Below are 56,598 nucleotides of genomic sequence, written 5' to 3'. Positions count from 1 at the left end.
CCCGGTCCACTTCCGGCTCGCCTCGTCCCACCACACGTACGCCTTGCGGGCGCTCCACGGGGTGCCGTCGGGCGCTGCGGAGGCGCGGTTGTAGAGGATGCGGCGGTTGGCGGGCCAGGCCCAGGCCCACTCGGCGGCCACCCAGTCCTGTTCCCTGCCCGGCTTGCGGCTCGCGGCGTGGTTGACGCCGCCGGCGTAGACGCCGCAGTAGATCCAGCAGCCGCAGCGGGTGGACCCGTCGTCCTTGAGTTCGGTGTAGGCGCTGAGTGGCGAGCCGTCCGCGGCGTGCCCGTTGATCTCGGCGAGCACGGCCTCGGCGGACGGTTCTTCCGTGGGGCCGTGCACCGGATAGTCCCAGGTGAGGTCTTGTACGGGCCGGTCCATGGGGTCCGTGGAGGCGGCCAGTCTCTCCTTGATCCGGCGGCCCAGGTGGTACATGAACCACAGGTCGCTGCGCGCGTCGCCCCCGGGCTCGACGGCCGCGGGGTGCCACTGGAGCCAGCGGTTGGTGTTGGTGAAGGAGCCGGACTTCTCGGTGTGCGCGGCGGCCGGGAAGAAGAAGACCTCCGTGCCGATGTCCTCGGTGCGCAGCTCGCCGGTCTGGATCTCCGGGCCGTCCTGCCACCAGGTCGCGGACTCGATGAGGGAGAAGTCCCGGACGACCAGCCACTCCAGCTCGGCCATGCCGAGCCGCTGGAGGCGGGTGTTGGCGGAGCCGACGGCGGGGTTCTCGCCCATCAGGAAGTAGCCCTTGCAGACGCCTTCGAGCTGGGCGACGACGGTCTCGTACGTGGAGTGGGAGCCCGTCAGGCGTGGCAGGTGGTCGAAGCAGAAGTCGTTCTCAGCGGTGGCGGCGTCGCCGTAGTAGGCCTTGAGGAGGCTGACGAAGTACGCCCGCATGTTGCCCCAGAAGCCCTTGTCCGTACGGCCCGCGTCGATGAACGCGTCGAGGTTCTCGTGGGCGTGCGCGTGGGGCATCGGGAGGTAGCCGGGCAGCAGGTTGAACAGGGTGGGGATGTCGCTGGAGCCCTGGATGGAGGCGTGTCCGCGCAGGGCCTGGATGCCGCCGCCGGGACGTCCGATGTTGCCGAGGAGCAGTTGGAGGACGCTCGCGGCGCGGATGTACTGGGAGCCGACGGTGTGCTGGGTCCAGCCGACTGCGTAGCAGAAGGCGCTGGTGCGCTCCCGGCCCGAGTTGGCGGTCAGGGCGTCGCACACCTGGAGGAAGGTCGCGCGGGGGATGCCGCAGACCTCCTCGACCAGCTCGGGGGTGTAGCGGGCGTAGTGCCGTCTGAGGATCTGGTAGACGCAGCGCGGGTGCTGGAGGGTCTCGTCGCGCGGGGCGCGGGCGCCCGCCGGCGCACCGCCGGACCCGTGGCTCTCCGAGCCGCCGGCCTCGGAGAGCCGCGCCCGTACGTCGGGGTCGGTGGCGGGCTCGCCGTGTCCCGGATCGCCGCCTTCGCGCTCCTCGTACTGCTCGTCGACCTCGCCCGAGGGGGCCTGGACGCGGGTCCCCTCGTACTGCCAGCTCGCCGGGTCGTAGTGGTGGCGCTCCTCGTCCAGTCCGGAGAAGACACCGTCGAGGTCCTCGGTGTCCCGGAAGTCCTCGCCGACGAGCGTGGCCGCGTTGGTGTAGGCGAGGACGTACTCCCTGAAGTCCTTCTCCTCGGTGAGCACGTGGTTGATGACCGCGCCGAGGAAGGCGATGTCACTGCCCGCGCGGATCGGTACGTGCAGATCGGCCAGCGCACTCGTACGGGTGAACCGCGGGTCCACATGGATGATCCGCGCGCCGCGCGCCTTCGCCTCCATCACCCACTGGAAGCCGACGGGGTGCGCCTCGGCGTAGTTCGAGCCCTGGATGACGATGCAGTCCGCGTGCTGGAGGTCCTGCATGAACGTGGTGGCGCCGCCGCGTCCGAACGAGGTACCGAGCCCGGCCACGGTGGAGCTGTGGCAGACGCGCGCCTGGTTCTCGACCTGGACCACTCCGAGCCCGGTCAGCAGTTTCTTGATGAGGTAGTTCTCCTCGTTGTCGAGGGTGGCCCCGCCGAGGCTGGCGATGCCCAGTGTGCGGGCGGTGCGCAGGCCCTCGTGCTCCCACTCCCAGGTGCGCCGGCGGGTCTCGACGACCCGGTCGGCGACCATGTCCATGGCCGTCTCCAGGTCGAGCGGCTGCCAGTCCTTCGCGTACGGCGGCCGGTGGAGGACCTGGTGTCTGCGGGCGGACCCGGTGGTGAGCTGGAGCGTCGCGGAACCCTTGGGGCAGAGCCTGCCCCGGCTGACCGGGGAATCGGGGTCCCCCTCGATCTGCACGACCCGCTCGTCCTTGACGTACACCTGCTGGCCGCAGCCGACCGCGCAGTAGGGGCAGACGGACTGCACGACACGGTCGGCGGTGGCCGTGCGGGGCGTCAGCTCTTCGGTACGGGACGACATCGCCGCGCGGCCCCGCCCCAGTGGATCCGACCCGGTGAGCTGCCGGTAGACCGGCCAGTCGCGGATCAATCTGCGGAAACCCATCGCTTCCTCCAGCGCGTGTGCGGTCCTCGCTCCGGGAGAAGACCTGTCCCAGCGTCACCCGGCGGGCTCCGACGTGCGACCCGGGGAGCGGCGCCACGGCAATAGGACGATCAAGGGCACTGTTCCGGTCTGGGCCGCTCCCCGGCGGGAAGGGACACTGCGTGCCTGATGTCCGAAACACCGTGAGGGCGCCGGTCGCCGAACTGGTGAAGCGGCGGCGCGAGCCGGCCGTCGTCCAGACCCTGCGCTCGACCGTCGCCGCCACCATCGCCTATGTCGTCGCCCTGCGCCTGAGCAACGAGGCAGCCCCGCTCACCGCGCCGCTGACCGCCCTGCTCGTCGTGCAGGTCACCCTGTTCTCCACCCTCACCACCGGCGTCCGCAGAGTGAACGCCGTGGTGGCCGGGGTGCTGGTCGCCATCGGTTTCAGCGCGCTGGTCGGGCTGACGTGGTGGAGTCTCGGCCTGATCATCCTGGCCTCACTGGTGGTGGGTCGTATCGTCCGGGCGGGCGAGTTCGTGCCGGAGGTCGCGATCAGCGCCATGCTGGTGCTCGGGGTGACCCAGGTGGCGTCCACCGCCTGGGACCGGGTGCTGGAGACGCTGATCGGTGCGGTGGTGGGGCTGCTGTTCAACGTCCTGTTCGTACCGCCGGTGTGGATCGCCAACGCGGGAGAGTCCATCGAGGGCCTGGCCCGCCGGCTGCGCCAACTGCTGCTCGGCATCGGGGAAGGGCTGACGTCGCCGACGCCGGTCGCGCGGGCGGCGGCCCGGCTCCACGAGGCGCGCCGCCTCGACCACGACATCAGCGAGGTGGACGCGGCGCTGCGCCAGGCGGAGGACAGCCTCCGGCTCAACCCCCGTGTCAAGGAGGGGCTGCTCAACCGGGTGGTGCTCCGTACCGGACTCGACACGCTGGAGATCTGCACGGTGGTCCTGCGGGTGCTGGCCAGGACGATGACCGACCTGGCCAAGAACCGTACGGAGGAACCGCTGTTCACCCCCGACGTGGGGTTCGCGCTCCAGGAGTTGCTCGGTCATGTCGCGGACGCCGTCGTGAGCTTCGCCGTACTGGTCACCACGCAGGTGAGCGAGAGCGCGGAGATGGCGGAGAACCGGCTGGCGGAGGATCTCGCGGCGGCGGCCACCGCCCGGGAGCACCTGGCGCAGCTCCTGCTGACAGGCGTTCAGCGGCACCCCCGCCAGTGGCAGCTCCACGGCGCCCTCCTGACGGAGATCGATCGAATCCTGGATGAACTGGACATGCGGAACCGCTCGCAGCGGCTGATGGAGGAGCTGGACCGCGCGTCGCGCGAGCAGCGGGAGCGGCATCCGCGACTCGCCGCGGCGCGTCAGTGGGTCAGGGACAACACGCCGCGACGGTGGCGCACAAATCGGTCCTAATCCGAGCAACGGGAAACCGGCGCGCCTTTGTTGACGAAATCTTTACTTAAACTCCCAAGGATCACCGTTGTTTGAGGGAAGGGAAGGACCTCAGCCGAACGGTGGAGCCTTGTGGTCAGGGGCTTCATCAGGGGTAACGACACGAATATGCCAGCCGGGCGCGGCGGCGGGACGTCTGATCCCCTCGCTCGGCGTGAAGTGACCACCGACGGCCTTATGGGGCCCATACACCCTTCTCCCTCCCGCACGAGGCGCGCGGAGGCGGAGAGTTGGGTGGGGCGGTTGAGAACCTCCGCGTTGATGGCGGTACTGTGCGCGCGCGCCGTCAATATGGACGGCGCGGTTATCGCGGAGGATTCTGTGACTGTATTCAACAGATCGTTGAGGCGCCCCGGCGCACTCATAGCGGTCGCGGCAGCGGGTGTGCTGGGAGTCGGTCTCTCGGCCGGCACGGCCGCCGCGCACACGCCGAACTGGACCGTTTCCTGCTCGTCGGTCACCGTGGACCTGAAGTCTTACGGCCATGGCGACAACCCCGTCAACGAGGTGTCCCTCACCGCGGACGGCGCGTCGCTCATCAGCGAGAAGTTCGGCGACAAGTTCAACACGACGCTGCCGATCGCCAAGCACTCCAAGCCGGTCGAGCTCCACCTCGTCGTGAAGGCCGCCGACGGCGGTCAGTACAACGTCGACGAGACCAAGACCTCCGAGGTCTGCCCCGGCGACGAGGAGCCCACCCCGACGCCGACGCCGACACCGACGCCGACGAAGACGCCGCCGGTCACGGAGACCCCTTCGGGTACCCCGACCCCGACCGGCACGTCGACCCCGACCCCGACCGAGGAGCCCACCAGCTCTTCGCCGGCGGCCGTTCCGTCGTCGCAGCCGAGCCCGGCCGGTGACAACCTCGCCGAGACCGGTTCCTCCAGCTCCACGCCCATCATCGCGGGCGCGGCCGCTGTTGTCCTGGTCGCCGGTGCGGGCATCATGTGGGCCGCTCGCAAGCGTCGTACCGCTCAGGGCTGATCCATCGCTCGACCGCACCACCATGCGGCCACCACCGGATCAGCCATGACCCGGCCCGCTCTGCCCCTGTCGCCATGCCGGACGCCGTTCAGAACTTCCACCGCCACCATCCGGCGGCCTGGACGGTGACCATCCCGGCCATGAGGCATGGAGCCCACGGCAGCGCCCCCTCCGGGCGCGTCGGCCGGGCTCCGTACGGCAGGGGCCGCGCGTGTCGTCCCACCGTTCGGCGGTGGGACGAGGTCCGGCCAGGGCCGCAGTGTGAGACCCCGCAGCGTCCTCCGCTCGCGGGGTCTCATCATGTCCGGATCAGGCCGGTCCCATCCGGGTCGTTCGCACCCGGGTCGTTCGCACCCGGGTCATTCGCACCCGGGTCGTTCGCGCCCGGACCGGTCAGGAGTCACGCTCCGACCCGTGCCGGTGGCTCGCCCAGAGCGGCAGGACGAACCAGCACAGCAGGTACCACGCGACGATCCCCGAGACGATCCACGGGACGAAGTGGTTGTGGGTCGCGACCCGGAGGATCAGCAACAGCGCGGACACCAGCGTGGCGAGCAGGAGGCACAGGCCGGTGACGGTCAGTCTGGACGCCCACGTCACCGCCCGGGGTTTCATACGGCGGCCGGAGACGACCCGGTGGAAGGCGACCGGACCTATCAGCGCGCCGGTCGCGGCCGCGCCGAGGACGACGGTGATCAGGTAGATGTTCTTGTCCGTTCCGGCGAGCGTGGCGAAGCGCGGGGTGAAGGCCACCGTCAGCAGGAACCCGAACATGATCTGTACGCCGGTCTGCGCGACGCGTACTTCCTGGATCAGTTCGGACCACTGACGGTCCGCCCGCTCGTTCGCCGTCTCCTCGCGCCCGTCCTCGTACACGTCCACATCGGCTTCCGTCGCCGCTTTTTCTTCCGCTGTCGAAGTCATGCCGCCCTCCCCTGTCGCGCGCGTCCTGTGCTGCGTGTTCGGCTACCCCCTGTCCGCGCGGACAGACGCGTGCGAGATGCACGTCATGGGGTGGGCACGGAGAATGGGCGGCAGGCGAACCGACCCAGTGGGGGCGCGCATGGATCCGGTGGAGGCTCTGGACAGGATCGCCTTTCTCCTGGAGCGGTCACGGGCGGAGACGTACCGCGTCAAGGCGTTCCGTACGGCGTCCGCCGCCGTGGCGGGCCTGGCACCCGACGAGGTCGCCCGGCGCGCCGCGGCCGGCACGCTGTCCCGGGTGCCGGGCATCGGGCCGAAGACGGCCCAGGTCGTCGAAGAGGCGGTGGACGGGGCCGTCCCCGGCTATCTGCGCGGTCTGGAGGAAACGGCCGGGGGGCCGCTCGCCGAGCGCGGCCAGGAGTTGCGCGCCCGGCTGCGCGGCGACTGCCACCTCCACTCGGACTGGTCGGACGGCGGCAGCCCGATCGAGCTGATGGGCCGTACGGCCGCCGCGCTCGGGCACGAGTGGGCCGTCCTCACCGACCACTCGCCACGGCTGACCGTCGCACGGGGCCTGTCACCGGAACGGCTGCGGGAGCAGCTCGACGTGATCGACGGACTGAACGCGGAATGGGCGCCGTTCCGGCTGCTCACCGGCATTGAGTGCGACATCCTGCCCGACGGCTCGCTGGACCAGGAGCCGGAGCTGCTCGAACGGCTGGACCTGGTGGTGGCGTCCGTCCACTCGAAGCTGCGGATGGAATCGGCGCCGATGACCCGGCGCATGGTCGCCGCCGTCCGCAATCCGCTGACGGACGTTCTCGGGCACTGCACCGGACGGCTGTTGACGGGCCGTGAGCGGCGCGGGAGCAGGGACGGCGGTACGGGCGGGAGCCGGCCGGAGTCGGAGTTCGACGCGGCGGCCGTGTTCGCCGCCTGCGCCGAGTCGGGCACGGCGGTGGAGATCAACAGCAGGCCGGAGCGGCTCGATCCGCCCCGCCGGCTGCTGCGCGAGGCGGTCGCGGCCGGGGTCTTCTTCGCCGTCGACACGGACGCCCACGCGCCCGGACAGCTCGACTGGCAACTCCTCGGCTGTGCGCGGGCCGAGGAGTGCGGCGTACCGGCCGACCGGGTCGTCAACACCTGGACGGCGGAGCAGCTGCGGGAGTGGACCCGCACCCGCGAGGCGCCGCCGCCCGGCGGCTGAGACCGGGCTCGTACGGCACCCTCTTTCGTACGGCCCAGGCCGTCAGCGTTCTTCCAGCTCCGCGAAGAGTCCGGTGTCGAGGTTGGCCAGCACGTCGAGCGGGTTGACGAAGACCGCCTCGGCACCGCCCGCCTGGAGCGCGGCGCGCGGAACACCGCCTGTCAGTACGGCGAGCGGGCGCACGCCGGCCTTCGTCGCCGCCTCCATGTCCCACACGGTGTCCCCCACGAACAGCGCGCGGTCCGCCGGCACCCCGGCCAGGTCCAGCGCCCTGAGCACCGGGTCAGGCCCGGGCTTCCCGGCCGCCACGTCGTCCGCGCCCGCCACCCCCGCGATGACGTCGTCGGCGCCGATCGCGCGCCGTAGGGCGGCCAGCTCCGCCCCGCCCGCGGAGGTGGCGAGCACGATGGCCCACCCCCGGTCGGCCAGCGACCTGAGCAGGTCCCTCGCCCCGTCGAGCACGGGCAGCCGGTCGTGGAACGTGGCGTACAGCGCCGCGTGCGCGGCCTTGATCTCCGCGTCCTGGTCCACGTCCCGCTCGTCACCGAGCAGATGCGCGATCAGATCGCCGGAACCGAGGCCGATCGCACGGTGGATCGCGGCCATCCGCACCGTGTGCCCGGCCTGGCGGAACGCTTCCCACCAGGTGGTCACATGGAGGTAATTGGTATCGACGAGAGTCCCGTCGACATCGAACAGTGCCGCACGCGTCGCCATAGGTGTCCCGCTCCTGTCCAGGTCAGCCTTGCGGTTTCGAGCCATGTCCTGATCATGCCCTCGATACCGCGGAACATAAGGGAGGCGGGCCGTCAGGCGGGCTCGGGGGCGTACACGATGTGCTGGACACCCGTGGCGAACGTACGGGACGAGAGGACCCTGAGCGGGATCGCGCCGGTGCCCCCGTCGAAGAGCCGCTTGCCGTGACCGACGATCAGCGGGTCGATCAGCAGCTCGATCTCGTCCACCAGGCCTTCGCCGAGCAGCCATTGGACGAGCGTGGCGCTGCCCATGACGGTGATGTCCTTGCCGTCCTGCTCCTTGAGCGCGGTGATCTCCTTGACGAGGTTCTCGCCGATGACCGTGGAGTTGTTCCACCCGGCCTCCTCCAGCGTGGTCGAGACGACGTACTTCGCGACCCCGTTCATGTGGGCGGCGCCCGGCTCGTCCGGCATGGCGGGCCAGGCCTCGGCGAAGCCCTCATAGGTCGTACGGCCGATCAGCAGCGCGTCCGACGCCGCCATCCGCGCGTCGACCGCGGCGGCCATGTCGTCGTCGAAGTACGGCCCGTGCCACTCGTGGGGCGACTCCATGACGCCGTCCGCGGTCAGGAACTCGGTGACGATCAGCTTTCTCATGACAACTCCTCGATGGGCGGTGGGGGGAGCGGGTCTCAGGCCTGTCCCGGCGGTTCGGGCGGTTCCGACGGTCCCGGCGGTTCCGGCGCCGGCGGCAGGCGGAGGTGGGCCAGGTCGTCGGGCACCGGGCTGTCGGGGCGGAACAGCGGCGGGGCCTGGCCGTCCACCGCCGAGGCGGGCGCGTCGGTGAGCCGGAAACGGTCCCGCAGGCGGCCGTAGAAGTCGGTGGGACCGAGCCGGACCAGGCGCAGGCGGTACGCGGCCCCGTACACCCCGACCCAGTCCCCCGGCTCCAGCACCCCCTGGAGCTGACCGTCGATGCTGACGGCCGCCTCCCCGGAGTGCGGCAGGACGCGCAGGGCGACCGGCTCGTCGGGCGCGGCCACGACCGTCCGGCCGAACGTCATGTGGGGGGCCACCGGAGTGAAGACGACGGCGTCCATGTGCGGGGAGAGGACCGGGCCGCCGGCCGCGAAGCTGTACGCGGTCGAGCCGGTGGGCGTCGCCACGATGACGGCGTCCGCCGAGTACGACGCGAGGAGCCGGCCCGCGATGTAGACGCCCAGGCTGACCTGGCGGTCCCTGGCGAGCTTCTCCAGTACGACGTCGTTGATCGCGACGACGTCCAGCGCCATGCCCCAGCCCTCCTCCTCGGTGGTGTCGAGGCGGAGCTCCGGCGGCGGCAGGGTGGGGCGGCGTCCGTAGCGCAGCAGCGCCTCCATGGCGGAGGGGATCTCCAGGGCGCGCGAGGCGCGCATGGTGAGCGTCATCCGCTCCTCGTAGGTGGCGCGCCCGTCGTGCACCGCGTCGAGGGCCTGTCTGATCTGGTCGGCGGGGACCTCCGTGAGGAAGCCGACGCGCCCCAGGTCGACGCCGAGCACGGCCGCGTCGCTCTTGGCGGCGATACGGGCGCCGCGCAGGAACGTACCGTCTCCGCCGAGCGTGACCACCAGATCGGGGTGGCCGGCGGCGGAGGCCTCCTGCTGCCCGCCGTGGCGCGGTTCGTCCGCCTTCCAGACGTCGATCTCCTTGCAGGGGACGTCGTGGGCGTCGCACCAGGCGTGCACGGTGTCCGCCGCTTCGACGGCCGTTTCACGGCCTTGATGGACCACGAGACCGACACGATTCACCGACATGCTCGCGTTCTCCGTACGTTCGGTTCCGGGATCCGGTCGCTCAGCGACTGCCCGGCTGCTCGGAGAGTCGCTCAGCAGTCCAGCATCTCCGAATTGCGCGGGTCCGGCGCGCCGGACCACCCATTCACCCGAATGGCGGATAGGACTTTCACATGCGCCTTACGCGGTGAATACCAAGCGGGCGGCCTCGCACAGCGGTCCCCGGCCTCTCCCCCGTCCGCCACCGGTTGCCCCGGGTGGCGGACGGGGGCGCGATGGAGAGGTACGCGCGACTGCCCCGGAGGGGCCCGGCCCCACGGACGCGCATTTCCCCGAGCGAGGAGTGATCGCTGATGTCAGCCGACGGCGTGTTCAACAGCCCCAGTGAGCTGAGCGGCCTGACCGTGTACGGCAAGGAGGGCGACAAGATCGGCAATGTGGGCCAGGTCTATGTCGACGACGTCACGGGCCGGCCCGAATGGGTGACGGTGAAGACCGGCATGTTCGGGATGAAGGAGAGTCTCGTCCCGCTGTCCGGCGGTCGCCGGATGGGCGAGGACCTGCATGTCCCGCACACCAAGGAGACGGTCAAGGATGCCCCGCGGCTGGACGCGGACGAGCATCTGGATCCCGCGCAGGAGCGGGCGCTGTACGAGCACTACGGGCTCTCCGGCGCCGGTATGGGGACCGGTACCGGTGCGGGCACGGGCACGGGGGACGCGTCGGAGTCGGGGGCCGCGGCCGGCACGGACACGGCGGACGTGACGAGCACGACGGACACGGCGGACACCGCCACGGGCACCGGTACGGCCGCTGCCATGGGGACCACCGCGGGAGCCGCAGCGGCGGCCGACACCGCCGGCAGCCACCAGGCGTTCGACCCCGACAAGACGCCCGCCGCCTCGGCCGACCTCCACCACCCGGAGATGATCCGGTCGGAGGAGGAGCTGCACGTCGGCACCGTGGAACGCGAGGTGGGCACGGCGCGGCTGCGCAAGGTCGTGGTGACCGAGAACGTCACCACCTCCGTACCGATCAGCCACGAGGAGGTACGGGTCATCCACGAGCCGATCGACCCCACCTCCGACGGGGCCTCGCGCCCCAACATCGGTGAGGCGGAGACCCGGGTGACGCTGCACGCCGAGCAGCCGGTCATACGCAAGGAGACCGTCGCGGTCGAGCGGGTGCGCCTGGAGACCGAGAAGGTCACCGAGGAGCGGGAAGTGTCCTCCGACGTCCGCAAGGAGCAGATCGAGTACGACTCCGGGCGGGACGACAAGGGGATGGACGGCCGGCGGGACCGCAAGGGCATGGGCGACGACCCGATGCGCTGACCCGGCCGGACACCCACCCGTTTCCGCCTCTCTCCGCCGGCCGCAGCCCTGTGACCGGCGGAGAGAGGCGGCTCGGCGTCCGATTCCCGGGGCGGGGAAAAGTCATCGGGAGTGGGCGGCCCGAGGCGGGATAGATAACGAGTATGACCACTTACGTAGTGACGATCCCCGGGACGCTCCACGCGGAGCTCACCGACGACGCCAAGACCGTCCTGCTCCAGGCCCTGCGGCCGGCGGATCCGCAGGGGACGGATTTCGGGGCGGCCGAGGATCTGGACCTGCTCTCCGTGGACACCGAGGAGTCGCGTCTCACCCTCCGCCTGGAGGTCACGGCCGACGACTCGAACGGCGCGGAGGAGGAGGCCCGGCGCATCGCGACCGGCGCGCTGGGGAAGGCGGGCTTCACCCCCGCGACCGCGCCCCTCGGACAGCCCTTCATCACCGGCATCGACCGGGAGTGAACGCCGGGATGTGACCCGGGCCGACCCGGGCCGCCTCACGATCCCCTTCGCCGTCCCCGGCGCGGGAGCGCGGGAGGGGGTGGGGTATCGTGGACGACTGCGAAGGGGAGTAGCCCCGAAAACCTGTCGTCGACACACTGGAACCTCCGGGTTCCCGGTGGCAGGGCCGGTGGATTCACACGGGCGGGCGAGACCTTCGGTCAGGCATTGACGTATCCACGGACCTCGTGGGTGCACCGTCGTGCCGGGCCGAGTGGTCCTCCGGTTGCCCCAGGCACGTCGCGAAGATCCGGGTCCGGCCCCCAGAGAAAGCCACCCGGCATGTATCTCGACCCCCTGGCGATCCTCACCGCCTTCGGGCTGATCTTCCTCGCGGAGCTCCCCGACAAAACCATGTTCGCGTCCCTGGCGATGGGCACGCGCATGCGTCCGCTCTACGTCTGGTTCGGTACGTCGAGCGCCTTCATCGTGCATGTCGCCATCGCCGTCGGGGCGGGCAGCCTCATCGGGATGCTGCCCGACTGGATCGTCAAGCTGGTGTCCGCCGTGCTCTTCGGGGTCGGCGCGTTCATGCTGCTGCGGAGCGGGGGAGACGACGACGAGGACGAGGCGAACTCGAAGACCGTGACCGGCTTCTGGCCCGTCTACACCACGGCGTTCATGGCCGTGTTCATCAGCGAGTTCGGCGACCTCACCCAGATCACCACCGCCAACCTCGCCGCCACCAATGGCACGTGGTCCACCGCCATCGGCTCCGCCGTCGCGCTGATGTCCGTCTCCGCCCTCGCCCTGCTCGCCGGCCGTTTCATCGCGAAGCGTGTCCCGCTCAGGACGGTGCAGCGGATCGGCGGACTGTGCATGCTGGGGCTGGCGCTCTGGTCGGTGATCGAGATCTTCGTGGGCTGACACGCGCGCGTGGGCCGTTGGAGGGGAGGGGGATCAACTCCCCCTCCCCTCCGGCGTGTCAGGTGCGGCGCGGCCCGAGGACACAGAACTCGTTGCCCTCCGGGTCCGCGAGTACGACCCAGGGCTCGTCCCCGGTCTGGCCCACGTCGGCGTGGCGCGCCCCGAGGGCCAGCAGCCGGGCGACCTCGGCGTCCCGGTCGACCGGGCGGAAGTCGAGATGCAGCCGGTTCTTTGCGGTCTTCGCCTCCGTGACCGGCGTGAACAGCAGGCCGGGCAGCCGGTCAGGAGCGGCGCGGATCTCGTACTCCTCGGGCGTGTCGTCCACCACGACCCAGCCGAGCGCCTCGGCCCACCAGCCGCCGAGCGCGACCGGATCCGCCGCGTCCACCACCAGCTGTTCCCATTCCAGGTCCATGCGCGGGAGCCTACCCGTCCCCCCTCGTCCCCCGCGGGGACCCACACGGCGGTGCGCGGTGCGAGCTGTGAGGCGTGGTTGCCCGCTGGGGCTCCTGCGTCAACAATGCTCATGACAATCGCATACCTCGGTCACAGAGGGGACCCCCCACCATGAGAAAGCCTCTCCTCGGCGCGCTTCTCGCCGTCCTGCTCCTCGGAGCGGGAGCGGCACCCGCGACGGCCACCGGTCTGGACGCGGTCGCGCCGGCGAAGACTTCCCCAACCGCCCCGTCCGGCACCCGGGTCGACACCACGGCCCCCGGCGGAACGGATGTGGCCGTCAAGGCCGTCAGCTACGCCGGAACGGTCGCGCTCAGCAACTGCTCGGGATCCGTGGTCCGTACGCCGGGATCGCAGCCCAACGACTTCGCCCTGGTCCTGTCCAACGGCCACTGCATCGAGAGCGGTTTCCCGGCCGCCGGCCAGGTCATCGTCAACCAGCCGTCGACCCGCTCCTTCACCCTCCTGAACTCGGCCGGCACCGGCGTGGCGACCCTGCGGGCCAGCAAGATCGCCTACGCGACGATGACCGACACGGACGTGTCGCTGTACCAACTCACCAGCACGTACGCGCAGATACAGAGCCGGTACGCGATCACCGCGCTGGACCTGAACACGACACGCCCGGTCCAGGGCACCGCCATCAAGGTCGTCTCCGGTTACTGGAAGCGCATCTACACCTGCAACGTGGACGGCTTCGCGTATCAGCTCAAGGAGGGGCAGTGGACCTGGAAGGATTCGGTCCGCTACACCTCGGCCTGCAACACGATCGGTGGCACGTCGGGCTCCCCCGTCATCGACAACACCACGGGCAAGGTCGTGGCCGTCAACAACACCGGTAACGAGAGCGGTGGGCGCTGCACGGACAACAACCCGTGCGAGGTCGACCAGAGCGGCAACGTCACCGTGCGCCAGGGCATCAACTACGCCCAGGAGACCTACCAGATCGTGCCGTGTGTCGGCACGGGCACCACGATCAATCTGAGCCTCCCGGGCTGCTCCCTGCCCAAGCCGTGATCCGGCCGCCGTCGCGGCGGCGCCCGGGGAACGCGTACCGGCGCGCCGCCGCGACGGTCGCCAGCGCGGCGGCGAACAGCGGCAGCGCGGTCCAGGGCAGGGCGCCCGCGCCGCCCCCGGCGGTCTCCAGGACGAGACCGCCGGCCAGGGACCCGGCGGCGATGCCCGCGTTGTAGACCGTGGTCTGCAACGAGGTGGCGACGTCCGCGTCACCGGGTCCCGAGATCCGGATCAGCGCGGTCTGGAGCAGGGTGGGCGCCCCGCCGAAGGCAACTCCCCACACGGCGACGGCCGTCAGCAGGACCGGAGGCGTACCGCCGTACAGGCCGAGGGCCGGCATCGAGGCCGTGAGGAGCCCGAGGGCGGCCAGCAGGGTGGCGCGTGGGTGTCGGTCGATCAGCGCGCCCACACTCCAGATGCCGACGACGGTGGCGGCGCCGAAGACGAACAGGACCACGCCGGTACGGCCGAAGCCCGCGCGTTCTGAGAACGGGGCCAGGTAGGTGTACATCACCTGGTGGCCCAGCAGCAGGAGCAGGGTGATCGCCAGGACGGCGCGGATGCCGGGCAGCGCCGCGATCCGGTGCGGCGGGACGCGGGACGCGGCCGGTTCCCCCGGGAAGTCGGGCACGTACCTGCTCACCCAGACCACCAGGACCAGCGCGAGGGCGGCCACCGCCGCGAACGTCGCGCGCCAGCCGAGGAACGCGGCCGACGCGGTGGCCGCGGGGATGCCGAAGGAGAGCGCCACGGTGATCCCGGCGAGAACGACGGCGAGGGCGCGGCCCCGGCGTTCCGCGGGCACCATCCGGGCGGCGTGCCCGGCGAGCATCGCCCACATCGTGCCGCCCATGACACCGGCCAGCAGCCGGGCGCCGAAGGTGAGGGGGTACGAGGTGGAGAGCGCGGTCACGGCGTTGCAGAGCGCGAACCCGGCGATCGCGCCGACGAGCACCGGGCGCCGGCGCAGCCCGCGCAGGGCGGCGGTGAGCGGGATCGCGGCGAGGAAGGACGCCGCCGCGTAGCCGGTCACCAGGAAGCCGACGCGGCCCTCCGACACCCGCAGGCCGCGGCTCATCTCCGGCAGCAGGCCGGCCGGCAGCAACTCGGTCAGTACGGCGGTGAACGCGGCCGTGAACAGGGCGAGCAGTCCCCCGTAGGGGAGTTTGGCGGTCATGCAACCATGGTGAATCCTTCACATCAGTGTGAAGGCAAGCACACCATTCGCCCCGCCTAAGCCCGGGGGGAGGAAACGCCATGAGGATCGGTGAACTGTCCGCGCGCACCGGCATTCCCACCCGGATGCTGCGCTACTACGAGGAGCAGGACCTGCTGCGCCCCGAGCGGGCCGACAACGGCTACCGCGCGTACGAGGAGTCGGCCGTGGGCCGGGTCCAGCAGATCCGCGGGCTGTTCGACTCGGGGCTGACCACGGAGATCATCCGCCGGATCCTGCCGTTCCTGGACGAGCCGGACCAGATCCACCTCCGCCCCGAGTCCCTGACCCCGGAGACGTCCGGACAGCTGCGCGCCGAGGCCGACCGTATCCAGCGGCGCATCGACTGCCTGGCCCGCAACCGCGACGCCATCGAGGGGTACCTCGGCGCGATACGGACACGGGACACCGCAGGGCCGCGCGGCGCACAGGGGACGATCGAGGCGGACGGGCTGCGGCTGCGCCCCTTCACCCGGGCGGACATCGAGTGGGTGTACGAGGTGTCGCTCGACCCCGCTCTCCAACGGTTCGTCCGGCTGCCTTCCCCGTACCGCCGACGCGACGCGGCGTTCTTCGTGGACCAGGTCGCGCTGGCGGGCTGGGACAGCGGTCGGCGTGCGGAGTTCGTGGCCGAGGATCCGGCAACGGACCGTCCCCTGGGCCGAGTCGGCCTCGGCCTCCGGCCGAACGGCTCGGCGGAGATCGGCTTCTGGACCGACCCGGCCGCCCGTCACCACGGGGTGGCCACCTGGGCGGTCGGCGCGGTGTGCGGCTGGGCGTTCCGCACCCTGGGCCTGAGCATCGTGGAGTGGCAGGCGGAGGTCGGCAACGAGGCTGCCCGCCGGGTGGCGGAGAAGGCCGGTTTCCAGGTGGAGGCGACGCTGCGCCGCCGCCTGATCCGCCGGGGCGGGCGGGTGGACGCCTGGGTGGGCTCGCTGTTGCCCGAGGACGTGGCGTAGGGGTGAGTGAACCGCTGGGACGACGGGTCGGCGGGTGGACCGATCGGCAGGGGTGACTACGGCCGGGGCACCAGGTCCCACATCACGGCGGGTGGCAGTGCCGGGTTGGCCGCCGCCGCTTCCACCACCTGCCAGTGGGTGTCCGTCAGCAATTCCACGATGACCGGCGGTGGGAGCGCGGGATGGCCGGCCGCCAGTTGCCTCGCCTCACGGTCGGCCAGGCACGCGAGCAGAGCCGGAGCAGTCGCGCGACGATGCCGCGCGACAGCGCGGAACGCTTTCTGTACGGGCGGTCCGTGCCGGGTCAGGTCCACCAGCAGCGCCGGTGTCGCGTCCGGGTTGGCCGCCACCGCGGCGACGACCCGCACTCCGTGCCGGCCGACCATGGCGCGCAACCGCGCGTCGGAGAGTCCGGGGTGCGGGGCGACGGACTTGACCACCTTCGCGTCGGGGTCGGCGGCCAGCGCGTCGCGGATCGCGGCCGGCAGATCACGGCGTTGGGCCAGGAGCATCCGTACTTCCGGATTCGATGACTCCGCCAGCTCCCCGACCTGGCGGGGAGAGGCGGCGGCGATCGCCGGCAGGAGGGCCGAGCCGATCCTGGTCGTGGCAGCCAGGCAGCTGAGCACATCGAACGGCACGTGCGGGTTGCCTGCCAGCCCGCGCCGCACCTCGTGGTCCGGGTCGGCGGCCATGGCCCGGATCAGCGGGGCGCCGATCGCGGGATTCCCGGCCAGGTCGGCCCGTACGCCGGGATGGGGATCCGTGGCGAGCCGCCCCGACACCTCCGGCGGGAGATCAGGGCGGGCGGCGAGCTCCCGGCGAAGCCAGATCGAAGGATGCCCGGCGAAGGCGGCGGCGGCTTCGGTGGGAGTGGCCGGGTTCCGCAGCGCCTGCTGTCGCGTCTCGTGCACGGTGGACTCGTGGGAGCTGTCGCAGGAGTCGCCCGGCAGCAGATCGCAGTCGGGAAGCGGACACTCCAGGGGGTGTACGAACGGCGTCTCTTCCCGGTCGCAGACCAGACACCACCGTGCCGGAGGCAGCCCCTCGCCGGTCATCAGCGCCGCCAACACGCCAGGAGGCGTCGCCTCGTTGGCCGCCACCGACCGGCGTACCTCGGCATGGGGGTGTCGCGCGAGGACGGCGGCCCTGTCCGGCGTCGTCCAGAAGGCCAGCTCCGCGACGACCCGTACGTCCGGGTCCGCGGCGAGTGTCTCCACGACGTCGGACGGGAGACCGGCACAGGCGGCCAGTCTCTCCCGGTGCCGGACGAGCGGATCCCTCACGAGGAGGCGCGCCCACTCCGGGTCGCCCGCCCGCCGGTCGAGCAGGGTGAGCGCGGCGTACGGCTGGGTCGCGGGATCGATGTCGGCGGCGGTCAGCCGGCCCTCGTAGGCCAGCTGACCGGCGCTCTCCCCGACCTGTGCGACCAACGCGAGCGCCTGCTCGTGGCTGAGGTCCGGGCGGGCGGCGAGACTTCCGGCGATCTCTTCGTCCGCGACCGCGATCAGCCGGTCCACCAGCTCCGACGGCAGGGCCACGTTGGCGGCGAGCCCGCACAGGAGGTGATTCACAGAGGGCATCCTGCCCGGAACCACGGGCGAACGGCTTCTGGTTTTCGGCCCGGGAGCCGTGCCACACGATGTACATGCGCACGCAACACTGTGCGGGAACAGGGGGAAATCGCCTCCGGTTGGACTGGGAGCGGGGGCGGTGCACCGACCCCGGCAGGACGCCTGATCACGAAGCCCGGCCGCCTTTCTCTCCCCTGTTCGTGTCTCCCTGGAAGCGGTGTACCTCCATGCCCGAGTCCGCCCCTCTCCATCTCGCGACAGCCCTCGACGGAGCCGGCTGGCACCCGGCCGCCTGGCGCGCGCCGGACGCCCGCGCCGGTGAACTGTTCACCCCGGCGTACTGGCTCGACCTGGTCCAGGAGGCCGAGCGCGGCCTGGTGGACTTCGTCACGATCGAGGACTCGGTCGGGGTCCGGCCCGCGCGGTACGACGCGTCCGACCCCGGCGAATCGCCCGGCCGGGTCCGCGGGCGGCTCGACGCGGTGCTCACGGCGGCCCGGGTCGCCCCGCTGACCCGCCACATCGGGCTGGTGCCCACAGTGACGGTCACCCACAGCGAGCCCTTCCACGCGTCGAAGGCGATCGCCACCCTCGACTACGTCAGTTCGGGCCGCGCGGGCCTGCGGGTCCAGCTCTCGGCCCGGCCGTACGAGGCCGCGCTCTTCGGCCGCCGTACGTTCACGCACCGATTCGAGAACCGCAACGACCGGGACGACCCGGCGGCGGCCGCGCTGGTCGCGGATCTGTTCGACGAGGCCGCCGATTACGTGGAGGTGGTCCGCAGGCTGTGGGACAGCTGGGAGGACGACGCGGTGATCCGCGACGCCGCGACCGGCCGGTTCGTCGACCGCGACCGGCTGCACTACATCGACTTCTCCGGCAAGTGGTTCAGCGTCAAGGGGCCTTCCATCACCCCGCGTCCGCCGCAGGGCCAGCCGCTGGTCACCGCCCTCGCGCACGCCACCGTGCCGTACCGCTTCGCCACGCGCTCCGCCGACGTCGTGTACGTGACGCCTTCCGACGTCGACGAGGCGCGGACCGCGGTACGGGAGGTCCGCGCCGAACAGGACGCCGCCGGGCGGGGCGGGGAGCCGCTGCACGTCTTCGGCGACCTCGTGGTGTTCCTGGACGAGACGGAGGCCGCGGCCGTCGCGCGCAAGGAGCGGCTGGACGAACTGGCCGGTGAGGCCTTCGTGTCGGACGCGCCGGTCTTCACCGGCACCCCGGCCGGGCTCGCGGACCAGCTGCTGGAGTGGCGGGCCGCCGGGCTCTCCGGCTTCCGGCTGCGGCCCGCCGCCGTACCGCACGACCTGCTCGCCCTCACCCGCGGACTGGTGCCCGAGTTGCAGGCGCGGGGGGCGTTCCGCCGGGAGTACGAGGCCGGCACCCTGCGCGGCCTGCTCGGGCTCGGCAGGCCCGCCAACCGGTACGCGAGCACGACCGCCACCGCCTGACCCGCCGCCGAACCCCGAGCATCGAGGACGTGAGATGAGCAATCCCGACAAGCCCCTCAAGCAGATCCACCTCGCCGCGCACTTCCCCGGCGTCAACAACACCACGGTCTGGGCCGATCCCGACGCGGGCAGCCAGATCGACTTCAGCTCGTTCGTGCACCTGGCGAGGACCGCGGAGCGCGCCAAGTTCGACTTCCTCTTCCTCGCGGAGGGACTCAGGCTGCGTGAACAGAACGGCCTCATCTATGACTTGGACGTCGTCGGCCGCCCGGACACCTTCACCGTGCTGAGCGCGCTGGCCGCCGTCACCGACCGGCTCGGACTGGCCGGCACGATCAACTCGACCTTCAACGAGCCCTACGAGGTGGCCCGGCAGTTCGCCAGCCTCGACCATCTCTCGGGCGGGCGCGCCGCCTGGAACGTCGTCACCTCGTGGGACGCGTTCACCGGTGAGAACTTCCGGCGCGGGGGCTTCCTGCCGCAGGACGCCCGGTACGAACGCGCCAAGGAGTTCCTGGCGGCGGCGAAGGTGCTGTTCGGCTCCTGGCGCGGCGACGAGATCGTGGCGGACAAGGAGTCGGGCGTCTATGTGGGCGACCCGCTGGCCGGGCAGTTCGACCACCACAGCGCGCAGTTCGACATCACCGGCCGGTTCAACGTGCCGCGCAGCCCGCAGGGGCGCCCGGTGATCTTCCAGGCCGGGGACTCGGAGGCGGGCCGGGAGTTCGCGGCGGCCGACGCCGACGCCATCTTCACCGGGCACGGCACGCTGGAGGCGGGCAAGGCGTTCTACGCGGACGTCAAGGGCAGGCTGGCCCGCCACGGGCGCTCGCGCGACGAGCTGAAGATCCTGCCGGGGGTCACGTTCGTCCTCGGCGACACCCCGGCGGACGCCGAGGAGAAGGCCGCGCTGGTCCGTCGTCAGCAGGTCAGCGGACAGACCGCGATCAAGCTCCTGGAGCAGGTGTGGAACCGCGACCTGAGCGCGTACGACCCTGACGGGCCGCTGCCCGACGTCGATCCGGACCCGGGCGAGCACACCATCGCCAAGGGGCGGGCCAGCGTACGGCAGCACGGCGACCCGCTCGCCGTCGCGCATCAGTACCGTGAGATCGCCGAGGCGAAGAAGCTGTCGATCCGCGACCTGATCATCGAGGTCTCCAGCCGGCAGTCCTTCATCGGCACTCCGGAGACCGTCGCCACCGCGATCAACAACTTCGTACAGTCCGACGGGAGCGACGGATTCATCCTGGTGCCGCACCTGACACCGGGCGGACTCGACACCTTCGCCGACCAGGTCGTACCACTGCTCCAGGAGTGGGGCGTGTACCGGACGGAGTACGAAGGCACCACGCTGCGCGAGCACTTGGGGCTGTCGCCCGACACCTTCTAGGGACACCTTCCGGGAACGCGGCGCTTCGGCACGGAAGCGGGCGTCAGCCGGACACCGCGCGCAGCGCCCCCGGGCGGCGGCCGGTGAGCCGGTCGAGCGCGGCGGCGGTGGCCTCGTCGGCGGGCAGGTGGACGACGAGGCGCTGGTCGTCGTCGGCGGCGAGTTCGAGGATCTCGTACGCCAGCCGTAGTTCACCGGCCTCCGGGTGCACCAGCCGGGTGACGCCGTTGCTCCTCGGCAGGCCGGGGACGGTGTCCACCCGCCCGCCGAAGGCCGCACCCGCCGTGACCGTCAACTCGTCGGCGAGAGCGGCCACATGGGGATCGGCGCGGAACGGGCCCTGCTTGAGCGCGGCGACCTGTTCGTCGGCGACCAGGGCCCAGTCCGGGTAGACGGTACGCGCCCGGTCGTCGGCGAAGACGAAGCGGGCGAGGTTGGCGGGGTCGCCGTCGAGCAGACCGGCGGGGCCCGCCAGCCGTTCGTACGCCGCCGTGCAGGCCACGATGTCGCTCAGCCGGTTGAGGAGCACGGCGGGGGCGGGTTCCAGGGTGCCGAGCAGGGCGCGCACGGTGGGCCGTACGGTACGGGCGGGCGAGGCGCCGGCCATGCAGGTGAAGCCGCCCTCCGCGCCCTTGCTGAGGCGGTGCAGGTGGACGCGCTCGCTCGTGGACAGGTGCAGGACGGCGGCGAGCGCCGCGAGCACCTGCGCGGACGGCCTGCGGTCGCGTCCCTGTTCCAGGCGGGTCACGTACTCGACGCTGACCCCGGCGAGCGTGGCCAGTTCGGCCCTGCGCAGGCCCGGTGTGCGCCGGCGGGTGCCGGCCGGGAGGCCCGCCTCGCCGGGTGTGATCCCTTCCCGGCGGCTGCGGAGGAACAGGCCCAGCTCGTTGTCGCTCACCCTCCGAACGTAACAGCACGGGGCTTCCGGAGCGTGGCCCTCTCACTACCACTCTCCGCCCGGCCTTCCTCGCTCCCGCCGGGGCCCGCAGGGTGAAGGACAGACATGGACCGGGACAGGAACGGACCCGGTCCTTCGACATCTTCGACCCCTTTGCCAAGGAGCACAGCCATGCCCCAGGAGAATCTCCGTCTCGCCGTGATCACCGGCAGCGTCAGGGAGGGCCGGTTCGGTCCCGTGGTGACGGACTGGTTCCTCGAACAGGCCGCGCTGCACGGTCGGTTCACCGTACGGCAGGTCGATCTGGCGGACTTCCCGCTGACACTGGAACTGCCGCCCGTGTCGCCCGCGCGCGAACCGGAACCGGTCCGCCCCGCCGGTATGGAGGACCTGACCCGGGAGCTGGGCGAGGCGGACGCCGTCGTGGTCGTCACCCCGGACTACAACCGCAGTTTCCCCGCCTCGCTGAAGGCGGCGATCGACTGGCACTACACGCAGTGGCAGGCCAAGCCGATCGGTTTTGTCGGGTACAGCGGGGCGAGCGGCGGACTGCTGGCGATCGAGCAACTGCGCCAGGTCTTCAACGAGTTGCACGCGCACACCGTCCGCGACTACGTGTCCTTCCCGCGCTACTTCGAGCTCTTCGGCCCCGACGGGAAGCTCAAGGAGCCCGAAGGCCCCGCCCTGGCCGCCACGATCCTCCTCGACCAGCTCCACTGGTGGGGCTCGGTCCTGTACGAGGCGCGCCGCGACCGTCCGTTCACCACCGGGCGGGTCTGAGCAGTCCGTCGTAGGGGTCCGACGAGGGCGGCGGGAGGACGGGCCCCTACGGCATCTCCACGGGCATCGGCGCCACGCCCGCCGACGCGACCGCGTGGCACGCGCCGCGGCCCTCGGCGCGGGCGACGATCCGGCTCGCCTCGACGCGGACGGCGGCCTCCGTCGCGTCGCTGACGGACGAGATGCCCGCCGCCGAGGCGAGCGCGCCCGACGTGTCGACCACCACCTGCAGCCGGGGCCAGGCGGAGGCCGGGAAGGCGTGGCGCAGCGGGCCGCAGAGGTCGGCCACGGCGAGCCGGGCCAGGGGGGCCAGTTCGTCGGGGTCGCCGGTGACCAGGACGGCGGTGACCTCGGCGCCGGCGGGCGCGGCCCGTACCGCCTCCTCGACGGCTTCGAGCCGGTGCAGTCCGAGGATGGCCAGCACGCCGTCGCCCGCGAGCCGGGCGGGCTCGCGGCGCACGGCGTCCAGGGTGCGCGGCGGGGCCCACGGCTGGTCGGCCGGGAGGGCCGGGGTGAGGACGTGCGAGGGCGGCCACCAGCCGTCCAGTTCGAGTCCGGCGAGCTGCTCGCAGGCGCTGACGACGTTGAACGGTTCGATGAACCCGGGTGCGGCGGCGGCCAGTTGGCTCGCGCCGTGCAGGGCGGTGAGGACCGCCTCGGCGACGCGCACCCGGCTGCCCGGCGGCGCGCCGGGCGGTCCCAGCCGCTCCAGGGCGAGCCCGAGCAGGATCGCGTCCAACTTCATGAGCTGCGCGAACGGCCGCCGGATCCACTCCTCGGCGAGCACCTCGGGCAGGACGTCCATGCCGAGCCGGGCCGCGCCGTGCTTCTCGTCCGTGTCGGCGAGCGGCAGCCGGGCGAGCCAGGCGCGGGCGAAGGCGCCGAGCGCCTCGCGGGCGCTCGGCGCCGTACCCGTACCGCCCGGCGGTCCGGCTCCCCTGTCCGGGGCGGGCGGTTCGGGGGCGTGCTCGGCGAGGTCCGCCAGCACTTCGAAGTAAAGGGCCCGTTTGCCGGGGAAGTTGGAGTAGACGGCGCCCCGGGTGAGACCGGCGCGCTCGGCGATCCCGTCCACCTTGGCGTCACGGAAGCCGCGTTCGGCGAATTCGTCCCCGGCCGCGGCGAGTACCCTGGCGCGATTGCGCTCCCGCAGCTCCACCCTGCTGAGCCGACTCATCGCCCTCTCTCATCCCGGCCGTACCGGCTGGCTCATCCCGGCCGTACCGGCGTCTCATTCCCGGCCGCACCGGCGCGACTGGCACGGCGTTGCCGTCCGTTCGGCATCAAGATACCGTGACCATTCAGATGGTGACGCCATGTGATCTCACCATGTGAATGTCCGGTTTCGCGAGTCCGGTTCCGTAGGTCCGGTGAGGAGACGTTTCGCAGTGGCACCCATCGGGGACAGCGGCGACCTGCTGAAATGCACGTTCTGCGGGAAGAATCAGAAGCAGGTCAGAAAGCTGATCGCGGGCCCGAGCCCGCTGTGCATCTGCGACGAGTGCGTGGGGCTCTGCAACGAGCTGATCGAGGAGGAGCGCGACCAGGTCGCCTCGGCCGGTCCGTGGGAGTCGCCGAAGCCGCGCGAGATCCACGCCTTCCTGGAGGAGTACGTCATCGGGCAGGAGGGCGCCAAGAAGGCGCTCGCCGTCGCGGTCTACAACCACTACAAGCGCATCCGGCCGCGGGCCGGGGCGGAGGCCCGGGAGTCCGCCGGGGACGAGCCGGTCGAGCTCGGCAAGTCCAACATCCTGCTGATCGGCCCGACGGGCTGCGGCAAGACGTATCTCGTCCAGACCCTCGCGCGGATGCTCGACGTCCCGTTCGTGATCGCCGACGCGACGGCCCTCACGGAGGCCGGCTATGTCGGGGAGGACGTCGAGACGATCCTGCTCAAGCTCCTCCAGGCCGCCGACTTCGACGTGGAGAAGGCCGAGACCGGCATCGTCTACATCGACGAGATCGACAAGATCACCCGGAAGAGCGAGAACCCGTCGATCACCCGTGACGTGTCGGGCGAGGGCGTCCAGCAGGCCCTGCTGAAGATCCTGGAGGGTACGACCGCCAGCGTGCCGCCGCAGGGCGGACGCAAGCACCCGCACCAGGAGTTCATCCAGATCGACACGGGCAGTGTGCTGTTCATCGTGGGCGGCGCGTTCTCCGGCCTGGAGCGGATCATCGAGCAGCGGGCCGCCCACCGGGGCATCGGGTTCGGCGGCTCGGTCCGCGGCCGGGAGGAGCGCGAGGGGGAGGACGCCTTCGCGGACGTCATGCCCGAGGACCTGCTGAAGTTCGGCCTGATCCCCGAGTTCGTGGGGCGGTTGCCGGTGGTGACGACCGTACAGCCGCTGGACCAGCCCGCCTTGACCCGGATCCTGACCGAGCCGCGCAACGCGCTCATCCGGCAGTACCAGAAGCTCTTCGCCCTGGACGGCGTGGAGCTGGAGTTCACGGAGGGGGCCGTCGCCGCCATCGCCGAACAGGCGCTCCTGCGCCGTACGGGTGCCAGGGCCGCCCGCGCGATTCTCGAAGAGGTCCTGCTCAACGTGATGTACGAAGTGCCGAGCCGGGACGACGTGGCCCGGGTGGTGGTCAGCCGGGAGACCGTCCTCGGCAACGTCAATCCGACGCTGGTACCGCGCGAGCGGCCGGACGGCGAGCGCGGGCACCACGAGAAGTCGGCCTGACCGGTCGGGTCACGGGCCGGCGCCCGACCGGCCGGCTCCCCCCGGGCTCAGGCGGTGAGCCGTACGTCCGTCTCGGCCGGGTCCAGCGCCGCCGCCAGCTGCTCCTCCGCGACTCTGAGCGCGTCCTCGATCGTCCGCGTCCCGGTGGAGACACACAGGGTGTAGGTGACGTCCTCGAGCCGCCGCCGGGTCTCCAGGGTGTCCTGCCCGGTCCTGGCGGCCTGGAGTTCCTCGTACCGCTCCACCAGGTTCCGGAGTATCGCGGGGTGAGCCATCAGCACGGTAACTCTCCACTTCGTCGGGCCTCGGCGGCGGTAGGGGTCCACCTAGGGGCTGGAGGGCGCATGCCCGCGGCACGCCGTGCCATGCGTGCCCGGGTGCGGGTGCCTCTGTGAAACGAATCACTTATTGCGCCCATACCGGTCGGTCTGACGGATCGGCAGCCTTCCCTCCGTCAGGTGCGCCCCTCCGTCAGGCCCTGCTCGCTCCCCCGCGGCGCCTGAACCACCACATGCCGCCGACCAGCGCCACCACGACCACCACGAAGCCGATGATCAGCGCCGGATTCGCGCCGCCGCTCTTCTCCTCGGACGCCCCGGCGCGCGACGACGCCCCCGGGATCTCCCCGGGTACGGCACCGGCGGACGCGGTGGCCCCGGCGGCCGGCTTCGCGCCGGGCGCGGCGGGCGCCAGCACCAGGACCGGGGCGGGCTTGCCGTGTTTGGCGTCATGCGCGCCCGAGGGCTTGGCCGGCTCGACCCACCGGTCCACGCGGCCGTCGCCGTACGTCTGGAGCGTCTTGAAGGCCAGGGACTTGAGGTACGGGAGCTGCCGTACGGTCACCGCGTAGGCGGCGGGCTGGCCCACCGCCATCTCGGGTCCTGAGACGGTGTAACCGCCGGCCGTGGGGGTGAGTTTCCAGCCCTCGGGGCCTCCGGCGTAGGTGATGTCGGCCGGGGCGATCCCGTCGGGCAGGATCACTTCCAGCGCGGAGATCCCCGCCGTGTCGGACTCGGTCGCGGCGGTGAAGCGCAGGGAGACGTTCTTGTCGAGAGCACGGGCGCCCTCCGCTTCGACCTGCACATGGGCCGACGCGGGGGAGGTGAGGGCGATCGAGGCCGCGAGCGTGACGGCGGCGACCACGGTGGCCGCGTAGGAACGGCGTCCGGTGCGTGGCCGGTTGATGCGGGACACGGGCAACTCCCCTGGTGGTGTGGGCCGGTGGGGCGGGCGGAGGCCCAACGTACCGGGGGAAGAGCCGGAGTCGTAGACCTTGGTCAACGATCTGCCGGCACAGATCGGGAAGCTCGGCGGCGCTTCCGCAGCCAGGCCGAGAAGGCGTCCAGCGCCGGTGCCGGATCGGCCCGGCCGACGCCGATGCGGAACCGGTCGGCCGGGGTGGCGGTGAGTTCGGAGCGGTAGACGCTCGCGGGCAGCAGCAGGACCCCGGCCTCCTGGACGAGGCGGGCGCAGAACTCCTCGACCCCGTCCGCTCCCAGGTAGCGGGGGTAGGCCACACAGCCGCCGTCGGGGGCCCGCCACTCGAACAGGTCAGGGAACCCCGCGAAGAAGGCATCGAACAGCGGCAGGTTGGCGTCGATGACGGCGCGGTTGCGGGCCAGGATGGGGGCGCTCGCCTTGATCGCGATCCGGGCGAGGATCTCGGCGGGGGCGGAGTTGCAGATGGTGGTGTAGTGCTTGGCGCGCTCCAGGCGGGAGCGCAGCCGCCGGTCGCGGCAGGTGATCCAGCCGATCCGCAGTCCGGGCAGGCCGAGGGACTTCGAGGTGACGTTCAGGGACAGCGCGCGCTCCGAGAGGTCCGCCGCCTGCGGGAGCCTGCGGGACTCGTCGCGCTCCAGGCCCCGGTAGACCTCGTCGCTGAACAGGTGGATCCCCCGCTCGTCGCAGAGCGCCGCGAGCCGGGCGAAGTCGGCCGGGTCGACGACCTTCCCGGTGGGGTTGTTCGGGAAGTTGACGGAGACGACCCGGGTGTGGGGCCGGATCGCCGCCGCCACCCGGTCGAGGTCCAGGGCCCAGTCCCGCGCGGGGTCCAGGGCCACCCCGCTGACCTCGCACAGCGACAGCGGTACGGTCTCGGCGGCCTGGTAGTTCGGCGTGACGACCACGGCGTGGTCGTCGGGGCCCAGCAGCGCGTGCATCGCGAGATAGAGGCCCTCCTCAGCGCCGGCGAAGCAGATCACGTCGTCGGCGTCCGCGTGGGTGTACGTCTCCGCGATCGCCCGGCGCAGGCCCGGATCGCCGAAGGTCTCCGTGTAGCCGAGGGAGAGCGTGTCCCAGGCGTGCCGGTCCCCGTCGTCGGCCAGGCCGAGCAGTTCGCCCATCGGCATGGTCTGCGCGTCCGAGGCCGTCAGGTGGTGACGGGCGGTGAACTCCCAGCGGGAGAAGTACGTTTCGAGCCGGAAGTCGGGCAGCCGGGTCATGGGCGGGTCCTTTGCGCCCGGTGCTCGGCGAGCAGGGAGTAGACGGTGGAACGCGAGGTCTTGAGGGTGTCCGCGACGGCGGGGACGGCACGGCGTACCTCGAAGATCCCGTCCCCGTCGAGTGCGCCCACCAGGGCGAGGCGGTCCTCGCGGGTGAGCCGGTCGACGGGACGGCCCCGGGTGCGGACGAACGTACCGACGGTGTGCCGGAGGCGTTCGGTCCAGTCCTGTTCGAACAGCGCCTCGGGGCGCGCCACCGCGGGGGCGGCGAATCCGGCGAGCAGGGCGGCGGCCCGGTCCAGGGGGGTGCGGTCGAGGTTGACGCAGAGCACGGCCGACGGCTCGTCGTCCGTATCCCGCAGGACCGCGCTGACCGAGGACAGGCGCCGCCCGTCGGCCAGCACTTTCCCGTACGGTCCGAACACGTCGCGGGCGGACGGGTCGAGCCGGTCCAGCTCCCCCAGCAGCGACGGGCTTCCGGGGCCCCGGTCCGTCATCGGGTTCCAGACGCCCAGCACCGTGTCCTCCCGGACGTCGTGCAGCACCACCTCGGCGTAGGGGCCGAGGAGCAGGGCCACCGCGTGGCACACCGGTGACCACATGCGTACCCGGGGGTCGGTCTTGTCCACCACCACATCCATGGGCTGGACTGTAATTCCAGGCCGGACAGAATGTCCAGGCGCCAGATCAGGCGCGGGATCCGGCGCGGGGTCCGGCGCATGATCCGGTGCGGGATCCGGCGCATGAGATCCAGCGGTGCGGCCGGCCGGTTCAGAGCGGGATCTCGGCCCAGATCGTCTTGCCCGCCCGCGTGTAGCGGGTACCCCAGCGGTCCGTCAGCTGGGCGATGATGAACAGGCCCCGGCCGTTCTCCTCGTCGCCCCGGGCCCTGCGCAGGTGCGGGGAGATGCTGCTGCGGTCGGACACCTCGCAGATCAGCGCGTCCTCCCGGATCAGCCGGAGCTGGATGGGCCCGTTCCCGTACCGGATGGCGTTGGTGACCAGTTCGCTGACGACAAGTTCGAGCGTGAAGCTGGCGTCCGTCAGCCCCCAGGCCTCCAGCCGGCCGACGGCGAACTCCCGGGCACTGCCCACGGCCCGGGGATCGGCCGACACGTCCCAGGTGGCGACCTGGGCGGCGTCCAGCGCGTGGGTACGGGCCAGGAGGAGGGCGATGTCGTCCGCCGGGCCCCCGTCCAGCATCGCCCTGAGCACGGCTTCGCAGGTCGCGTCGAGCGAGGCGTGCGGGTGCGCCAGGGCCGACCTGAGGGCGTCCTGGGGGTCGCGGCCGTCGTCCTTCCGGGGCGCCGACAGGAGGCCGTTGGTGTAGAGGGCGAGCAGGCTGTTCTCCGGAATCCGCAGCTCGGTCGCCTCGAACGGCAGCCCCCCCGTGCCCAGCGGCGGCCCCTCGGGGACGTCGACGAAGTCGGCGCTGCCGTCGGGGAGCACCAGCACCGGTGCCGGGTGGCCGGCGCGGGCGAGGGTGCAGGTGAGCGAGACCGGGTCGTAGATCGCGTACAGGCAGGTCGCGCCGGTCGCCCCGGCCGTGTCGCCCTCGTCGGACTCCGCCCGCAGCGGTCCGAGGACGTCGTCCAGATGGGTGAGGAGCTCGTCGGGGGCCAGGTCCATGTCGGCGAGGGTCCGCACGGCGGACCGCAGGCGGCCCATGGTGGCGGAGGCCTGGAGGCCGTGTCCCAGGACGTCTCCCACCACGAGCCCGACCCGGGAGCCGGAGAGCCGGATGACGTCGAACCAGTCGCCGCCCATCTCCGACACCGAGCCGGCCGGCAGATAGCGGGTCGCGGTCTCGACGGCGGCCAGCTCGGGCAGCCGCTTCGGCAGCAGGCTCTGCTGGAGCTTGAGCGAGGTCCGGTGCTCGCGGCTGTAGCGGCGGGCGTTGTCCACACACACCGCCGCCCGCGCGCCGATCTCCTCGGCCAGCAGCAGGTCGTCGTCGTCGAACGGCTCCAGGCGCGCGTCCCGTACGAACACCGCCACGCCCAGGGTGACGCCCCGGGCCCGCAGGGGTACGGCGATACCGGAGGGCGGGCGGTGGCCGAGGGCCCGCGCCCCCGGCCGCGGCCCGCTCGTCGTACCGAGCCAGCCGGCCGCGTCGCTCCTGCTGTCGATCCCGGCCCGGGTCGCCCGCCCGAGCGCGAGGGACCGTCCCGGCACCGAGTCGGGCGGGTACGCGTTCAGCTCGCCGGGCTCCCACGCGGTCTCCGGCTCCGGGTCGCCCGCCGTGCTGCGGGCCACCCGCCGGAGGGTGATGGGGCCCGACTCGGGCAAGGGGGGCGGTTCGTCGCCGTGCAGCACCGTGTCGAAGAGATCGACGACCGCGAGATCGGCGAACCGGGGGACGGCCACGTCGGCCAGTTCCTGGGCCGTACGGGCGGTGTCGAGCGTCGAGCCGACCCGTACACCCGCGTCGGTGAGCAGCGTCAGCCGGTCCCGGGCGAACATGAGCCGCCTGATGCGTTCCTCCCGGTCCAGCCGGATGCGGGACACCAGGATGCTGACCGAGGTCGCCGCGGCCACCAGGGTGATGGTCACCACCCTCTGGACGGCGGGCAGATGGTCGACCACGCCTCCGTAGACGACGAAGATCCCCACCAGGGTCACGCCGCAGATGATGAGAGTCTGCCGGAACGGCAGCAGCGCGCTCGCCACGAGCGGGGCCAGTACGGAGAATCCGCCCAGCCTGATCACACCGTGGTGCGAGGTCGGGACCTGCGCGAGCGTGAGCAGAACCACGAACACGAGCAGTACGACAAAAACGCCCATCTTGCCGCCGTGGCGAACGGAAGACACCCAGACCCACCTCCCGGGGCGGGACACGTGGTGCCGTCATGCCCTTGATCAACGGTAACGCGAACGAACAAACGCGGCGATGCCACCGCAAGCCGGGCCCTGTGGCCACGAACCTATTGACTGTTTGCTATAGCACCATCACTCTTTCCCTCATGAACAAGGACACCCTCGGTCCCATGGAGACGACATCCCTGGCCGACCAGGCCTACCGGCGGCTGCGGGACGGCATCCGGGAGGGCACGCTGCGGCCCGGCGAGAAGATCACCGAACGGGATCTCGCCGCCCGTCTGGGGGTGAGCCCCACCCCTGTGCGCGAAGCACTGCGCCAGCTCGTCCACGAACGGGTCGTCGAACGGGCCGGCCCGCGCGCCCTCCGGATCGCCGACCACTCCGCGGCCGCGCGCGCCGAGATCGTGGAGGCCGAGGTCCGGCTCTCCGCCCTCATGGCCCGCCTGGCCGCCCGCAACGCCACCGAGTCGCGGCTCGCCGAGCTGACCGGGCTGCTCGACCGGACCGACGCCCTGGTCGCCGACATCGAGCGGACCCTGGCCGCACACGGCCCCGACGCGGCCGTGGCAGATCCGCTCGTCACCGTCTTCCGCCTGCTGCGGCAGTTCCACCACCAGGTCGAGGCCGCCGCCGGCAACCCCGTACTGGAAGGCCTGCTGGCCCAGGCCCGCGCCTTCAGCGACGACGAACGGCTCGACCTCACCGTCCGGCTCGCCCCCGAACGCGCCGAGGCGTTCCGCCGCCGGTATCGCGAGCACCGGTCGCTCCTCGACGCGCTGCTGGACCGGGACGAGGAGCGTGCCGAGCTGCTCGCCTCGCACCACCACAGGGAAGCACTCCTCCAGCTGTCGGCCGGCTGATTCCCCTCCCCCGCATCCCCCGCACCCCCCGTGCCCGCCCCCGTCCCCTCGCGTCCGGACCGCCCGGGATGCGGCGGCCGACGGATCTCACTTTTGCTATAGCATATGGCAAGGAGCCGCCATGATGCCCCACGACGCGCCGCCGCCCTCCTCCCCCGGCGTCGCCGCTCCCCTCTCCCCCGCGCCTGCCCCGGCCCCCGCGCCGCTTTCCCCCACCGGCCGGATGCGCGGCGGCACGGTCCTGTGGGTCACCCTCGCGGTGTTCGCCCAGGAGTCGGTCTGGAACTTCTACGACGCCCAGGTCCCCACCCAACTGCGCCACTACCTGACCTCCGCCGGTCTGGTGGGCCTGTTCATGGGCCTGGACAACGTCCTCGGCGTCTTCATCCAGCCCTGGACGGGCCACCTCTCCGACCGTCACGCGCGAGGACGGCACGGCCGGTGGCCGATCATCCTGGCCGGCGCGTCGCTGGCCGCCGTACCGTTCGCGCTCATCCCCCGGGCGGGGAGCCTGCCGGTCCTCCTCGCGTGTGTGGCCGGCTTCGCCGCGATCGCCAACGCGTTCAAAGGCGTCACCGAGACCCTGGTCTCGGACTATGTGGCGCCCGGCGACCGCAGCAGGGCGCAGGGCTTCGTCAAGGCCGGCGTCAGCCTGACCATCGTCGTCTCGTCCCTCATCAGTCTCCTGGTCATCGACCGGAGTACGACCGTGGCGTTCGCGATCCCCCCGCTCCTGATGCTGGTCATGCTGGGCCTGTCCTGGACGTTCCTCGGCCGCCACCACGCCAGGACCGTCCTGCCCGGCCCCGCCGCGATCCCCGCGGACGCCGGACCGGCCGCCGCGGACGGGGAGATCCCCCCGCCGTGGGCGGTCGTCAAGGACCTGGTCCGCGCGCCCACCGGTGCCAGGGCGCTCCTGATGACCGGCATCTTCTGCTTCGCCGGGATGTGGTCGGCCCTGCGTTCCCTGCTGACCCCGTACGGCACCGAGGTCCTGGGGCTGTCGCGCGGTGAGGCCGGGGCACTGGCGCTGCCCGGCGCGGTCGCGTTCCTCTGCGCCGTCGTCCCGCTCGCGTACGTCTCCGGCCGGCTGGGCCAGATCCGTGCGATCCGGTACGGCGTCGGCCTGTTCGTCGTCGGACTGCTGGCCGGGGTCCCCTTCCCCACCCCGGCCGTCACGGTGGTCTCGATGGCGGTGGCCTCGGTCGGCTACGCCGTGTTCGCGGTCAACGCGCTGGTCGCGCTCTGGAGCCTGGCCCCCGACGGCCGGGGCCTGGGCACCTACACCGGCCTCTACACCGTGGCCTCCGCCTCCGGCATGGCGTTCGGTCCCGCGCTGCTCGGGGTCACGGTCGACCTGACGGACTGGCGCTACCTGTTCCTGAACGCGGCGGTTTTCGGCGCCGTCACCTTCGCCGTCTTCACCCTCCTGGTCCGCCGGAACCCGGGCGGGGCGGCGCGCGGTGGATCCGTACCGGCGGACTCACCCGGATGAGGCCGGCCGGCCCGCACCGACCCACCGAGCCGAGGCGCCGTGCGTCACGTGCGGCACGTACGGATCTCCACGAACAGATCTCCGCGTACAGAGAAGGACTCACCGTCATGGAATTCCGCATCCTCGCCCCCACCGGCGCCCTGGGCGCCGGGTTCGACGCCGACGCGTTCCGCCGGGGTGTCGACGCCCGCCCGCACGTCATCGCGTGCGACGCCGGGTCCACGGACAGCGGACCGGCCGCGCTCGGTTCCGGCGTCCCGAAGCTCTCGCCCCAGGCCGTCGCCCGCGACCTGCGTCTCCTGCTCAAGGCCCGCGCCGAACTCGGCGTACCGCTGATCATCGGCTCCTGCGGCACCAGCGGCCGTGACGTCGGCGTCGACGGGGTGGCCGCTCTCGCGCGGGCGATCGCGGCCGACGAAGGGCTCCACTTCACGCTCGGCCTGATCTACGCCGACCAGAGCGCGGCGCGTCTCCGGGCGCTCCACGACGCCGGCCGGATCCGCCCCCTCCCGAACGCGCCGGCCATCGACAGCGACCTGTTCGCCCGGGGGCACACCGTCGCGATGATGGGCGTGGAACCCATCCAGGAGGCTCTGCGCGACGGCTGTGACGTCGTCCTGGCCGGGCGCGCGAGCGACACCGCGCTCTTCGCCGCCGTACCGCATCTGTACGGCGCCGATCCCGGGCTGACCTGGCACATGGCCAAGACGATCGAGTGCGGCGCCGCCTGCGCCGTCCCGCCCTCGGCCAACGGGCTCCTGGTCCATCTGCGGGACGACCACTTCGACGTGACGACCCTCGCCGAGGGCAGCCGCCTCACCCCGCGCTCGGTGGCCGCGCACACCCTGTACGAGAACGCGGACCCGTTCCACGTCGTGGAGCCCTCCGGCACGCTCGACACCACCGACGCGACCTACGAGGCGGTGGACGAGCGCACCGTGCGGGTGCGCGGCGCCCGCTATCTGGAGGCGGACGGCTACACCAACAAGCTCGAAGGCGCCGAACTCGCCGGGTACCAGACGGTCATCATCGGCGGCGTACGCGACCGGGTGATCATCGAACGCCTCCCCGGCCTGCTGCCGCTCGCGAAGAAGTACTTCGAGGCGAAGATCCTCGACGTCTTCGGCGGCGAGGTCGACCCCGGAACCGTCGACATCGACTACCGCCTCTACGGCGCCGGAGCCGTACTCGCGGGGCCGGAGCCCGCCGCCCCGCACCCCCGGGAACTGGGCGTCCTCATCACGGTGACCGCCCCGGAGCAGTCCACCGCCCATGCCGTCGCGACCTTCGTGGCCCACGCCAGCAGCCATCTGCCCATCCCCGAGTACGACGGGCTGGTCAGCACCCTCGCCTACCCCTACTCACCGCCGGAGACCGACCGGGGCGCCCTCTACCGCTTCACCCTCAACCACGTCGCGACCGGCGTGACCCCCACCGAACTCTTCCGTACCGTCACCGAGGAGCTGTGACAGCGATGGCCACCCTGCTCGACTACTGCTCCCTGGTCCGCTCGAAGAACGCGGGCCCGTTCACCCTCACCTTCGACTTCATGTGCCACGACCGGCGCGCCTACACGGCCCTGGTCGGTACGGGTGTGCTCAACGCCACCTTGTTCTCGACCCTGTTCGGGACCGACGAGGACCACATCCTGGTCGTGAACCATCCCTCGGCCCTGGCCGTCAAGGTCTCCCTCCCGCGCCCTGTGGTCCAGGGCGACCTGCGGGACGGCGACTGCTACGGAGGCCAGCAGTACGCGCCCCTCCTGGAGCTCGAACTGCCCGAACTCCCGTCTCTGGAGCCAGATCTGCCCGGACTCCCGTCTAGGGAGCCGTGACGGAGCGGAGCGCGGGGCGCGTTGCCGGCTGGAGGACGAGGTGGGTGCCGTACGCCGTGAGATGCGGGGATCTGTTGTCCGACGCCTCCGCGTACGCCCGGGAGCGGCGTGGCGCGTCGGCGCCGGTGGCGTACGGGCCCTTGCGCGGGTCGACGGAGACCAGCCGGCCCCCGGAGATCCAGACCGCCCGGGATCCGGCGAGGACGACGTCGTCGTTGGTTCCGCCGTCCTCGGGGCCGGTGGTCTTCCACAGGGTCTTCCCGGTCCTGACGTCCACGGCCATCCATCCGCCGCTGGACGAGTCCTCGGCGTTGACCGTGCGCAGCACCAGGACGCCGTCGCGGGAGATCACCCCGCCGTACGGTTTGTCCCCCGGCCGCCAGAGCGTGCTGACGAACCTGAGCGTCGCGGGGTCGACCCGTACGACGGGCGGGAAGGTGTCGCCGGCCGCGGAGCCGCTCTCCGTACAGACCAGATAGCCGGGCCCGCCGATCAGGGACGGGCAGGGATGGGAGGGGTCGGACGTGGCGACAACCTCGCCCGTCCGCCCGTCCCGCGCGACGGCGCGGGCGCCGGACTCGACGGTGAGGACCCGGCCGCCCAGCGCGAACGGCGCGGTTTCGGTGGTGTCCCGCTGCCAGAGGGGGACTCCGTCGGAGGCGCGGTACGCGAAGAGCGTCTGGGGCTCGGCGGCGGTCGCGCCGTACGTGGCCGCGTAGACGACGCCGTCCGCCGCGGCCGGCGGCCCGAAGGTACGTCCCGCGGGAAGCGTCTTGGTCCACGCGACGCGGCCGGCGGTCAGGTCGACGGCCCGGAGGGTACGTCCCCCGGCGGAGACGGCGCGGTCCCCGCCGACCGCGGCCCCGGCGTTCCCGCCCTTCGCCCCGTCCGCGCCGACGCTCCACACGACCTTGCCGGTGGAGGCGGAGTGGGCCACAAAGCCGGCCGGCGCCACGGGACACACGAGCAACCGCCCGGTGGGCAGACACCTCCCCGACGGCGCCGGCCCGGTGGACCCGACGGCCCAGGTCCGCCAGCCGGCTTGCGCCCCTGGCCCGGGGCCCCCCGACGCCCCGCCACAACCGGCGGCGAGCACCAGCAGCACCACCCCCGCCACCCGGTACGCGGAACGCAGCCTCATGGCAGGTATCACGAACCCTCCGTTGCCGTGCACTGAAGGATGCCAGGATGTGAAGCAGGCGCTCTTCTGGGGGATTGATGCAGGTCGACATCCGCGTGAACGGTGAACAAGGCGAGCTGCACTCTCTCTACCGGTCGTTGACGGTTGACGACGAACTGCGTTCCGCCCGCATCCAACTCGTCAGCACCAGTAGACCAGGTGAGATGGGAGCGGGGCTGGAGCTGATCGAGGTGATCCTGGAGAACGCCTGGTCGGCTTCGTCTTTGGCTGTTGCCGTAGCCGCCTGGAGACACTCCCGGCCACGACCGGGCCGTGTCACCCTGCGTGTTGGCCAGACAGACGTCGAGATCAGCGGTGACGACGCGGAGCAGGTGCGACGCATCGTCGACCTGTGCTCGGCAGCGGCCGCCACCCCTCCACCCGCGTCTCCGGACAGCGCGGGCGAGGACCCGAGCGCGTAGGCGACTGCGATGTCGATGCCCAGCCCGTACGGAAGCCGCGCGGTCCTCATCGGGGTCAGCAGCTACCACCATCTGAACGACATTCCCAACATCGAACGCAACCTGACCGATCTGCGGAACCTGCTGACCGGCCCCCGGTCGTGGAACCTGCCAGAGGAACACTGCCTCGTCCTGCCCAATCCCGCACATGCACAGCAGGTACTCAGCGCGGTTCAAGAGGCCGCACAGGAGGCCACCGACGCCCTGTTCATCTACTACTCGGGTCACGGCCAGATCGATGCCGACGAGGACGAACTTTTCCTCACCCTCCCGGGCAGCCGGCCCCACACCATGTGGACCGGCATCGAGTACAAGCACGTGCGCCGGGAAATACAGAAGTCACGCGCCCGATCGCGAGTTGTCATCCTGGACTGCTGCTACGCCGGCCGCATCACCGCATTGGGGGACCACAGCGAACTCGTGGAGAAGGCCGCAGCCGAGGGCACCTTCCTCCTCGCCGCTTCACCACCGACGGAGGCAGCCCTCAGCTATCCGGAAGAACCCCACACCGTTTTCACGGGCGAGCTGCTCAGCGTCCTCATCCATGGTGTGCCGGACGGACCCGCGCTGCTGGACGCCCGCACCGCCTTCCACCACGTCCGACAAAACCTGATCCAGCGCGACCGGCCGAAGCCGAGCATGCAAGCGAGCAACACCGCGGCCCGGGTGCCTCTCGCCCTCAACGCACAGTACTCACCGCCCCGCGACGCCCGGCCCCTGCCACAGCGGACACCTCCCCAAGAGACACGAGCCCAACCGGCGGACAACTCCGCGGACTTCTCCAAACGCGCCGGCGGTTGTGCCATGTTCCTCCTGGTGCTGGTGCTGACCATGCTGGTTTTCGCCACCTGGGGCATATTTACCGGTGACCTCTTCTTCGTGTACAAGGCCAGCAGGGCCCAGGGGTCTGTCGACAAGCCCTCCGATGCCGTCATCGCCTACAGCGTCCTCCCGGCGATGGGCATCGCCTGGCTCGGATACCGTCGCCTGCTCCGCACGTACGGACTGCGCATCTCCGAGGACGGCATCCAAGTGCGGGTCGGAGAGGACGGCCTGACCCACTACCCCTGGCACCGCATCGTCACGACCGGAATCGAGTGGGAGCCCACGCGGCGTCGCGGACGCGGACGTTTCTGTCTTACCGTCCGGCTACGGGAAGGCACACCGTCCCAGCTTTCCTGGCTGGCCCGACGAGCCCAAGGGCGATCGGGCAGCGCCAACATACGCCTCGCCGTCCTCGACCGGCTCGACTGCACACCGCGAGACGTCGACCAAGCCCTCGACAAGTTCGCCCCCAGAGGTGTGTGGACCCCTACGCACGCCGCGCAACGCCCGAAATACACCGCACTCGAGCCCGATCAGCCACCCACTGAATTGCGTGGCAGAACGCGCCGTGCACGCCTGGGCCTGCTCACCTTCGTCCTGGCGGGTGCCGCCCCGGCTCCCTGTCTGATCACCCTCACCGCTGCCCCCGCATACCCGTACGGATGGGAAACCGTCGGCCTGGCCCTGTGGACGCTGCTGCTCCTTCTTCCCCCGCTGGTACCGGCACTCCTCCTGAGGTGTTCCGGGAGCCTGGTCATCGGCGCCGACGGCATCACACACACGACCGCTCACAGGACGCGCCACTGGTCATGGGACCGAGTGGATCGCGTGGGAGTCATGTCCTGGCTGCGTAACACGCCTGCGACCGGTGTCCTGTTCCTCACCACCCGTGAGCTGGGTTCGCCGCCGTCCGCCACCGGCCTTCGCAAGATCCTCGGACGCGCTGAAGCGCGCCTGGGTGGCGAGCTCGTCTGCGACCTCGTGTCCCTCGGAATCTCCCGCAAGCAGGTCGAAGCAGCGATCCGACAGCACACCGAAGACGTATGGGACGACAGTCCACGCCCGGAACACGGAGTCATTCAGGACGACGAACACTCAGCCCACTACGAGGGCAGCTTCATCGGCCTGCGCACCCTCGGGGCGATCGGTGCAGCAGTCCTGGTGTACTTCTGCCTCATTGCCGGCGTCGCCGGCCCGCTTGACGACCACCAAGGCGCCTCCCAAACGCTCGGAGCCGTCATGGTCTACACACTAGTGATCTTGATCTGTTTGCCGCTCCTGCTGCGCAAGCCTCTCACTGTGCGGATCGACGATCGGGCCCTCTCCCTGAGCTCAGGCGCCCAGCAGCTGATGATTCCCTGGGAGCACGTCAATGCCGTGGGCCCCCTCGCCGCGGCGGCCAGGAAGAAACCGTACGACACCCTCGTCGTATGGCTGAGCCGAGAGGAAGCGTCCCGCTATCGCGGTTTCTGGCGATTGGGCGCCCACTTGACCGGTGCCAGGCTCCGGTTGGCCGGCGTCCGCTTCGGCGCGGGGGCGCTGTCCGTCAGCCCGGAACGGCTGGACGACGCGCTGCGCCGCTTCGCCCGGGAGCGTTACCACTCAGGAAGCACACGCCCCGGCAGCTCCAGCGGCGAAGCGGCACAAGCCACCCCGTGACCTTCCGGTCCCGATGACGGCAGTTGGTCCTCAGGCGACCGGTGTCTTCGCGCTGTCGGCCTCGCTGGCCGCGTCGGGTGCTGTGGTGTGCTTGCGGCCCGGGAGGAGGGCCAGGACGATCATCGTGCCCGCCGCCATGATGATGCCGCCGATCAGGCTGGTGGTGGCGATGGCGTCGGAGAACGCGGTGTGGGCCGCCGAGACGAGGCCTTGGACCTGGGCCGGGGTCGCCCGGGGGTTCTGTGTCATCTCCTGGGCGACGGCGAGGGCTCCGCCGATGGAGTCGCGGGCGACGTCGAGGGGCTCTGCGGGAAGTGCCTTGCCCACGGCGTCCGTCAGGTTGTCGCGGTACGAAGTCGCCAGCAGGGAGCCGAGGATGGCGATGCCCAGCGAGCCGCCCAGTTCGAGGGCGGTGTCGTTGACGCCTCCGCCCACGCCCAGTTCGTTCTCGGGGAAGAAGCCCATGATGGTGTCGGTGCAGGGCGCGACGCTCAGTCCGACGGCGAAGCCGAGCAGGATGAAGGGGGCGAGGAAGCTGCTGTACGTGGAGCCCGCGTCGACACGGGTCAGGAGCAGCACGGCGACCGTGCCGATGGCCATGCCCGTGACCACCATCGTCCGCATGCCGAGCAGCGGCGTCAGGCGCCCGGTCACCGCCGCGGCGACACACACGCCTCCGGCGAGCGGGAGCATCCGGATGCCCGTTTCGAGGGGGCTGTAGCCCAGGACGAACTGGAGGTGCTGGGTGACGTAGTAGATGGCGCCGAACGTGCCCAGGAAGAACATCAGGACGGCGATCGTCGATCCGCTGAACGCGCGGTCCCGGAACTTGCGCACGTCGAGCACCGGGTGCGGATGGCGCAGTTCCCAGACGACGAAGCCGATGATCCCGAGAGCGGCGACGACGGCCGCCGCCACCGGACCCGTACCCCACCCGAAGTGCGGCCCTTCGATGATGGCGTACACCAGCGCTCCGATGGCGACGATGGACAGCAGGCCGCCGACGACGTCGATCCGGCCCATGTCGCGGGCGCGGGACGGGGGAACCAGCACGAAGGCGCCCACGATCGCCGCCAGCGCGATCGGCACGTTGATGAGGAACGTCGAGCCCCACGCGTGGTCCTCCAGCAGCCACCCGGCGATGAGCGGTCCGAAGGCGACGCCGAGACCGGAGGTGGCCGTCCAGGCGGTGATCGCCCGTGCCCGTTCGTCGCGCGGGAAGGTCGCCACCAGCAGCGACAGCGTCGCCGGCATGATCACCGCGGCTCCGACGCCCATGACGGCCCGAGACGCGATGACCGCACCCGTGGAGTCCGCCAGACTCCCCGTCACGGCGCCCGCCGCGAACACGACGAGGCCGGCCACCAGCGCGCCCCGGCGGCTGTACTTGTCCCCTATCGCGCCCAGGAGCAGCATCAGCGCCGCGTAGGGAACGGTGTACGCGTCGATGACCCACTGCAACCCGCTGCTGTCGAGGCCGAGGTCCCGGGTCATGTCGGGCGCGGCCACGATGAGCGCGGTGTTGGCCATCACGATGATCAGCAGACTCAGGCACAGCACCAGGAGCGCCCACCACCGCTTGGAGTAGGGGGTGCGCATGTGGTCGACCGGGGTCGAGGCGAGGAGAGGCATGGCAGCTCCTTCAGGGACCGGTGGTTCTTATTTGCTCAGCGATGTGCACGTTAGCTTCTTGCTCACCGGCGTGCAAATATCGAGCCCGAGAGCCCGAGAGCCTCAGCCCTCCCCCTCGGCGGCGCGGGCCGACCCGTCCGTCGCGAAGGTGACGTCATGACCGGAGAGTGCGGCGGTGAGGCCGGACGGCCCGCTGGACACGCGGTCGAGGGCCAGTCCGTGCGGGATGTTCCGCAGCGGGACCGTCCGGCGGAAGACGCCCTCGATGAGATCCCGCGCGGCTGCGGGCAGTTGACGGGATTCGACCCGCACGTCCTCGAAGGCGATGCTCGCGGGGCCGCCCTTCACCACCCGGGCGCTGACCCGGAACTCCCCGATCAGGGGCGCGTCCACGCTCGCCACGACCCACCCGGCCGTCGGGGCGGCCGCCACTTCGACGCCCAGCGCGTCGGACAGGTCCCGGTAGGTGACGTAGGCCGTGGCCGAGGCGGAACGGGCGGACGCGGTCCGCGCGTCGGCGTTCCGGCGCAGGTCCGTCATATGGACGTCCAGGTCGGACACGGCGACCGGACTGTCCGCGCTCGCCGGAACGCTGGCGGAGATGTCCACCCGATCCAGGGTGCCCCGGGCCAGTTGGGGCGCGAACGGCCGGCCCTGGACGCGGACCTGCGGAGTTGTGGTGGCGCCCGTCGCCTCCTGGAAGGCCTGCGCGGTCCGCCACTCCACGTAGCGGAGGGCGGAGAAGTCGGCGCCGGCGGCCAGCAACGGGAGGGCCGCCAGCGCCGGGACGAGCACCCGCGGTCGCCGCCACCACAGCCACCACCGCCGCCACCGAGGACCGGCCGTATCGACGTTGTCGACCTTGAACATGCGTCCGCCTTTCGCCACCACCGCACACGATCTGACTATTTGCTCATCACCGGGCAAGTTATCTTCTTGCTCAGGTGCGTGCAAATATCGCGCCTCACCCTTAGCGTCCCGGCCCCGCCGGAAGATTGCGACTCTGCCCATCGATGTGCAGACTGGATCTCCCATGACAAAGACCGCCCCCGAGCCCCAGCGCCGCAACGCCCGCGCGAACCGGGCACGCATCCTGGCCGTCGCCCAGGTCGAACTGAGCCGTAACCCCGACGCGACGCTGGAAGAGGTCGCCCGGGCCACCGGGGTCGTACGCCGCACCGTCTTCGGGCACTTCCCGGGGCGCCCCGCCCTGCTGGAGGCCGTGGCCCAGGAGGTGTCGCAGGTCCTGGGCGAGGCGGTGGAGGCGGCCGTGTCGCCGGACGACCCGCCCGAGCGGGCGCTGGCCAGGTTCGTCCTCGGCATCTGGCCCGTGGGCGACCGCTACCGGATGCTGATCGGGCTGGCCCGGCGCGATCTGGGGATCGAGCGGGTCTCGGAGGTGCTCGCCCCCGCGCGCGAGAGGGTCACGAGCATCCTGGAGCGGGGACAGTCCGTCGGCGCGCTCCCCGCGCACGTGCCCCCGCGCGTGCTCAGTACGGCCCTGGAGGCCATGGCGCTGTCGCTGATCGAGAGCGTCGGCGCGGAGGCCTGGCAGGACGACGGTACGGCGACGGCGACGGCGACGCTGATCGCGGCGGGCGTCCCCGCGCGGCGGGCGGAGGCCGAGGTGCACGACCTCTCCGCGCTGCTGGCCCGTACGGCGAAGTAGCGTCGCAGAGGGCGCGGCGGTTCCCCGGCCCTGGGCGGAACGGTCCTCCACACCGGCCGGCGCGCCCGCGCGGGCGCGCCGGCGCGCAGCTCGTGGCGTCGCGGTGATGGCGCTCGGGCGGGACAGCGGCAAAACTGGTGGTATCCGGCACGACGATGCCCCGGACCGTACGGACGACGAGGACGTCCCCGTACCGATGGCGCCGCCGGACTGGCCCCCACGTACGCCGCGAGTGGATGATGGGACGTAGGTGATACTGCGGAATGTCCGGTGATGGTGGCACCGAGGTCGAAGTCCCGAGGCTGTGGGCGGACCCGGCAGGCGGGGCCGGCAGCGGTCTGCCGCCGGGCACGGACGAGCAGGAGGCCGTCGCGGGGCAGATGCTGGCGTTCGCCGGCGCCGCGCTCGTCGCCGTCTACGTCCTGGACGCGGGCGGAAGGGGGCTGCGGCTGGCCCAGTCGTCCGGGCGGCTGCGCGACCGGATCCCGCTGCCGGACGTGTACGCCCTGTCGAGCAGGTCGCCGGTCACCGACGCGTACTGCACCGGCCACCCCGTCTGGCTCGGCCCCGGCGAACTCGCCTCGTACGGCGAGACAGGACAGCGGACCCTCCCGGTCGACATCTCGCTGGGCGCGCTGCCGTGGCGGCTGGGCTGCCTGCTCGTGGTGGACGACGACGAAGGGGGCTTTGACGTCGAGCGGCGCGATTTCCTGGAGGTGTACGCCGACCAGGTCGCCGCGCGGCTCGAAGCGCACGGTGAGCCGGGCAGTGTCCTGACCGCCGGCCGCCCGCCGCCGACGGTCCTGCCCGCCGCCCCTCCCGACGCGCTGCGGATCGGGAAGTTCAGCCTCGTCCTCAGCACCGGGCGGATCGAGGCGGACGCCCGGGCCCTCGAACTGGTCGACATGGCGCCGGACGACTTCGACGGCCGCGTGGAGACCCTCCTGGCGCACTGCGTCCCTGACGACCTGCCCGCGCTGATGTCCCTGATGGAACCGGGCAAGGTGACCTCGGGCAGCCGGGAACTGGAGTTCCGCGTCCGCCGGGTCACCGGCGAGCTGCGCTGGCTCCAACTGCGCTGCCGTGTGGTGGCCGACAGCTCCGGCCGGCCGGACCGGGTGGTGGGCGTGGTCGCCGACGCCCACGCGCTGCGGCCCAGCGCCGACGAGGTGTCCCGCGTGCAGCGGCTCGCCGCGGCGCTGGCGGGCGCGATGAGCGTCCGGGACGTGGGCCGGGTGCTGGTCGCCGCGCTGCGCGGTCCGCTGGGGGCCGACCGGGTGGCCTTCGCCGAGATCGAGTCCGACCGGCTGGTCGTCCTCGCGCTCGATCCGCCGGAGCACTCCGCGTGGCCGGACGTCTGGCAGTCGGAGTGGCGTTCGGAATGGCCCGACCTGCCGATCCGGTCCCTTCCCACCCTGGCGGACACGCTGCGCGAGGGCCGGGTCAGCCTGTGGCCGGAAGGCCCGGCGAGCGAGGACGGTCTCGCGGACGTCGGTCCCGGCGGGCTCGCCGTCCTGCCGCTCCCCGCCGAGGGGCGGGTGGTCGGCGCCTGCCTGGTGGGCTGGGACGAGCCGCACGAGTTCCGCCCCGAGGAACGCTCCCTGCTCACCGCCACGGCGGGCCTGGTGGGGCAGGCGCTCAAGCGCGCCCGCGCCTTCGACGCCGAGCACGAACTCGCCACCACGCTCCAGCGCAGCCTGCTGCCCCGCAGGCTCCCGGCGCTGGCCGGCGGGGTGGCCGTCGCCCGCTACCTCCCCGCGATGGCGGGACTCGCCGTGGGCGGCGACTGGTACGACGTCATCCCGCTGTCCGAGGGGCGGGTCGCCCTGGTCATCGGCGACGTCCAGGGACACAGCGCCGCCGCCGCGACGATCATGGGCCAGATGCGTACGGCGATCAGGGCGTACGCGGTCGAGGGCCACCCGCCGGACGTGGTCTTCTCGCACGCCAACCGTCTCCTCGTCGGCATGGAGACCGACCTCTTCGCCACCTGCTGCTACGTCGAGCTGGACATGGAGGAGGGCGACGCCTGGTTCGTACGGGCGGGGCACCTCCCGCCGCTGCTGCGTCACCCGGACGGCTCCACCGAGGAGATGACAACCGAGGGCGGGCCCCCGCTGGGTGTCCTCGCGGACGCGGAGTTCCCCATGACCACGCTCGGGCTGGCCCCCGGCACGGTCCTCGCCCTGCTGACCGACGGCCTGGTCGAGTCCCAGATCCTCCACCTGGAGGACGGCATGCGGCGGATGTGCGAGGTGCTCGGCTCCACCGACACGTCCGACCCCGGCCGGATGGCCGACACGATGCTCGGCGGCGGCGGGCGGCGCGACGACGACGTGGCGCTGCTGCTGATGCGCTACGACGGGATGAAGGTCCGCCCGGTCCGGGCCAGCTGGACGGTGTGGCGGCTGCCGGACGCGGTCATGCACGCGCGCCGTTTCACCGCGCGCACCCTGCGCACCTGGAGCCTGTCCGACGAGGCCGACGTGGTGCTCCTCATCGTCTCCGAGATGGTCACCAACGCCTTGGTGCACACCCAGGGATCGGTACGCCTCGACCTCGCGCTGGCCGCGGACCGGCTGCGGATCGCCGTGACCGACGGGTCCCCGCGGGCGCCCGCCAAACCGGTGATCGTCGACTGGGAGTCCACCGGCGGGCGCGGCATCCTGCTGGTCGAGGCGATGTCGGCGGCCTGGGGTTCGGTGCCGGTGAGCGGCGGCAAACAGGTGTGGAGTGAAATCACGGTGCCGCCACGCGAGGCGCCGGGCCCGGACGCCGGGCCCGTGGCAGGGTAGGCCGCGTCCGACCTGCCCGTACCGCCTCCGGTCGCGGGTCAGGAGGGCGCCGTCGAACGGGCGAGGAGGAACTCCGGGTGTTCCGGACCGCAGCACGTACCGGGCTCCGTCCCACCACCGTCACCCTCGCCGTCTCGGTGGTGGCCGCGGGCCTCGCCCTCTCCGCCTGCGGCGACGGCGGTGGGAGCGGCGGGGGCAACGGTTCGAGTGACAGCGGTGTGACGATCGGCCTGCTGCTCCCGGACAGCCGTGCCTCGCGCTGGGAGAAGTTCGACAGGCCGCTGATCGAGCGCCGGGTCAAGCAGCTGTGCGACAACTGCCGGGTCAGGTACGGCAACGCACGGGGCGATGTGGCGGCCCAGCAGCAGCAGGTGGACTCCATGATCACCCAGGGGGTCGACGCCCTGATCCTCACCCCCGTCGACGCCAAGGCGCTGACCTCCTCGGTCAAGGAGGTGAAAGCGGCGAACATCCCGGTCATCTCGTACGACCGGCTGAGCGAGGGCCCGATCTCCGGGTACGTCTCCTTCGACGGTGAGCAGGTCGGCAGGCTCCAGGGAACGGCCCTGCTCAAGGCCCTCGGCCCGCACGCGGCCGACCGCCAGATCGTGATGATGAACGGCGACCCGTCCGCGGACCCCAACGCGAACCTGTTCAAGCGGGGCGCCCTCTCCGTCCTGCGCGGGAAGGTGCGCATCGGCAAGTCGTACGACACCGCGGGCTGGAAGCCGGAAGTCGCCAACAGCAACATGTCGGGCGCGATCGGGTCCCTCGGCGCCGACCACATCAACGGGGTGTACGCCGCCAACGACGGTCTCGCCGCCGGTGTCATCGCGTCCCTCAGGGCGAACGTCGTCAGGCCGCTGCCGCCCGTCACCGGCCAGGACGCCGAGCTGCCCGCCGTACAGCGCATCGTCGTCGGTAGTCAGTACATGACGGTGTACAAGCCCTTCGCACCCGAGGCCGATGCCGCCGCCGAGATGGCCCTCACCCTGGGCCGGGGCCAGAAGCTCGGCAAGAAGGCCCCCGACCGGGTGAACAGCCCCACCACCGAGGACATCCCGGCCGTCCTGCTCGACGGGATCACGGTGACCGTCGGCACCATCAGGAGCACCGTCGTCAAGGACGGCATGTACACGATTGGCCAGATCTGCTCTCCGAGGTTCGCGTCGGCGTGCGAGAAGGCCGGACTCACCACGTAACGGGGTGAGGAGGGAGTTGGTGACCGTGACCGCCGCGCCCCTGCTGGCCGTGCGAGGTGTCTCCAAGCGCTACGGCGCCGTGCAGGCGCTCACGGACGTCGAGCTGGAGGTCCGGGCCGGTGAGGTCGTCGCGCTGATGGGCGACAACGGCGCCGGCAAATCCACGCTCGTCAAGGTGATCGCGGGGGTCGACCCCGCCGACACGGGAGTGATCGAGTGGGAGGGACGGCCCGTACGGATCAAGCGCCCCCACGACGCCAAGGACCTGGGCATCGCGACGGTCTTCCAGGACCTGGCGCTCTGCGACAACCTCGACATCGTCGGCAACCTGTTCCTCGGCCGTGAGATCAGCAGGTGGGGCATCCTCGACGAGGTCGAGATGGAACGCCGTACCCGCGAACTGCTGGAGACGACGCTGCCCCTCCACGTCCCCCATGTGCGCGTCCGGGTCGCCTCGCTGTCCGGAGGGGAGCGGCGGACCGTCGCCCTCACCCGCTCGCTCCTCGGCGCGCCGAAGATGCTCCTCCTGGACGAGCCCACCGCCGCGCTCGGCATCCAGCAGACCGTCCGGGTCCTCGACCTGGTCGAGCGGCTCCGCGACCAGGGCCTCGGCGTGCTGATCATCAGTCACAACATGGGGGACATCAAGGCCGTCGCCGACCGGGTGGCGGTCCTGCACCTCGGCCGCAACAACGGCTCCTTCGACGTGGGCACCACCTCCCAGGAACAGATCCTCGCGTCCATGACCGGCGCGACGCGCAGCGCCGTGACCCGTCGCCCGCCGGGCGTGGGGAGGGACGAGTCCTGAGTACGTTCGTCACGGCCCTCACCCGCCCCGCCCGGGCGTTCGGGCGCAGACTCGGCAGCGGCGAACTCGGCTCGGTCCCCGCGGTGGCCGGGCTCGTCGTGATCTGGATCGTCTTCCAGAGTCTCAACTCCCGCTTCCTCTCGCCCCGCAACCTGTCCAACCTCAGCGTGGACATCGTCGGCACCGGACTGATCGCGGTCGGGATCGTCTTCGTGCTGCTGATCGGGGACATCGACCTGTCGGCCGGTTCGGTCAGCGGCCTCGCGGCGGCCGTGTTCGCGGTGCAGAACGTGCTCCACGGGGTGACCGAGTGGGTGGCGGTGGTGGTCGCCGTGCTCGTCGGGACGGCCGTCGGCGCCTTCCAGGGGTACATCGTGGCGAGGGTCGGCGTACCGGCGTTCGTGGTGACGCTCGCCGGGCTGCTGGGCTGGAGCGGCCTCATGCTCTACATCCTGGGCACCAGCGCCACGATCAACCTGGACGACCAGGGCTTCGTCGCTCAGCTGACCAGCTATTACTTCCACGACGACGGGGTCGCGTACGGCCTGGCGGCCTTCGGCACCGCCGCGTTCCTCCTGGTGTCCTGGCGGGAGAGACAGCGTCGCAAGGGCGCCGGGATGCCCTCCAGGCAGCTCGCCGAGACCTGGGTGCGTACGGCGGTGGTGGCGGTCATCGCGTTCGCCGCCGCCGCCGTGCTCAACCGGTTCCAGGGCATGCCGCTGGCCCTTCTCATCTTCCTCGTCCTGATCGCGGCGCTGGACATCCTCCTTCGCCGTACGCCGTACGGACGGAAGGTGTACGCCATCGGCGGCGGCGTCGAGGCCACCCGGCGCACCGGGGTCCACGTGGTGCTGGTGCGGATCTCGGTCTTCATGGTGTCCGGGACGATGGCGGCGGTGGGCGGACTGTTCCTGGCCTCCCGGATCACGGCGGCGAACCAGACGTCGGGCTCCGTCATGCTGCTGATGAACGCGATCGCCGCGGCGGTCGTCGGGGGCGCCAGCCTGTACGGCGGACGCGGGACGACCTGGTCGGCGCTGCTCGGCATCCTGGTCATCCAGTCGATCGCCTCGGGCATGGCGCTGCTGGGCATCCAGTCGGCCGTACAGCTCATGATCACCGGGGGTGTGCTGCTCGCCGCGGTGGTCATCGACTCGCTGTCGCGGCAGTCGCAACAGGCGCACGGCAGGGCCTGATCCGGGTACGGGGGCCGGCCGTGCCGTGCGCCTGTCTGCGCCTGTCTGCGCCTGTCGCAAGCCTGTCGTGCGCCTGCCGTGCGCCTGCCGTGCGCCTGCCGTGCGCCTGCTTGTGCCGGGGATCAGGCGCTCGAGGCCGGGGGAAGCGGCGGCAGGTCGAGGAGTTCGCGCAGGGTGGTGCCCTCGTACTCGGTGCGGTAGACACCCCGTTCCTGGAGTTCCGGGACGAGCTTGTCGACGATGTCCGTGAGGGAGGCGGGGAGCAGGTGCGGCAGGAGGTTGAAGCCGTCGACGGCCCGGGTGCGGACGTACCGGGTCCACTCGTCGGCGACCGTCGAAGGGGTGCCGACGAAGGACGGATGGCCCGGCGACACCTCCAGCACCAACTCGCGGATCGACAGGCCCCGTTCGGCCGTGAGGTCGCGCCACTTCTGGATCAGGGCCAGCTTGCCGCTGCGGTGCGAGATCGAGATCGTCCCCCGGGAGGGGTCGAGTTCGTCCTCGCTGGGCTCGATGGCGGGCAACGGCCCGTCCGGGTCGTAGGCGGAGAGGTCCGTGCCCCAGTACTGCTCCAGGAAGGCGATCGCCCGGGGTCCGTTGACCTGCTCCCTCCGTACCCACCGGGCCTTCTCCTCCGCCTCGGCCGGTGTGTCGCCGAGGATGAGGCTCGCGCCCGGCAGGATCCGCAGCGAGTCCGGTGTGCGGCCGTGGCGGGCCAGCCGTTCGCGCAGGTCGGCGGCGTACGCGACGGCCTTGCCGTACTCGGTGTTGGCGGAGAAGACCACGTCGGCGTGGCGGGCGGCCAGTTCGCGGCCGCCGTCCGAGTCCCCGGCCTGGAACAGCACGGGACGGCCCTGCCCGCTGCCCGGCACGGTGGCCGTGGCGCGCAGCCGTACGAGGTCTGTGTCCCGCTCGACCGGGGTGACGGAACCGGGCCTGGCCCAGCTCGCGGCCTGCCCGTCGGGCGCGACGGCGTCCGGGGCCCAGGACGACCACAGGGCCTTGGCCGCTTCGACGAACTCCCCGGCGCGGTCGTAACGGCGTTCGTGCTCCAGCCAGCCGCCGTGACGGAAGTTGGCGCCCGTCCAGGCGTTGTCGGTGGTGACGATGTTCCAGCCGGCCCGGCCCTCGGACAGCAGGTCCAGGCTCGCCAGCCGGCGGGCCAGATCGGCCGGATAGTTGTACGTGGTGTTCTGGGTGGCCACCAGGCCGATCCGCTCGGTGACGGCGGCGAGCGCGGACAGCTGGGTGATCGCGTCGGGGCGGCCGGCGACGTCGAGGTCGAAGACCCGGCCCCGGTTCTCCCGTACCCGCAGTCCCTCACCGAGGAAAAACGCGTCGAACAGGCCGCGTTCGAGGGTCTGCGCGATCTCCACGAACGTGTCGATCGCCGTGTGGGGGAGCGCGTCCGGGTCGGTCCAGATCAACTGCGGCCCGACGCCCGTGAAGAAGACGCCGAGATGGAGCTGGGGCGGGGTTTCGGTCATGGCACTCACCTCAGGCGTGGGTGGCCGCGGGGGCGGCGAAGCGGTTGGCGGGACGGGGAAGACCGAGTGTTTCGCGCAGGGTGCCGCCGGGGCGGGGGGTGTGCCGCAGGCCCTCGGCGGCCAGTTCCGGCAGCACGCGCCCGATCAGGACCGGCAGGTCGACGGCGAGGACGGCGGGGTGCAGCCTGACCCCGTCGACCGACTCGGCCAGCCGGCGCAGCAGGCCGACCAGCGCCTCCGGGGAGCCCACGTGGCGCAGCCGTCCGGTCTCGGGCCAGTCGGCGGCTTCGTTGAGTGCGGCGAGCCGGTCGGCGGCCGGGGCGCCGGCGTCGAGGACCACCTCCACCTCGGCGAACACCAGCGGCGCGCCGGACTCCCTGGCCGTGGCCGCGCGGGCGGCGACGGCGGCGAGGTCGGGCCGCGCCACGAGGACCACGTCGGCGCGTGGGTCGGCCTCCAGCGCGTCCGGGACCAGGACGACCACCTGGCCCTGCGGCGGGCGCGGGGTGATCAGGGGGCCCTTGACGGTGAAGGACGCGCCCTCGAAGTCGATGTGATGCACCCGGTCCGAGTCCAGGTAACGGCCGGTCGCGGCGTCCTTGATGACCGCGTCGTCCTCCCACGAGTCCCACAGGGCACGGGCGGTGTCGATGACGTCGGCGGTCTCGCGGACCAGCCCGGCGGTGGGGAGCGCCGCTCCGCCGACGGTGGCGAGGGCGACTTCGCCGGCCGCCGCGCCGACCACCCAGCCGGCCCGGCCGTGCGAGGCGTGGTCCAGACTCGCCAGCTGGGTGTCGAGGTGGAACGGTTCCGTGGGGGCGATGTGCAGGACGGGCGCGAGGCCGATCCGGTCGGTGAGGAGGGAAACGTGGGCGGCGCGGGTTCCGGCCTCGATCCGGCCGGCCGGTCCTGTGGCGTCGGACGGGCCGGCGTCCGGGCCGTTGTCCGGCCCCGCGTCAGGCCCCGCGCCGGGCGGCAGGGGTGAGTCGGCGAAGGTGACGAGGCTGAAGCCGCCGTCCTCGGCCGCGGCGACCACGTCCCTCAGCGCCCGGGGAGTCAGGACGGCGCCGGGCGGGCGCCCCGAGTGGCGCCAGGCGGCGGGGTGGGCGCCGTCGCCGTCGGCCTCCAGCGCGAGGTGCAGGTGGGGAAGAGCGTCGTCGTGGTCGGTCATGGGGAATACCTCCGGGTGAAGTGGTCCACGAATGCGGCTAGTCGGCGGATGTCGTGGGGGTGGGAGAGCGCGGCGGGACGGGCGCGGGCTCGGCGGCCGGCACGCCTCCGTCCGCCCGAGGGGTGAGGGCCTGGTGCCGTACCAGCCAGAGAGCCACGGTGACGGCGGCCAGGACGGCCGCCCCGCCCCCCGACGCCAGTCCCCAGCGCACGCCGGCGTGCTCGGAGATCCAGCCGATCACGGGACCGCCGAGAGGAGCGCCCCCCATCGAGATCACCGTGTAGACGGCCATCACCCGGCCGCGCATGGCGTCGCTGACCTCCGACTGGACGAAGGCGCTGACCGCCGTGTTCAGCGTCATCAGCGTGAATCCGGCCGGCAGCAGCATGAGCAGGAAGGCGGGGTACGAGGGCATGAGCGCGGCCAGCGCCTCGCTGACACCGAACAGCACCGCGCCGACGACCACGGTCCGCACGCGGGGCGAGGCACGGCGGGTGGCGACGAGTGTCCCGGCGACCGTACCGACGGACAGCGCGGTCGACATGAATCCGAGCCCGCTGGAACCGACGTCGAAGACCCGGCCGGCGAACAGCGTCAGGGTGGTGGAGAAGTTGACCGCGAAGGTGGCGACCAGGCCGAAGATCGTGAACACGCCGACCAGTTCGGGCCGCGCGGCCACGTAGCGCAGCCCGGCCGCGCCCGCGCCCGCCCACGGTGGCCGCTCCCCCGGGCTCCGTACCGCCTTCGGACGGATCGTCAGCAGGCCCACGGTCACGACCGTGAAGGACACGGCGTTCAGCGCGAACACCCAGCCCGTACCGATCACGGCGATCAGTACACCGGCGATCGCGGGTCCGATCAGACGGGCGGCGTTCAGGGACAGGATGTTGAGGCCCGCCGCGTTGGCGATCAGGGAGGGGCCGACCAGTTCCGTGACGAAGGAGAGCCGCGCGGGGTTCTCCACCGTGAACACACAGCCCAGCGCGAACGACAGCAGGTAGATCCACCACAGCGGCGCGTGTCCTGACAGGACGGTGACCGTGAGGAGGAGTGCCTGGACCGCGTAGAGCGACTGGGCCCACAACAGCAGGGTGCGCCGGTCGTACCGGTCGGCGAGGACGCCTCCCCACAGGCCGAACAACAGGACGGGGGCGAACTGGAGGCCCGCCGCCCAGCCGACCGCGGTCCCGCTGTGCGTCAGGTCGAGTACGAACCAGTCCAGGGCGACGCCCTGCATGGCGGTGCCGGTGTTCGACACCAGGCCCGTACTCCAGTAGACGCGGTAGTCACGGACCCGCAGGGCGGCGAACACCCCTGATGACGCGGGGCTCTTGGACACCGTGAACCTCTCGGTGGGGTGGGGGCGCGGGTGGGACACGGCGGTCGCCGGAGAGGGGGGACGCGGGGGGGTGCGGCGGTACGCACGCCGGTGCGCCGCTACGCCGGTACGGGCGCGCGGGGCGCGGTCAGGGCGCGGTCGCAGTCGCAGTCGCGGAGCCGAACGGTACAAGCCGCACACGCGGCGAGGGCACGCTCAGCGGCCCGGAGACGTCCCCGTACACAGCGCGCTGCTCACGCGCAGCAGGTCGACGTGGCGCCGGGCGACGCCGAGTTCGAAGGACCCGCCGTGGTGCGGCATGCGACGGTCGCGTCCACCGGGGCGTCGCGCCTGCATACCGTTCACCTCGCCTCGCGGTTGTCGGGTCGATCGCCGGGCCGTCCGGGGCCCGATGCCTGCCGCCCGCCGAAGCGGGTGATCGCATTTCACGTTAACCGTTCGTCCCGGGTTGAACAATGCCGCCCGGAACCGGCGGAACCGCTCGGGTGGCCGCCGTGGCACGCCCCGCCATGTCCTCGGCGTACGACCCGACCGCCAATTTTTCATACGAGTGAAACGATGGGATCCGAGCCGCCCGGCTACCGTGGCCGGGTGATCACCCCGGGCCACGTGCCACTTCCGCGTCTCCCCTGACCTGCCCGTGGCGCGCCCGTGGGTGCGCCCGTGGACATCCCGGAACCGGCGACAGAGCCGTACACAAGGAGCACCGCATTGGACGTCCACGCTTCCCTGACCGACGCGGTCGGCAACACGCCGCTGGTGCGCCTCAACCGCGTCACCGACGGGGCCGTCGCACCGGTCTACGTGAAATTGGAGTACGTCAACCCTGGCGGCAGCGTGAAGGACCGCATCGCGCTGGCGATGGTCGAAGCGGCCGAGGAGGCCGGGGAACTGCTGCCCGGCGGCACCATCGTCGAGGGCACCTCGGGCAACACGGGCGTCGGCCTGGCCATGGTCGCGGCCCAGCGCGGCTACCGGTGTGTCTTCGCGATCCCGGAGAAGAGCAGCGCGGAGAAGGTCGCCGTCCTGCGTGCCTACGGTGCCGAGGTCGTCGTCTGCCCCAGCGACGTACCGCGCGAGCATCCCGATCATGTGCACTCGGTGGCCACGCGCGTGGCGGCCGAGACGCCGGGGGGCTGGCTGGCCAACCAGTACGACAACCCGGCCAATCCGCTTGCGCACTACCGCACCACAGGCCCTGAGATCTGGCGGCAGACCGACGGACGGATCACCCATCTGGTGTCCGGCATCGGCACCGGCGGCACCATCACCGGGACCGGTGAATTCCTCAAGGAGGTGAGCGGCGGCCGGGTGACGGTGGTCGGCGCCGACCCGGAGTCCTCGGTCTACTCGGGAGGTGACGGGAGCCCGTACTACGTGGAGAGCATCGGTCACTTCCGCCACCCGGAGACGGTGGACGACACCTGGCCGCAGTCCTACCACCCGGAGGTCGTGGACCGGTTCGAGCGGATCAACGACCGCGACTCCCTCCGGACGGCCCGGCGGCTGGCCCGCGAGGAGGGCCTGTTGGTCGGCGGCTCCGCCGGGACCGCCGTGGCCGCCGCGCTGCGGGTGGCGGCGGAACTGACCCCGGACGATCTGGTGGTCGCGCTGCTGCCGGACTCCGGCCGCAACTACCTCTCCAAGGTGTTCGACGACAACTGGCTGCGCGAGCTGGGCCTGCTGGACGAACCCGGTGCGTGACCGGGGAGGTTCGATCGGCGTCCTGTCTTCCGCCTCGTGGTCCGTCCCGTGAGACCCGCTCTTGACAAGCCCGCCCACCTGCCACGTACGTTCGTCCTGCTCACACCAGGACCGATGGGGAGTCACCGTGAAGGCATCGCACGTCAGGTCCGCCCTTTCCGGGCGGGGCCGCGCCGCGATCGCGCCGCCGGTCCGGACCAGGCGCCGGCATGTGGACCTGTGCCGGACCCACACCGCGCTCTGTCGCTGACCCTTCGGCGTTTCCCTTCCTCGTCGCCGCGTCTGCCTGACGTTGCCCTCGCCTGCCCGGACGCTGTCCGGCAGGCCCGTACACACCACTGACGGCCGATCGGCTCCGATCCGGCCTGTCCTGGTGTGGGTTCGCCCCAGCATTTCGCCGCCCCCCGATATCGCCGGCACCGGTGAGAATGGACCAGTCGTGAGCGCGAAGCGGCCCAGAACGCTGAAAACCGTGACCGGAGCCGGCGGTACGTCGGAGACGTACGACCTGGCGGTCGATCCGGCCCGGTCCACCCTCGACACCGCCGTACGCGTGGCGAAGCTCGCGGAGGCCGCGAGGATCGACGCGCTGTTCACCGCCGATCTGCTGAGCTTCGGTGCCCAGGGCGCGATCGGCTCCCAGGAGCCGCTGGTGTTCGTCTCGGCGCTGAGCCAGGTGACCTCGCGGATCGGCCTCATCGCCACCGTCTCGACCACGTTCCACCACCCCTTCAACCTGGCCCGGTTGTTCGGCACCCTCGATCACGTCAGCAACGGGCGGGCCGCCTGGAACCTGGTGACCTCGTCGATCGGTGAGGAGAACTTCGGGCCCGGCGACCTGCCCAGCCCGGAGGACCGGTACGCGCGCGCCGAGGAGTCGCTGGAGGTGGTCAATGCGCTGTGGGACAGCTGGGAAACGGGCGCGCTGACCGCCGGCGCGGACGGGAAGGCGGTGCTGGACCGCGACCGGGTGCGCCCGATCGACCACTCCGGCCGGTTCTTCACCGTGGCCGGCCCTCTGAACATCCCACCGCTGCCGCAACGCCGCCCGGTCCAGATCCAGGCCGGGCAGTCCGCGGCCGGGACGGCGCTGGGCGCCCGTTACGCCGAGATCGTCTTCACCTCCCTCCCGACCCTAGACATCGCGGTGGACTTCACCCGGAAGATCCGGGGCCAGGCCGAGCGGTGGGGACGGCCCGACGGGCTCCCGCTGATCTTCAGCTCGCTCCACGCCACGTACGGCTCCACCGAGGAGGAGGCGCGGCGGCTCGTACGCGAGAGGCGCGAGTCGATCGACTTCGAGCGTGGCCGCGCCCAGGTGGCCGACATGCTCGGCGGCGGAGTCGATCTGTCCGGGCTCCCGCTCGACGCGAAGCTGCCGGAGAGCCTGTTGCCCGACGTCACCTCGGTGAACCGGCGGCGCGGCCGGGTGGAGATCTTCGCCGGGTACGCGCGCCAGGGCTACACCCTCCGGGAACTGGTCGTCGCGGCCCAGGACACCGGTCACTGGGCGGTCGCCGGCACCCCCGGGCAACTCGCCGACGCCGTCGAGGAGCGGTTCCGGGCGGGTGTGCTGGACGTCATCACGCTGAGCGGCCTCGCGGACCCGCTCCAGCACGACTTCGTCGTCAACGGCCTGCTGCACGAACTGCGCAAGCGGAAGATCGTCGCCCCCGACTACACCGGCACCACCCTGCGGGAGAACCTCGGGCTCGAACTGCCGGCCCGCGAACCGGTTGCCGCCACCCGCACCTGACTGATCGTCACATTCGTTCGTCATATTCGTCCGCCATATTCGTTACGTGGAAAGGATGTCGACCCCGTGGTTCATCACATCGTCGTCGGAGGAGGGGCCATGGGCTCCTCGGCGGCCTGGCACCTGGCCGCACGGGGCGAACAGGTCACGCTCTTCGAGCAGTTCGGGCCCGGGCACGACCGGGGCAGTTCGTACGGCAGCTCGCGGATCTTCCGTCTGGCCTACGCCGACCCCTTCTACGTATCGCTGGCGGTACGGGCCCTGCCGCTGTGGCGCCGCCTCGAAGAGGAGACCGGACGCCAGGTGCTGGAGCTGACCGGCGCGGTCGACCACGGCCCGGCCGCCGCGACCTCCGCGCTCCACGACGTCCTCAGCGCGGCCGGCCGTCCGTCGGAGTTCCTCACCCCGGCGCAGGCCGCCGAGCGGTGGCCGGGGCTCCGGGCCGACACCACCGCGCTGTTCCATCCCGAGGCCGGCCGGGTGCACGCCGACCGCGCGGTCGCGGCGTTCCAGCAGGCCGCTCGGCAGCACGGCGCACGCATCCGGCACGGTGTGAAGGTGACGAAGCTGTCGGTACGCGGCGGGCGCGCCGAGATCGTGACCGACGACGAGGAGGCGTTCACCGCCGACTCGGTGGTGGTAGCGGTCGGGGGCTGGGCGCCGGGCCGGCTGTCCGGGCTCGTGTCCGGCCTGCCGCCGATGCGGGTCACCCAGGAGCAGCCCGCGCACTTCCCGGCAGCGGACGCGCTCGGCTGGCCGAGCTTCATCCACCATCCCGGGGCCGGGCTCGCGGACGAGGGCGGGATCTACGGACTCGGCAGCGACGACGGGGTCAAGGTCGGGTTCCACGGGGTCGGGCCCGTCGTCGATCCGGACCACCGGGACCGTACCGTCGTCCCTCGCGCACTCGCGGAGATCCAGCGGTACGCCGAGCGCTGGCTGCCCGGCGTGGACGCCACGGCGCCGGTGGCGAGTACCTGCCTCTACACCACCACCCCCGACCACAACTTCGTCATCGACCGTGAGGGGCCCCTGACCGTGCTGGCCGGTTTCTCCGGACACGGTTTCAAGTTCGCCTCGGTCATCGGGGAACTCGCCGCCGACCTGGTCGGCGGGGCGCCGGGCCCGAGCCGGTTCGCACTCGGGCCGCGCGTCGGCTGAGCCCGGTGGGAGCGCCCCCACCAGACTCACCAGGCCCACAAGGCCGACCAGGAGTTCAGCACCCTCGCGAGGAGATCAGCACCGTCATGTCCACCAGCGTCCACCCGTCCCAGAGCCAGCCGCTTCCCGGTCACCCGAACCACGAAGCGCCCGGGAGCGCCCCGGCGCCGCACCTCCTCGACAATCCCGCCTGGGCCTCGCTCACCGGCCCGCACGCCCACTTCGCCGAGCGGGTGGGCCTCGCCGCCCGTTATCCCACGGACGTCTCGCCGTTCACCGCCCTGTCCGACTCGACCGATCCTCGCGCCTGGGACGACCTCCTCGCCCTCGTCGGGCCGGACGCCCTCGCCCCGGTCAGCGGCGCGACACACCTTCCCGACGAGTGGGAGACCGTTCAGCGGGGGCAGGGCGTACAGCT

48 protein-coding genes and 2 pseudogenes (2 of these 50 running past the window's edge) are annotated in these 56,598 nt (G+C 71.7%); 28 read left to right on the top strand and 22 right to left on the bottom strand.

What is annotated here, in order from left to right:
- Nucleotides 1-2,523, bottom strand: the 5' portion of a protein-coding gene (gene fdh, locus ACIO1C_RS12195) for a formate dehydrogenase (RefSeq protein ID WP_401861609.1). The gene continues 780 nt to the left of window position 1, outside the view; 2,523 of the gene's 3,303 nt are visible here — the first part of the coding sequence; the start codon lies at nucleotides 2,521-2,523; its stop codon lies off the left edge, out of view.
- A gap of 161 nt (nucleotides 2,524-2,684) precedes the next feature.
- Here fdh and ACIO1C_RS12190 point away from each other — a divergent pair, with 161 nt between their 5' ends.
- Entirely contained in the window at nucleotides 2,685-3,926 is a 1,242-nt protein-coding gene (locus tag ACIO1C_RS12190; RefSeq protein WP_401861606.1) for an aromatic acid exporter family protein, read from the top strand.
- A 360-nt stretch (nucleotides 3,927-4,286) separates the two neighbouring features.
- Complete coding sequence (locus ACIO1C_RS12185) at nucleotides 4,287-4,952, top strand: LAETG motif-containing sortase-dependent surface protein (protein ID WP_401861605.1); 666 nt, start codon at nucleotides 4,287-4,289, stop codon at nucleotides 4,950-4,952.
- Between the two features lie 393 nt (nucleotides 4,953-5,345).
- Here ACIO1C_RS12185 and ACIO1C_RS12180 read toward each other — a convergent pair whose 3' ends face one another.
- A complete protein-coding gene (locus ACIO1C_RS12180) occupies nucleotides 5,346-5,876 on the bottom strand; it encodes a DUF6328 family protein (protein ID WP_401861602.1) in 531 nt (176 codons plus the stop codon).
- Nucleotides 5,877-6,015: 139 nt separating this feature from the next.
- On the opposite strand from ACIO1C_RS12180, the gene ACIO1C_RS12175 reads away from it, so the two are divergent.
- Complete coding sequence (locus tag ACIO1C_RS12175) at nucleotides 6,016-7,083, top strand: PHP domain-containing protein (RefSeq protein WP_401861600.1); 1,068 nt, start codon at nucleotides 6,016-6,018, stop codon at nucleotides 7,081-7,083.
- A gap of 42 nt (nucleotides 7,084-7,125) precedes the next feature.
- Here ACIO1C_RS12175 and ACIO1C_RS12170 read toward each other — a convergent pair whose 3' ends face one another.
- From ACIO1C_RS12170 to ACIO1C_RS12160, 3 genes are all read right to left on the bottom strand, one after another.
- On the bottom strand, nucleotides 7,126-7,800 hold the full coding sequence (locus ACIO1C_RS12170; protein WP_401861598.1) for an HAD family hydrolase: 675 nt from the start codon (nucleotides 7,798-7,800) through the stop codon (nucleotides 7,126-7,128).
- Between the two features lie 92 nt (nucleotides 7,801-7,892).
- On the bottom strand, nucleotides 7,893-8,438 hold the full coding sequence (locus tag ACIO1C_RS12165; RefSeq protein WP_401861595.1) for a dihydrofolate reductase family protein: 546 nt from the start codon (nucleotides 8,436-8,438) through the stop codon (nucleotides 7,893-7,895).
- A gap of 35 nt (nucleotides 8,439-8,473) precedes the next feature.
- A complete protein-coding gene (locus ACIO1C_RS12160; RefSeq protein WP_401861593.1) occupies nucleotides 8,474-9,574 on the bottom strand; it encodes an NAD(+)/NADH kinase in 1,101 nt (366 codons plus the stop codon).
- A 332-nt stretch (nucleotides 9,575-9,906) separates the two neighbouring features.
- Here ACIO1C_RS12160 and ACIO1C_RS12155 point away from each other — a divergent pair, with 332 nt between their 5' ends.
- The 3 genes from ACIO1C_RS12155 (at nucleotide 9,907) to ACIO1C_RS12145 (ending at nucleotide 12,254) form a co-directional block, all read left to right on the top strand.
- A complete protein-coding gene (locus tag ACIO1C_RS12155; protein WP_401861591.1) occupies nucleotides 9,907-10,887 on the top strand; it encodes a DUF2382 domain-containing protein in 981 nt (326 codons plus the stop codon).
- Between the two features lie 143 nt (nucleotides 10,888-11,030).
- A complete protein-coding gene (locus tag ACIO1C_RS12150; protein ID WP_401861590.1) occupies nucleotides 11,031-11,348 on the top strand; it encodes a hypothetical protein in 318 nt (105 codons plus the stop codon).
- 321 nt (nucleotides 11,349-11,669) lie between these two features.
- Entirely contained in the window at nucleotides 11,670-12,254 is a 585-nt protein-coding gene (locus ACIO1C_RS12145) for a TMEM165/GDT1 family protein (RefSeq protein ID WP_401861587.1), read from the top strand.
- Nucleotides 12,255-12,312: 58 nt separating this feature from the next.
- On the opposite strand, the gene ACIO1C_RS12140 is transcribed toward ACIO1C_RS12145, so the two are convergent.
- Entirely contained in the window at nucleotides 12,313-12,669 is a 357-nt protein-coding gene (locus tag ACIO1C_RS12140) for a VOC family protein (protein ID WP_401861585.1), read from the bottom strand.
- Nucleotides 12,670-12,821: 152 nt separating this feature from the next.
- Between ACIO1C_RS12140 and ACIO1C_RS12135 the strand changes: the two genes are divergently transcribed.
- Nucleotides 12,822-13,727: a serine protease gene (locus ACIO1C_RS12135; RefSeq protein WP_401861582.1), complete on the top strand. Its 906-nt coding sequence runs from the start codon at nucleotides 12,822-12,824 to the stop codon at nucleotides 13,725-13,727.
- Here ACIO1C_RS12135 and ACIO1C_RS12130 read toward each other — a convergent pair.
- Entirely contained in the window at nucleotides 13,687-14,904 is a 1,218-nt protein-coding gene (locus ACIO1C_RS12130) for an MFS transporter (RefSeq protein ID WP_401861579.1), read from the bottom strand. The two genes, ACIO1C_RS12135 and ACIO1C_RS12130, sit on opposite strands and share 41 nt — an antisense overlap.
- An 80-nt stretch (nucleotides 14,905-14,984) precedes the next feature.
- On the opposite strand from ACIO1C_RS12130, the pseudogene ACIO1C_RS12125 reads away from it, so the two are divergent.
- Together ACIO1C_RS12125 and ACIO1C_RS12120 are read left to right on the top strand one after the other, a co-directional pair.
- Nucleotides 14,985-15,341: pseudogene (locus ACIO1C_RS12125) on the top strand (MerR family transcriptional regulator); the annotation flags it as partial.
- Nucleotides 15,342-15,434: 93 nt separating this feature from the next.
- The gene (locus ACIO1C_RS12120) at nucleotides 15,435-15,902 is read left to right on the top strand and encodes a GNAT family N-acetyltransferase (RefSeq protein WP_401862178.1); all 468 of its coding nucleotides are present in this window, start codon (nucleotides 15,435-15,437) and stop codon (nucleotides 15,900-15,902) included.
- A 56-nt stretch (nucleotides 15,903-15,958) separates the two neighbouring features.
- On the opposite strand, the gene ACIO1C_RS12115 is transcribed toward ACIO1C_RS12120, so the two are convergent.
- Nucleotides 15,959-17,476 (bottom strand): hypothetical protein, encoded by a 1,518-nt coding sequence (locus ACIO1C_RS12115; RefSeq protein ID WP_401861576.1) that lies wholly within the window; start codon nucleotides 17,474-17,476, stop codon nucleotides 15,959-15,961.
- Nucleotides 17,477-17,703: 227 nt separating this feature from the next.
- Between ACIO1C_RS12115 and ACIO1C_RS12110 the strand changes: the two genes are divergently transcribed.
- Together ACIO1C_RS12110 and ACIO1C_RS12105 are read left to right on the top strand one after the other, a co-directional pair.
- Nucleotides 17,704-18,930, top strand: a complete 1,227-nt coding sequence (locus ACIO1C_RS12110) for an LLM class flavin-dependent oxidoreductase (protein WP_401861573.1) — start codon at nucleotides 17,704-17,706, stop codon at nucleotides 18,928-18,930.
- A gap of 34 nt (nucleotides 18,931-18,964) precedes the next feature.
- Nucleotides 18,965-20,323: an NtaA/DmoA family FMN-dependent monooxygenase gene (locus tag ACIO1C_RS12105; protein WP_401861571.1), complete on the top strand. Its 1,359-nt coding sequence runs from the start codon at nucleotides 18,965-18,967 to the stop codon at nucleotides 20,321-20,323.
- Nucleotides 20,324-20,366: 43 nt separating this feature from the next.
- On the opposite strand, the gene ACIO1C_RS12100 is transcribed toward ACIO1C_RS12105, so the two are convergent.
- Nucleotides 20,367-21,221, bottom strand: a complete 855-nt coding sequence (locus tag ACIO1C_RS12100) for a helix-turn-helix domain-containing protein (protein ID WP_401861568.1) — start codon at nucleotides 21,219-21,221, stop codon at nucleotides 20,367-20,369.
- 171 nt (nucleotides 21,222-21,392) lie between these two features.
- Between ACIO1C_RS12100 and ACIO1C_RS12095 the strand changes: the two genes are divergently transcribed.
- Nucleotides 21,393-22,001, top strand: coding sequence for an NADPH-dependent FMN reductase (locus tag ACIO1C_RS12095; protein WP_401861566.1), 609 nt, complete (start codon nucleotides 21,393-21,395; stop codon nucleotides 21,999-22,001).
- A 46-nt stretch (nucleotides 22,002-22,047) separates the two neighbouring features.
- Here ACIO1C_RS12095 and ACIO1C_RS12090 read toward each other — a convergent pair whose 3' ends face one another.
- On the bottom strand, nucleotides 22,048-23,175 hold the full coding sequence (locus ACIO1C_RS12090; protein WP_401861563.1) for a TetR/AcrR family transcriptional regulator: 1,128 nt from the start codon (nucleotides 23,173-23,175) through the stop codon (nucleotides 22,048-22,050).
- A 211-nt stretch (nucleotides 23,176-23,386) separates the two neighbouring features.
- Between ACIO1C_RS12090 and clpX the strand changes: the two genes are divergently transcribed.
- Nucleotides 23,387-24,685, top strand: coding sequence for an ATP-dependent Clp protease ATP-binding subunit ClpX (gene clpX / locus ACIO1C_RS12085; RefSeq protein WP_401861561.1), 1,299 nt, complete (start codon nucleotides 23,387-23,389; stop codon nucleotides 24,683-24,685).
- A gap of 47 nt (nucleotides 24,686-24,732) precedes the next feature.
- Here the strand turns inward: clpX and ACIO1C_RS12080 are convergent, their stop codons facing one another.
- The 5 genes from ACIO1C_RS12080 to ACIO1C_RS12060 form a co-directional block, all read right to left on the bottom strand.
- Nucleotides 24,733-24,960 carry a DUF5133 domain-containing protein gene (locus ACIO1C_RS12080; RefSeq protein WP_401862176.1) on the bottom strand — a complete coding sequence of 76 codons (228 nt, stop codon included), beginning with the start codon at nucleotides 24,958-24,960 and terminating at the stop codon, nucleotides 24,733-24,735.
- 196 nt (nucleotides 24,961-25,156) lie between these two features.
- The gene (locus ACIO1C_RS12075; protein ID WP_401861559.1) at nucleotides 25,157-25,879 is read right to left on the bottom strand and encodes a DUF1775 domain-containing protein; all 723 of its coding nucleotides are present in this window, start codon (nucleotides 25,877-25,879) and stop codon (nucleotides 25,157-25,159) included.
- An 83-nt stretch (nucleotides 25,880-25,962) separates the two neighbouring features.
- Nucleotides 25,963-27,126: an aminotransferase class I/II-fold pyridoxal phosphate-dependent enzyme gene (locus tag ACIO1C_RS12070; RefSeq protein WP_401861556.1), complete on the bottom strand. Its 1,164-nt coding sequence runs from the start codon at nucleotides 27,124-27,126 to the stop codon at nucleotides 25,963-25,965.
- Complete coding sequence (locus ACIO1C_RS12065) at nucleotides 27,123-27,767, bottom strand: transcriptional regulator (protein ID WP_401861554.1); 645 nt, start codon at nucleotides 27,765-27,767, stop codon at nucleotides 27,123-27,125. Before ACIO1C_RS12065 ends, ACIO1C_RS12070 begins: the two co-directional genes overlap by 4 nt.
- Before the next feature lie 130 nt (nucleotides 27,768-27,897).
- Nucleotides 27,898-29,937 (bottom strand): SpoIIE family protein phosphatase, encoded by a 2,040-nt coding sequence (locus tag ACIO1C_RS12060; protein ID WP_401861551.1) that lies wholly within the window; start codon nucleotides 29,935-29,937, stop codon nucleotides 27,898-27,900.
- 176 nt (nucleotides 29,938-30,113) lie between these two features.
- On the opposite strand from ACIO1C_RS12060, the gene ACIO1C_RS12055 reads away from it, so the two are divergent.
- The 4 genes from ACIO1C_RS12055 (at nucleotide 30,114) to ACIO1C_RS12040 (ending at nucleotide 34,135) form a co-directional block, all read left to right on the top strand.
- Complete coding sequence (locus tag ACIO1C_RS12055) at nucleotides 30,114-30,806, top strand: GntR family transcriptional regulator (protein ID WP_401861548.1); 693 nt, start codon at nucleotides 30,114-30,116, stop codon at nucleotides 30,804-30,806.
- Between the two features lie 121 nt (nucleotides 30,807-30,927).
- Entirely contained in the window at nucleotides 30,928-32,301 is a 1,374-nt protein-coding gene (locus ACIO1C_RS12050; RefSeq protein WP_401861546.1) for an MFS transporter, read from the top strand.
- A gap of 107 nt (nucleotides 32,302-32,408) precedes the next feature.
- Entirely contained in the window at nucleotides 32,409-33,770 is a 1,362-nt protein-coding gene (locus ACIO1C_RS12045; RefSeq protein ID WP_401861543.1) for an acyclic terpene utilization AtuA family protein, read from the top strand.
- A 5-nt stretch (nucleotides 33,771-33,775) separates the two neighbouring features.
- A complete protein-coding gene (locus tag ACIO1C_RS12040; RefSeq protein WP_401861540.1) occupies nucleotides 33,776-34,135 on the top strand; it encodes a DUF4387 domain-containing protein in 360 nt (119 codons plus the stop codon).
- Here ACIO1C_RS12040 and ACIO1C_RS12035 read toward each other — a convergent pair.
- Nucleotides 34,122-35,276 carry a PQQ-binding-like beta-propeller repeat protein gene (locus ACIO1C_RS12035; protein ID WP_401861538.1) on the bottom strand — a complete coding sequence of 385 codons (1,155 nt, stop codon included), beginning with the start codon at nucleotides 35,274-35,276 and terminating at the stop codon, nucleotides 34,122-34,124. The two genes, ACIO1C_RS12040 and ACIO1C_RS12035, sit on opposite strands and share 14 nt — an antisense overlap.
- Nucleotides 35,277-35,353: 77 nt before the next feature.
- Between ACIO1C_RS12035 and ACIO1C_RS12030 the strand changes: the two genes are divergently transcribed.
- Nucleotides 35,354-35,737: a hypothetical protein gene (locus tag ACIO1C_RS12030; protein ID WP_401861536.1), complete on the top strand. Its 384-nt coding sequence runs from the start codon at nucleotides 35,354-35,356 to the stop codon at nucleotides 35,735-35,737.
- A 9-nt stretch (nucleotides 35,738-35,746) separates the two neighbouring features.
- On the top strand, nucleotides 35,747-38,260 hold the full coding sequence (locus ACIO1C_RS12025) for a caspase family protein (RefSeq protein ID WP_401861534.1): 2,514 nt from the start codon (nucleotides 35,747-35,749) through the stop codon (nucleotides 38,258-38,260).
- 30 nt (nucleotides 38,261-38,290) lie between these two features.
- Here the strand turns inward: ACIO1C_RS12025 and ACIO1C_RS12020 are convergent, their stop codons facing one another.
- Together ACIO1C_RS12020 and ACIO1C_RS12015 are read right to left on the bottom strand one after the other, a co-directional pair.
- Complete coding sequence (locus ACIO1C_RS12020; RefSeq protein ID WP_401861531.1) at nucleotides 38,291-39,892, bottom strand: MFS transporter; 1,602 nt, start codon at nucleotides 39,890-39,892, stop codon at nucleotides 38,291-38,293.
- A 102-nt stretch (nucleotides 39,893-39,994) separates the two neighbouring features.
- Entirely contained in the window at nucleotides 39,995-40,762 is a 768-nt protein-coding gene (locus tag ACIO1C_RS12015; RefSeq protein WP_401861528.1) for a DUF2993 domain-containing protein, read from the bottom strand.
- Nucleotides 40,763-40,925: 163 nt separating this feature from the next.
- On the opposite strand from ACIO1C_RS12015, the gene ACIO1C_RS12010 reads away from it, so the two are divergent.
- The 5 genes from ACIO1C_RS12010 to ACIO1C_RS11990 all read left to right on the top strand — a co-directional run bounded on the left by ACIO1C_RS12010 (nucleotide 40,926) and on the right by ACIO1C_RS11990 (nucleotide 47,562).
- A complete protein-coding gene (locus ACIO1C_RS12010; RefSeq protein ID WP_401861525.1) occupies nucleotides 40,926-41,561 on the top strand; it encodes a TetR/AcrR family transcriptional regulator in 636 nt (211 codons plus the stop codon).
- A 263-nt stretch (nucleotides 41,562-41,824) separates the two neighbouring features.
- A complete protein-coding gene (locus tag ACIO1C_RS12005; protein ID WP_401861522.1) occupies nucleotides 41,825-44,356 on the top strand; it encodes a SpoIIE family protein phosphatase in 2,532 nt (843 codons plus the stop codon).
- Nucleotides 44,357-44,433: 77 nt separating this feature from the next.
- Nucleotides 44,434-45,558 carry a sugar ABC transporter substrate-binding protein gene (locus tag ACIO1C_RS12000; protein ID WP_401861520.1) on the top strand — a complete coding sequence of 375 codons (1,125 nt, stop codon included), beginning with the start codon at nucleotides 44,434-44,436 and terminating at the stop codon, nucleotides 45,556-45,558.
- Between the two features lie 16 nt (nucleotides 45,559-45,574).
- The gene (locus tag ACIO1C_RS11995; protein WP_401861518.1) at nucleotides 45,575-46,366 is read left to right on the top strand and encodes an ATP-binding cassette domain-containing protein; all 792 of its coding nucleotides are present in this window, start codon (nucleotides 45,575-45,577) and stop codon (nucleotides 46,364-46,366) included.
- Nucleotides 46,363-47,562 carry a sugar ABC transporter permease gene (locus ACIO1C_RS11990; protein ID WP_401862173.1) on the top strand — a complete coding sequence of 400 codons (1,200 nt, stop codon included), beginning with the start codon at nucleotides 46,363-46,365 and terminating at the stop codon, nucleotides 47,560-47,562. Before ACIO1C_RS11995 ends, ACIO1C_RS11990 begins: the two co-directional genes overlap by 4 nt.
- Before the next feature lie 122 nt (nucleotides 47,563-47,684).
- Here the strand turns inward: ACIO1C_RS11990 and ACIO1C_RS11985 are convergent, their stop codons facing one another.
- The 4 genes from ACIO1C_RS11985 to ACIO1C_RS11970 form a co-directional block, all read right to left on the bottom strand.
- Nucleotides 47,685-49,049 carry an NtaA/DmoA family FMN-dependent monooxygenase gene (locus ACIO1C_RS11985; RefSeq protein WP_401861515.1) on the bottom strand — a complete coding sequence of 455 codons (1,365 nt, stop codon included), beginning with the start codon at nucleotides 49,047-49,049 and terminating at the stop codon, nucleotides 47,685-47,687.
- Nucleotides 49,050-49,059: 10 nt separating this feature from the next.
- Nucleotides 49,060-50,220, bottom strand: a complete 1,161-nt coding sequence (locus ACIO1C_RS11980) for an LLM class flavin-dependent oxidoreductase (protein ID WP_401861512.1) — start codon at nucleotides 50,218-50,220, stop codon at nucleotides 49,060-49,062.
- Between the two features lie 37 nt (nucleotides 50,221-50,257).
- The gene (locus tag ACIO1C_RS11975) at nucleotides 50,258-51,559 is read right to left on the bottom strand and encodes an MFS transporter (protein ID WP_401861509.1); all 1,302 of its coding nucleotides are present in this window, start codon (nucleotides 51,557-51,559) and stop codon (nucleotides 50,258-50,260) included.
- A 195-nt stretch (nucleotides 51,560-51,754) separates the two neighbouring features.
- Nucleotides 51,755-51,895, bottom strand: a complete 141-nt coding sequence (locus tag ACIO1C_RS11970) for a putative leader peptide (protein WP_401861507.1) — start codon at nucleotides 51,893-51,895, stop codon at nucleotides 51,755-51,757.
- Between the two features lie 375 nt (nucleotides 51,896-52,270).
- Here ACIO1C_RS11970 and ACIO1C_RS11965 point away from each other — a divergent pair.
- The 4 genes and pseudogenes from ACIO1C_RS11965 to ACIO1C_RS11950 form a co-directional block, all read left to right on the top strand.
- A pseudogene (locus ACIO1C_RS11965) lies at nucleotides 52,271-53,257 on the top strand (PLP-dependent cysteine synthase family protein); the annotation flags it as partial.
- A gap of 478 nt (nucleotides 53,258-53,735) precedes the next feature.
- Nucleotides 53,736-55,019 (top strand): NtaA/DmoA family FMN-dependent monooxygenase, encoded by a 1,284-nt coding sequence (locus ACIO1C_RS11960; protein WP_401861504.1) that lies wholly within the window; start codon nucleotides 53,736-53,738, stop codon nucleotides 55,017-55,019.
- A 66-nt stretch (nucleotides 55,020-55,085) separates the two neighbouring features.
- Nucleotides 55,086-56,180 (top strand): FAD-dependent oxidoreductase, encoded by a 1,095-nt coding sequence (locus tag ACIO1C_RS11955; RefSeq protein WP_401861502.1) that lies wholly within the window; start codon nucleotides 55,086-55,088, stop codon nucleotides 56,178-56,180.
- 86 nt (nucleotides 56,181-56,266) lie between these two features.
- On the top strand, nucleotides 56,267-56,598 hold the 5' portion of the coding sequence (locus ACIO1C_RS11950) for a GNAT family N-acetyltransferase (protein ID WP_401861500.1). It continues 469 nt past the right edge of the window; only the first 332 of its 801 coding nucleotides appear in the window; it begins with the start codon at nucleotides 56,267-56,269; the stop codon falls past the right edge of the window.

Source organism: Streptomyces sp. NPDC087420, assembly GCF_044744165.1.
In the GTDB taxonomy this organism is placed as follows: Bacteria; Actinomycetota; Actinomycetes; order Streptomycetales; family Streptomycetaceae; genus Streptomyces.
Note: the sequence above shows the minus strand (reverse complement) of the source record. Positions and strands in the feature narration are given on the sequence as shown.

Bases quoted from the DNA above. Each gene is read 5' to 3' on its own strand.
- ACIO1C_RS12180 (WP_401861602.1), bottom strand. From the start codon at position 5,876: ATGACTTCGACAGCGGAAGAAAAAGCGGCGACGGAAGCCGATGTGGAC.
- ACIO1C_RS12175 (WP_401861600.1), top strand. From the start codon at position 6,016: ATGGATCCGGTGGAGGCTCTGGACAGGATCGCCTTTCTCCTGGAGCGG.
- ACIO1C_RS12170 (WP_401861598.1), bottom strand. From the start codon at position 7,800: ATGGCGACGCGTGCGGCACTGTTCGATGTCGACGGGACTCTCGTCGAT.
- ACIO1C_RS12165 (WP_401861595.1), bottom strand. From the start codon at position 8,438: ATGAGAAAGCTGATCGTCACCGAGTTCCTGACCGCGGACGGCGTCATG.
- ACIO1C_RS12160 (WP_401861593.1), bottom strand. From the start codon at position 9,574: ATGTCGGTGAATCGTGTCGGTCTCGTGGTCCATCAAGGCCGTGAAACG.
- ACIO1C_RS12155 (WP_401861591.1), top strand. From the start codon at position 9,907: ATGTCAGCCGACGGCGTGTTCAACAGCCCCAGTGAGCTGAGCGGCCTG.
- ACIO1C_RS12150 (WP_401861590.1), top strand. From the start codon at position 11,031: ATGACCACTTACGTAGTGACGATCCCCGGGACGCTCCACGCGGAGCTC.
- ACIO1C_RS12145 (WP_401861587.1), top strand. From the start codon at position 11,670: ATGTATCTCGACCCCCTGGCGATCCTCACCGCCTTCGGGCTGATCTTC.
- ACIO1C_RS12140 (WP_401861585.1), bottom strand. From the start codon at position 12,669: ATGGACCTGGAATGGGAACAGCTGGTGGTGGACGCGGCGGATCCGGTC.
- ACIO1C_RS12135 (WP_401861582.1), top strand. From the start codon at position 12,822: ATGAGAAAGCCTCTCCTCGGCGCGCTTCTCGCCGTCCTGCTCCTCGGA.
- ACIO1C_RS12130 (WP_401861579.1), bottom strand. From the start codon at position 14,904: ATGACCGCCAAACTCCCCTACGGGGGACTGCTCGCCCTGTTCACGGCC.
- ACIO1C_RS12110 (WP_401861573.1), top strand. From the start codon at position 17,704: ATGCCCGAGTCCGCCCCTCTCCATCTCGCGACAGCCCTCGACGGAGCC.
- ACIO1C_RS12105 (WP_401861571.1), top strand. From the start codon at position 18,965: ATGAGCAATCCCGACAAGCCCCTCAAGCAGATCCACCTCGCCGCGCAC.
- ACIO1C_RS12095 (WP_401861566.1), top strand. From the start codon at position 21,393: ATGCCCCAGGAGAATCTCCGTCTCGCCGTGATCACCGGCAGCGTCAGG.
- ACIO1C_RS12090 (WP_401861563.1), bottom strand. From the start codon at position 23,175: ATGAGTCGGCTCAGCAGGGTGGAGCTGCGGGAGCGCAATCGCGCCAGG.
- ACIO1C_RS12080 (WP_401862176.1), bottom strand. From the start codon at position 24,960: ATGGCTCACCCCGCGATACTCCGGAACCTGGTGGAGCGGTACGAGGAA.
- ACIO1C_RS12070 (WP_401861556.1), bottom strand. From the start codon at position 27,126: ATGACCCGGCTGCCCGACTTCCGGCTCGAAACGTACTTCTCCCGCTGG.
- ACIO1C_RS12065 (WP_401861554.1), bottom strand. From the start codon at position 27,767: ATGGATGTGGTGGTGGACAAGACCGACCCCCGGGTACGCATGTGGTCA.
- ACIO1C_RS12055 (WP_401861548.1), top strand. From the start codon at position 30,114: ATGGAGACGACATCCCTGGCCGACCAGGCCTACCGGCGGCTGCGGGAC.
- ACIO1C_RS12050 (WP_401861546.1), top strand. From the start codon at position 30,928: ATGATGCCCCACGACGCGCCGCCGCCCTCCTCCCCCGGCGTCGCCGCT.
- ACIO1C_RS12045 (WP_401861543.1), top strand. From the start codon at position 32,409: ATGGAATTCCGCATCCTCGCCCCCACCGGCGCCCTGGGCGCCGGGTTC.
- ACIO1C_RS12040 (WP_401861540.1), top strand. From the start codon at position 33,776: ATGGCCACCCTGCTCGACTACTGCTCCCTGGTCCGCTCGAAGAACGCG.
- ACIO1C_RS12035 (WP_401861538.1), bottom strand. From the start codon at position 35,276: ATGAGGCTGCGTTCCGCGTACCGGGTGGCGGGGGTGGTGCTGCTGGTG.
- ACIO1C_RS12030 (WP_401861536.1), top strand. From the start codon at position 35,354: ATGCAGGTCGACATCCGCGTGAACGGTGAACAAGGCGAGCTGCACTCT.
- ACIO1C_RS12025 (WP_401861534.1), top strand. From the start codon at position 35,747: ATGTCGATGCCCAGCCCGTACGGAAGCCGCGCGGTCCTCATCGGGGTC.
- ACIO1C_RS12020 (WP_401861531.1), bottom strand. From the start codon at position 39,892: ATGCCTCTCCTCGCCTCGACCCCGGTCGACCACATGCGCACCCCCTAC.
- ACIO1C_RS12015 (WP_401861528.1), bottom strand. From the start codon at position 40,762: ATGTTCAAGGTCGACAACGTCGATACGGCCGGTCCTCGGTGGCGGCGG.
- ACIO1C_RS12010 (WP_401861525.1), top strand. From the start codon at position 40,926: ATGACAAAGACCGCCCCCGAGCCCCAGCGCCGCAACGCCCGCGCGAAC.
- ACIO1C_RS12005 (WP_401861522.1), top strand. From the start codon at position 41,825: ATGTCCGGTGATGGTGGCACCGAGGTCGAAGTCCCGAGGCTGTGGGCG.
- ACIO1C_RS11985 (WP_401861515.1), bottom strand. From the start codon at position 49,049: ATGACCGAAACCCCGCCCCAGCTCCATCTCGGCGTCTTCTTCACGGGC.
- ACIO1C_RS11980 (WP_401861512.1), bottom strand. From the start codon at position 50,220: ATGACCGACCACGACGACGCTCTTCCCCACCTGCACCTCGCGCTGGAG.
- ACIO1C_RS11970 (WP_401861507.1), bottom strand. From the start codon at position 51,895: ATGCAGGCGCGACGCCCCGGTGGACGCGACCGTCGCATGCCGCACCAC.